The 57671-nt window shown below is 40.6% G+C and carries 49 protein-coding genes (1 of these 49 running past the window's edge); 22 read left to right on the top strand and 27 right to left on the bottom strand.

The window, feature by feature from the left end:
- On the top strand, positions 1–211 hold the end of the coding sequence (locus Q8M41_RS03385; RefSeq protein ID WP_305363835.1) for a DUF2911 domain-containing protein. 290 nt of this gene lie to the left of the window's left edge; the window shows 211 of its 501 coding nt (coding positions 291–501); the start codon falls outside the window, past its left edge; it ends in the stop codon at positions 209–211.
- A gap of 59 nt (positions 212–270) precedes the next feature.
- Here the strand turns inward: Q8M41_RS03385 and Q8M41_RS03380 are convergent, their stop codons facing one another.
- The 5 genes from Q8M41_RS03380 to acs form a co-directional block, all read right to left on the bottom strand.
- Positions 271–1953 carry a gliding motility-associated C-terminal domain-containing protein gene (locus tag Q8M41_RS03380; RefSeq protein ID WP_305363834.1) on the bottom strand — a complete coding sequence of 561 codons (1683 nt, stop codon included), beginning with the start codon at positions 1951–1953 and terminating at the stop codon, positions 271–273.
- 189 nt (positions 1954–2142) lie between these two features.
- Complete coding sequence (gene lpxB / locus Q8M41_RS03375; RefSeq protein ID WP_305363833.1) at positions 2143–3252, bottom strand: lipid-A-disaccharide synthase; 1110 nt, start codon at positions 3250–3252, stop codon at positions 2143–2145.
- Between the two features lie 47 nt (positions 3253–3299).
- Positions 3300–4067, bottom strand: coding sequence for a 5'/3'-nucleotidase SurE (surE, locus tag Q8M41_RS03370; protein ID WP_305363832.1), 768 nt, complete (start codon positions 4065–4067; stop codon positions 3300–3302).
- A gap of 118 nt (positions 4068–4185) precedes the next feature.
- Positions 4186–4371 carry a CsbD family protein gene (locus Q8M41_RS03365; RefSeq protein ID WP_305363831.1) on the bottom strand — a complete coding sequence of 62 codons (186 nt, stop codon included), beginning with the start codon at positions 4369–4371 and terminating at the stop codon, positions 4186–4188.
- Positions 4372–4582: 211 nt separating this feature from the next.
- On the bottom strand, positions 4583–6496 hold the full coding sequence (acs, locus tag Q8M41_RS03360; RefSeq protein WP_305363830.1) for an acetate--CoA ligase: 1914 nt from the start codon (positions 6494–6496) through the stop codon (positions 4583–4585).
- Positions 6497–6721: 225 nt separating this feature from the next.
- Between acs and rpmB the strand changes: the two genes are divergently transcribed.
- From rpmB to Q8M41_RS03320, 8 genes are all read left to right on the top strand, one after another.
- Positions 6722–6955: a 50S ribosomal protein L28 gene (gene rpmB, locus Q8M41_RS03355; protein WP_079703650.1), complete on the top strand. Its 234-nt coding sequence runs from the start codon at positions 6722–6724 to the stop codon at positions 6953–6955.
- Positions 6956–7048: 93 nt separating this feature from the next.
- Positions 7049–7231: a 50S ribosomal protein L33 gene (gene rpmG, locus Q8M41_RS03350; RefSeq protein WP_079703649.1), complete on the top strand. Its 183-nt coding sequence runs from the start codon at positions 7049–7051 to the stop codon at positions 7229–7231.
- Between the two features lie 92 nt (positions 7232–7323).
- Positions 7324–7491: a DUF4295 domain-containing protein gene (locus Q8M41_RS03345; protein ID WP_090706320.1), complete on the top strand. Its 168-nt coding sequence runs from the start codon at positions 7324–7326 to the stop codon at positions 7489–7491.
- Between the two features lie 103 nt (positions 7492–7594).
- Positions 7595–8557 (top strand): signal recognition particle-docking protein FtsY, encoded by a 963-nt coding sequence (ftsY, locus tag Q8M41_RS03340; protein WP_305363829.1) that lies wholly within the window; start codon positions 7595–7597, stop codon positions 8555–8557.
- A gap of 15 nt (positions 8558–8572) precedes the next feature.
- The gene (gene rimO, locus Q8M41_RS03335; RefSeq protein WP_305363828.1) at positions 8573–9907 is read left to right on the top strand and encodes a 30S ribosomal protein S12 methylthiotransferase RimO; all 1335 of its coding nucleotides are present in this window, start codon (positions 8573–8575) and stop codon (positions 9905–9907) included.
- A 44-nt stretch (positions 9908–9951) separates the two neighbouring features.
- Positions 9952–11544: a bacillithiol biosynthesis cysteine-adding enzyme BshC gene (gene bshC / locus Q8M41_RS03330; protein WP_305363827.1), complete on the top strand. Its 1593-nt coding sequence runs from the start codon at positions 9952–9954 to the stop codon at positions 11542–11544.
- 9 nt (positions 11545–11553) lie between these two features.
- The gene (locus tag Q8M41_RS03325; protein WP_305363826.1) at positions 11554–12639 is read left to right on the top strand and encodes an Ldh family oxidoreductase; all 1086 of its coding nucleotides are present in this window, start codon (positions 11554–11556) and stop codon (positions 12637–12639) included.
- A 101-nt stretch (positions 12640–12740) separates the two neighbouring features.
- The gene (locus tag Q8M41_RS03320; RefSeq protein ID WP_305363825.1) at positions 12741–15476 is read left to right on the top strand and encodes a carboxypeptidase regulatory-like domain-containing protein; all 2736 of its coding nucleotides are present in this window, start codon (positions 12741–12743) and stop codon (positions 15474–15476) included.
- A gap of 211 nt (positions 15477–15687) precedes the next feature.
- On the opposite strand, the gene lepB is transcribed toward Q8M41_RS03320, so the two are convergent.
- Genes lepB through Q8M41_RS03295 form a run of 5 tightly spaced genes read right to left on the bottom strand, consistent with a single transcriptional unit; the run spans position 15688 to position 19901 of the window.
- Positions 15688–16794: a signal peptidase I gene (lepB, locus tag Q8M41_RS03315; RefSeq protein ID WP_305363824.1), complete on the bottom strand. Its 1107-nt coding sequence runs from the start codon at positions 16792–16794 to the stop codon at positions 15688–15690.
- A 17-nt stretch (positions 16795–16811) separates the two neighbouring features.
- Positions 16812–17555, bottom strand: coding sequence for a 4-hydroxy-tetrahydrodipicolinate reductase (gene dapB / locus Q8M41_RS03310; RefSeq protein ID WP_305363823.1), 744 nt, complete (start codon positions 17553–17555; stop codon positions 16812–16814).
- Between the two features lie 24 nt (positions 17556–17579).
- Complete coding sequence (locus Q8M41_RS03305) at positions 17580–18200, bottom strand: DUF5683 domain-containing protein (RefSeq protein ID WP_305363822.1); 621 nt, start codon at positions 18198–18200, stop codon at positions 17580–17582.
- Entirely contained in the window at positions 18200–19096 is an 897-nt protein-coding gene (locus Q8M41_RS03300) for a ParB/RepB/Spo0J family partition protein (RefSeq protein ID WP_305363821.1), read from the bottom strand. The genes Q8M41_RS03305 and Q8M41_RS03300 overlap by 1 nt, the downstream gene beginning before the upstream one ends.
- Position 19097: 1 nt before the next feature.
- The gene (locus tag Q8M41_RS03295; protein WP_305363820.1) at positions 19098–19901 is read right to left on the bottom strand and encodes a ParA family protein; all 804 of its coding nucleotides are present in this window, start codon (positions 19899–19901) and stop codon (positions 19098–19100) included.
- A 174-nt stretch (positions 19902–20075) separates the two neighbouring features.
- Between Q8M41_RS03295 and Q8M41_RS03290 the strand changes: the two genes are divergently transcribed.
- The gene (locus Q8M41_RS03290) at positions 20076–20597 is read left to right on the top strand and encodes an NADPH-dependent FMN reductase (protein ID WP_305363819.1); all 522 of its coding nucleotides are present in this window, start codon (positions 20076–20078) and stop codon (positions 20595–20597) included.
- Between the two features lie 44 nt (positions 20598–20641).
- On the opposite strand, the gene Q8M41_RS03285 is transcribed toward Q8M41_RS03290, so the two are convergent.
- From Q8M41_RS03285 to leuS, 3 genes are all read right to left on the bottom strand, one after another.
- Positions 20642–21580: a cobalamin-binding protein gene (locus Q8M41_RS03285; RefSeq protein WP_305363818.1), complete on the bottom strand. Its 939-nt coding sequence runs from the start codon at positions 21578–21580 to the stop codon at positions 20642–20644.
- A gap of 346 nt (positions 21581–21926) precedes the next feature.
- On the bottom strand, positions 21927–24407 hold the full coding sequence (locus Q8M41_RS03280; RefSeq protein WP_305363817.1) for a TonB-dependent receptor domain-containing protein: 2481 nt from the start codon (positions 24405–24407) through the stop codon (positions 21927–21929).
- Between the two features lie 205 nt (positions 24408–24612).
- Positions 24613–27405: a leucine--tRNA ligase gene (gene leuS / locus Q8M41_RS03275; RefSeq protein WP_305363816.1), complete on the bottom strand. Its 2793-nt coding sequence runs from the start codon at positions 27403–27405 to the stop codon at positions 24613–24615.
- A gap of 198 nt (positions 27406–27603) precedes the next feature.
- Here leuS and Q8M41_RS03270 point away from each other — a divergent pair, with 198 nt between their 5' ends.
- From Q8M41_RS03270 to Q8M41_RS03245, 6 genes are read left to right on the top strand one after another with little or no spacing between them, the layout of a single operon-like run.
- On the top strand, positions 27604–28482 hold the full coding sequence (locus tag Q8M41_RS03270) for an ABC transporter permease (RefSeq protein ID WP_305363815.1): 879 nt from the start codon (positions 27604–27606) through the stop codon (positions 28480–28482).
- Positions 28482–28703 (top strand): DUF3098 domain-containing protein, encoded by a 222-nt coding sequence (locus Q8M41_RS03265; RefSeq protein ID WP_305363814.1) that lies wholly within the window; start codon positions 28482–28484, stop codon positions 28701–28703. The genes Q8M41_RS03270 and Q8M41_RS03265 overlap by 1 nt, the downstream gene beginning before the upstream one ends.
- Positions 28703–29497: an undecaprenyl-diphosphate phosphatase gene (locus tag Q8M41_RS03260; protein ID WP_305363813.1), complete on the top strand. Its 795-nt coding sequence runs from the start codon at positions 28703–28705 to the stop codon at positions 29495–29497. Before Q8M41_RS03265 ends, Q8M41_RS03260 begins: the two co-directional genes overlap by 1 nt.
- Positions 29497–30216, top strand: coding sequence for a tRNA pseudouridine(55) synthase TruB (truB, locus tag Q8M41_RS03255; protein WP_305363812.1), 720 nt, complete (start codon positions 29497–29499; stop codon positions 30214–30216). Before Q8M41_RS03260 ends, truB begins: the two co-directional genes overlap by 1 nt.
- 39 nt (positions 30217–30255) lie before the next feature.
- Positions 30256–31206, top strand: a complete 951-nt coding sequence (locus Q8M41_RS03250) for a bifunctional riboflavin kinase/FAD synthetase (RefSeq protein WP_305363811.1) — start codon at positions 30256–30258, stop codon at positions 31204–31206.
- A gap of 25 nt (positions 31207–31231) precedes the next feature.
- Positions 31232–32278, top strand: a complete 1047-nt coding sequence (locus tag Q8M41_RS03245) for a DUF2157 domain-containing protein (RefSeq protein ID WP_305363810.1) — start codon at positions 31232–31234, stop codon at positions 32276–32278.
- 158 nt (positions 32279–32436) lie between these two features.
- Here Q8M41_RS03245 and Q8M41_RS03240 read toward each other — a convergent pair whose 3' ends face one another.
- Entirely contained in the window at positions 32437–32874 is a 438-nt protein-coding gene (locus tag Q8M41_RS03240) for a hypothetical protein (RefSeq protein ID WP_305363809.1), read from the bottom strand.
- Entirely contained in the window at positions 32871–33716 is an 846-nt protein-coding gene (gene dinD / locus Q8M41_RS03235) for a DNA damage-inducible protein D (RefSeq protein ID WP_305363808.1), read from the bottom strand. The genes Q8M41_RS03240 and dinD overlap by 4 nt, the downstream gene beginning before the upstream one ends.
- A 251-nt stretch (positions 33717–33967) precedes the next feature.
- Between dinD and Q8M41_RS03230 the strand changes: the two genes are divergently transcribed.
- The gene (locus Q8M41_RS03230) at positions 33968–34390 is read left to right on the top strand and encodes a hypothetical protein (protein ID WP_305363807.1); all 423 of its coding nucleotides are present in this window, start codon (positions 33968–33970) and stop codon (positions 34388–34390) included.
- On the opposite strand, the gene Q8M41_RS03225 is transcribed toward Q8M41_RS03230, so the two are convergent.
- Together Q8M41_RS03225 and Q8M41_RS03220 are read right to left on the bottom strand one after the other, a co-directional pair.
- Positions 34379–34879, bottom strand: coding sequence for a hypothetical protein (locus Q8M41_RS03225; protein WP_305363806.1), 501 nt, complete (start codon positions 34877–34879; stop codon positions 34379–34381). The two genes, Q8M41_RS03230 and Q8M41_RS03225, sit on opposite strands and share 12 nt — an antisense overlap.
- Positions 34876–38541, bottom strand: coding sequence for a TaqI-like C-terminal specificity domain-containing protein (locus Q8M41_RS03220; RefSeq protein ID WP_305363805.1), 3666 nt, complete (start codon positions 38539–38541; stop codon positions 34876–34878). The genes Q8M41_RS03225 and Q8M41_RS03220 overlap by 4 nt, the downstream gene beginning before the upstream one ends.
- A gap of 96 nt (positions 38542–38637) precedes the next feature.
- Here Q8M41_RS03220 and Q8M41_RS03215 point away from each other — a divergent pair, with 96 nt between their 5' ends.
- Complete coding sequence (locus tag Q8M41_RS03215; protein ID WP_305363804.1) at positions 38638–39471, top strand: sugar phosphate isomerase/epimerase; 834 nt, start codon at positions 38638–38640, stop codon at positions 39469–39471.
- A 72-nt stretch (positions 39472–39543) separates the two neighbouring features.
- Here Q8M41_RS03215 and Q8M41_RS03210 read toward each other — a convergent pair whose 3' ends face one another.
- Complete coding sequence (locus tag Q8M41_RS03210; protein WP_305363803.1) at positions 39544–40083, bottom strand: YceI family protein; 540 nt, start codon at positions 40081–40083, stop codon at positions 39544–39546.
- 459 nt (positions 40084–40542) lie between these two features.
- Here Q8M41_RS03210 and dinB point away from each other — a divergent pair, with 459 nt between their 5' ends.
- The 4 genes from dinB to Q8M41_RS03190 all read left to right on the top strand — a co-directional run bounded on the left by dinB (position 40543) and on the right by Q8M41_RS03190 (position 46180).
- Positions 40543–41700 (top strand): DNA polymerase IV, encoded by a 1158-nt coding sequence (dinB, locus tag Q8M41_RS03205; protein ID WP_305363802.1) that lies wholly within the window; start codon positions 40543–40545, stop codon positions 41698–41700.
- A gap of 3 nt (positions 41701–41703) precedes the next feature.
- Positions 41704–44640 carry a DNA polymerase III subunit alpha gene (locus tag Q8M41_RS03200; protein ID WP_305363801.1) on the top strand — a complete coding sequence of 979 codons (2937 nt, stop codon included), beginning with the start codon at positions 41704–41706 and terminating at the stop codon, positions 44638–44640.
- Between the two features lie 190 nt (positions 44641–44830).
- Complete coding sequence (locus Q8M41_RS03195; RefSeq protein ID WP_305363800.1) at positions 44831–45343, top strand: transposase; 513 nt, start codon at positions 44831–44833, stop codon at positions 45341–45343.
- A 126-nt stretch (positions 45344–45469) separates the two neighbouring features.
- Positions 45470–46180, top strand: coding sequence for an SIMPL domain-containing protein (locus Q8M41_RS03190; RefSeq protein WP_305363799.1), 711 nt, complete (start codon positions 45470–45472; stop codon positions 46178–46180).
- A 551-nt stretch (positions 46181–46731) separates the two neighbouring features.
- Here Q8M41_RS03190 and Q8M41_RS03185 read toward each other — a convergent pair.
- The 9 genes from Q8M41_RS03185 to Q8M41_RS03145 all read right to left on the bottom strand — a co-directional run bounded on the left by Q8M41_RS03185 (position 46732) and on the right by Q8M41_RS03145 (position 57570).
- A complete protein-coding gene (locus Q8M41_RS03185) occupies positions 46732–47871 on the bottom strand; it encodes a lactonase family protein (protein WP_305363798.1) in 1140 nt (379 codons plus the stop codon).
- 49 nt (positions 47872–47920) lie between these two features.
- Positions 47921–48364 carry a cytochrome c gene (locus Q8M41_RS03180; protein WP_305363797.1) on the bottom strand — a complete coding sequence of 148 codons (444 nt, stop codon included), beginning with the start codon at positions 48362–48364 and terminating at the stop codon, positions 47921–47923.
- Positions 48365–48420: 56 nt separating this feature from the next.
- A complete protein-coding gene (locus Q8M41_RS03175) occupies positions 48421–50022 on the bottom strand; it encodes an aminotransferase class V-fold PLP-dependent enzyme (protein ID WP_305363796.1) in 1602 nt (533 codons plus the stop codon).
- A gap of 12 nt (positions 50023–50034) precedes the next feature.
- Positions 50035–51306, bottom strand: a complete 1272-nt coding sequence (locus Q8M41_RS03170) for an amidohydrolase/deacetylase family metallohydrolase (protein WP_305363795.1) — start codon at positions 51304–51306, stop codon at positions 50035–50037.
- A 225-nt stretch (positions 51307–51531) separates the two neighbouring features.
- Positions 51532–54303 (bottom strand): PQQ-dependent sugar dehydrogenase, encoded by a 2772-nt coding sequence (locus Q8M41_RS03165; RefSeq protein WP_305363794.1) that lies wholly within the window; start codon positions 54301–54303, stop codon positions 51532–51534.
- Between the two features lie 104 nt (positions 54304–54407).
- Positions 54408–55169 (bottom strand): DUF1080 domain-containing protein, encoded by a 762-nt coding sequence (locus tag Q8M41_RS03160; RefSeq protein ID WP_305363793.1) that lies wholly within the window; start codon positions 55167–55169, stop codon positions 54408–54410.
- 232 nt (positions 55170–55401) lie between these two features.
- Positions 55402–55779 carry a GxxExxY protein gene (locus Q8M41_RS03155; protein ID WP_305363792.1) on the bottom strand — a complete coding sequence of 126 codons (378 nt, stop codon included), beginning with the start codon at positions 55777–55779 and terminating at the stop codon, positions 55402–55404.
- A gap of 35 nt (positions 55780–55814) precedes the next feature.
- Complete coding sequence (locus tag Q8M41_RS03150) at positions 55815–57110, bottom strand: Gfo/Idh/MocA family protein (RefSeq protein ID WP_305363791.1); 1296 nt, start codon at positions 57108–57110, stop codon at positions 55815–55817.
- A 190-nt stretch (positions 57111–57300) separates the two neighbouring features.
- Positions 57301–57570: a hypothetical protein gene (locus Q8M41_RS03145; protein WP_305363790.1), complete on the bottom strand. Its 270-nt coding sequence runs from the start codon at positions 57568–57570 to the stop codon at positions 57301–57303.
- Positions 57571–57671: the final 101 nt, after the last annotated feature.

Below are 57671 nucleotides of genomic sequence, written 5' to 3'. Positions count from 1 at the left end.
CATTCCAGGAGAGAACCAATGGACTGTTATGATCAACAAGTCATGGAATCAGTCGGGTACAGAATACGATCAGGCACAGGATGCAATGCGTTTTACCGTAAAACCGGTTAAATCTGCAAGTTTTACTGAGCGCATGACCTTTAAGATTGCAAAATCAGGTCTTGTTTCTTTGATCTGGGGCGACCATCAGATCAATTTTAACGTAAAATAATTTCAAAAAGCCCTTTTTCTGTACCTGAAACTAATTCAGACTCAGGAAAAGGGCTTTTTTTACCTTACCAGGGTAATATATCCGGATCGTGAATACGGCTTTGAATTTCGGATGCCTTCGAATACCCAGTAATAAACTCCCGTAGGAACCTGAATACTCTCCTTAATTCCGGTCCAGTAATTTTCGATATCCGGAGTAGTAAAAACCACATCCCCCCAGCGGTTAAATATTCTGAAGCTTTTAACTTTTATTTCTTCATTCAGCAATACAGTTAGTTCATCGTTAACCTTATCGCCATTTGGAGTAAAAATATTCGGTATAGCCATTTCAGGCACGAATATCTCTACTGGTGCAGGAGTAACACTGACACAGCCACCATTACTGGTACTTTTAATATAATAGATCCCGCTTTTAAATATTCTATCCGGATCACGGAGCGGAATTGTGGTTTCATTATCCATCCAATAGCTGTAGGTTAGATCAGGTGCTGGTGTATATGCTTTTGTCAAATCAATTGTTTCGGGGTAATCTGCCTGCAATACCCGGTTTAAGATAACCCTGGGCACCTGTACAATGGTGACACGGGTAGGTAATATTCTGATGCAACCCGAAGAACTCATACCTTTGACATAATACACTCCACTCACTCCAACCCTGCTCGGATTGGGCAATGGTATAGTTGCCTGACTGTTCCTCCAGTAAGAATAAGTCAGGTCGGAACTGTTTCCCACCTTTAATGAAATATCCGTAAGGTCAACACTGATACATCGGGGGACAGGATCACGAATATTCATATCCATTCCATTTATTACTGTGTACAGAGTTTGAGTACATCCCAGTCCCGGATACGGAACAAGTTCAATACCTATTTTTGTACCCACTGCAGGTACAGGAGAGATTACCAGACTATCGCTCTTACCGAGATCTTCCTTCGTCTCAGCATTAAACCAGCGGTAGCCAAAAAAACCCGAAAGTGCTTTAAGTGTAATCGAATTGGTTTCGGGACAGGTTATATTACCCGTAACCGGGATGGAACAATTCTCATTAAAATCGATATAAGCATATCCAAAATGACCACCTCTGGAGCAGTCGTAGGCTGTAAACTCCAGGCGGATGGTACGACCAAGATAGCTTGATAAATTAACGAGTACCGGTGCCCAACCCTTATATAATACCCTGGAATCCCTTTTTGAAGGCTCAAATCCGGGCAAGCCCCCCGACGATACAAATTCAAAAGATCCGCAATCGGTTGAACTATCCGACATGGGGTCAAAAACCCGGGCAGTAAATTTAGGCTGTTCATCAGGTTCATGCCCTGGATTCTGAAACACAACCGCGTAGCTGAATATGATCGAATAGGATTCTACATTCACCGGGACATTGATCGTATAGCTGATCCGGTCTACTCCCCTGCCAGTCAGATCATTTCCTAACTGAACTACATAATTACTACCATTGGGAGCGTCAAGGGAGAACTCTCCATAAGTATCCCTGCCTGAGCCTTTTCTGAATAGTGAGTGCTGTCCCGGAACCGGGCCTGAAAAATTTAAAGATACCCTCGGAGGCCTGACCGCATCGGGGAAACGATCACCTGTACCGGAAATTTCACCAATATAACAATCCCAGTTTTGAAAGGAACCATTCTCAAAACCGATGTTCTGTGGGCATTCTGTAACTAACTGGGCATTACCGCGACCTGCAGCAAAGCACAGTAAGAAAAGCAACAGTAGCTTCCGAAACATATTAAACCATTAAAAAAACACCAATGAACGTATTGCCGGAACAGCACCGGAAATAAATATTTAATTTAAGAAGATTATTCTATCCTTTACTATCTAATCAATATAGTACATACTGAAAAAAGAGTGTTTTGGTTGTGCTTCGGAAATATTTTTTTTAGGGAACCGGAACGAAAGAAAGTTATGGGTTGATTAGGCCTTCAGGTAGGCAAACATGAGTGCTGCTGCCCTGCCAGATGCCCCCGGCTCGCCCATACGAATGGCCAGTTCATCGTAATTGATCAGCATTTCGGTGCGATATAGCGGATCATTCAGGATCAGATCGAGTTCATTCCCGATTATCTTACTGGTACATTCCTCCTGGATCAATTCCTTAACAATAGTCTGATCCATAACCAGATTGACAAGGGAGATATATTTAATCTTAACCAGCATGCGGGCGATTGCGATCGATACCGGATTACCTTTATAAACAACCACCTGCGGGATTTTCAGGAGAGCTGTTTCCAGAGTTGCTGTACCGGAAGTTACTATGGCTGCGTTTGAATTCAGTAGCAGATTATAGGTCGTATTAAAAATGACAGCGATTTTTCTACCTTCCAGATAAGCTGAATAGTCTTCTTCACTAAAAGAGGGTGCACCGGCAATTACAAACTGATATTCAGGAAAACGATCTGCTGTTCTTACCATTTCAGGCAAGACCCTTTCAAGTTCCTGCTTTCTGCTACCCGGCAAGAGCGCAATAATTGGCCTGACATCCAGATTATGGGTAATCTTAAATAATTCATCAGGGGGATTGGAAGCTATTGCATCTAATATCGGATTACCTACATAATCGACATCCATTCCCCATTTTTTATAGAATTCAACCTCAAAAGGCAGGATACAGAACATTCTGTCTACAAATTTCTTAATCTTCAAAACCCGCTTCTGATTCCATGCCCAAACTTTTGGTGAGATATAGTAAAAGACTTTGAATCCTTTGTTCTTGGCAAAATCGGCAATCTTCATATTGAAGCCGGGAAAGTCGATCAAAATGACCACATCAGGCTGAAAACTAAGAATATCCTGCTTTGCTATTTTAATGTTTTTGAAGATCGAATTCAAATTGGCAATCACTTCAACAAAGCCCATAAAAGCCATTTCTGAATAGTGCATGGCTAATTCGGGAGATACAGCCATCATCAGATCGCCGCCAAAGTACCTGAATTCGGCTTCGGGATCTTTGATCTTCAGCGCTTTCATCAGGTTGGATCCATGAAGATCACCCGAGGCTTCACCGGCAATCAGGTAATATTTCATGAACAGGGTAACGTTTCAACAAAAATCATAAAAGACGGTAGTTTTGATTAAAAATCCCAGGTATTCAGAATCGGAATAGCATGATGTGCGGTCATGTCAAACTGCACCGGAACTACTGATGCGTATCCATTTTCCAGAGCCCATACGTCTGTGTCTTCACCGTGATCGTTATTTTGAAAAACACCGGTTAACCAGTAGTATTTTCTTTTATGCGGATCAAGACGTTCGTCAAACTCTTCGGCCCATTTCGCATTGGCCTGGCGGCAGATCTTAATGCCTTTGATCGCATCACCTTTAGGGAAATTCACATTTAGCAATGTCCCCAGTCCAAGGCCGTGCGTCATGACCTGCTTTGTAATTATTTCAATATATTTTTTGCAGTGACTGAAATCGGCATTAAGCTCAAAATCATCGAGCGAAAAGCCGATAGAAGGAATACTTTCAATAGCACCTTCAACAGCGGCGGACATCGTTCCAGAATATAATACGTTAATGGAATTATTCAGGCCATGATTTATACCCGAGACACAGAGATCAGGTTTCTTACCTTTGAACACTTTATTTACAGCGAGTTTCACGCAGTCGACCGGTGTGCCTGAGCATTTATACATCTCCACGCCCTCGTAAAGTTCCACCCCATCAAGTCTAAGTGGCTTTGCTATTGTAATAGCATGCCCTGTGGCAGATTGAGGGCCGTCAGGGGCGACTACTACAACATTCCCAAGAGTCTGCATAACTTCTATCAGAGCTTTTATTCCTGGAGCGGTAATTCCGTCGTCGTTTACGACAAGTATGGTTGGTTTAGTTTTTTTCATTGAGGCTAAATTACGAAATTTTCCTTGCATGGGATGGTGTTTGGTTGATGGGAATACCAACCAAAGGGAATACTATGTAAAAAAAAAGCCCCCGATTTAACAGGGGCTCGTCTTTAAATTATAAGCTTCTCAGCCAGTCAATAACGCCTTCACGTGTCTTGCCTGTTTTTTGCTGGAGCCTTCCGTAAAGCTCTTCATCTTTACCCTCTTCATATTTGAGATCATCATCAGTCATATGAGCATATACTTGTTTGACCTTACCTTTCATCTCAGTCCATTTTCCTTTTAATTCTAGCTTGTCCATAGGTTAGGGTTTATGTAATGAACAGATTAAACAAAAATGGAGCCAAATTATTTTCTGTGCCAAGTTCTCCTTTGGCTGGGGTTATCACCAATCACTTCACCGACTACCTGGTATGGTGAGAACACCAACCAGAGGGAAAACCGGAGGGGTACCGCAGGAACCGCCTGGTTTCCTGTGGTTGGTGTTCTCACCAGCCACCTGTTGCCCTTAACTACATATTAGCAGCGCCATTCTTGATTTCTTCCACAACAGAAGGGTCAAGAAGGGTAGAAGTATCTCCAAGGTTTGAGGTTTCACCTTCAGCAATTTTTCTAAGGATTCTGCGCATGATCTTACCTGATCTTGTTTTCGGCAGACCTGAAACGAACTGAACCTTATCAGGTTTAGCGATCGCGCCGATGATACGGGCCACAGTTTGAAGGATATCCCTTCTGGTCAGATCGTGATCGTGTGTAGAAGTTCCAAGGATAACATAAGCATAAATTCCCTGCCCTTTGATATCATGAGGATAACCCACAACAGCGCTTTCTACAACGTCTGCGTGCATATTAATTGCATTTTCAACCTCTGCGGTACCGATACGGTGACCGGATACATTGATAACATCATCAACCCTTCCGGTAATGCGGTAGTATCCGTCCTCATCTCTCAAACAGCCGTCACCGGTAAAATACATATTCTTGTAGGTAGAGAAATAAGTCAGACGACAACGCTCATGATCTCCATAGGTTGTGCGGATAATACCCGGCCAAGGGAATTTGATACACAGGTTTCCACTCACATCATTACCCGTTAATTCAACACCCTGCTCATCAACAAGGCAAGGCTGAACTCCCGGTAAAGGCAGTGTAGCATATCCCGGCTTTGTTGGAGTGATACCTGCAATTGCTGAGATCATAATTCCACTATTTTCGGTTTGCCACCAGGTATCAACAATCGGACATTTTCCTTTTCCGATCTTTTCATTATACCAATGCCATGCTTCCTCGTTGATTGGCTCACCTACTGAACCAAGTTTGGTCAGTGAGCTCAGATCTTTCCCTTTTAAAGGTTCTTCCCCGAAACTCATCAGCGAGCGGATTGCAGTTGGAGCTGTGTAAAGGATATTTACTTTGTATTTATCTACTATATCCCAAAAACGTCCTGCATCAGGCCAGGTTGGTACCCCTTCGAACATCAGGGTTGTTGCCCCTTGTGATAATGGTCCGTAAACGATATAAGAGTGACCGGTAATCCAGCCAATATCTGCTGTACAGAAATGGACTTCACCCGGCTGGTACTGGAATACTGTTCTGAACGTGTAACCGGTATAAACCATATAACCACCGCAGGTATGAACAACACCTTTAGGTTTACCTGTTGAACCTGAAGTGTACAATATGAACAAGGGATCTTCAGCATCCATCGGCTCAGCCGGACATGCAGGATTACCCTGAGTTTCTACTTTTTTAATCTCATCTTCCCACCATACATCACGTCCTTTGATCATGGATACAGGAGTACGGGTACGGGTTAAAACGATTATTCTCTGAACCGATGTGCACTGTACAATGGCATCATCAATGATATTTTTAAGCGGAATATCTTTATTTCCTCTAAAACCCCCATCAGCAGTTATAACCAGGTTACATTGGGCATCGTTGATACGATCAGCAATCGACTGAGCAGAAAAGCCTCCAAATACTACTGAGTGAATTGCACCAATACGTGCACAAGCTAATACTGCAATTGCAAGTTCAGGAACCATTGGCATGTAAATGCAAATACGGTCGCCCTTTTTTGCACCATTATTCTTCAGGGCATTTGCAAACTGAACAACTTTAAAATGCAGTTCTTTATAGGTAAATGATCTGTAATGTTCTTCAGGATCATTCGGTTCCCAAAGCATCGCTATTTTATCAGCACTATTCTCAAGATGACGATCAAGGCAATTCTCCGTTATGTTTAACTTCGCACCACTAAACCATTTCACATTGGGCTCTGTAAAGTTCCAATCCAGAACTCTATCCCATTTTTTCTGCCAGTAAAAGGTATCGGCCACCTCAGCCCAGAAATTCTCTGGTTCTGCTACACTGTAGCCATAAACGCGTTTGTAATCGTCAAAGGAATTAATACGAAGATTCATTTTTTTATTGTTGTTCGGTAAATTAAATATCAGAGTACAATTATATCATATTCAGACCTGTTAGCCTAATATAGATGCAAAAAAATTACATTAATGTCGGTCGCCAGGATGCTTTTAAAAGGAATGTCTAAATTTATTGATAAAGTATTGCGTATCTGATTTTTTCTCCCGATATTTGCAAACTCTTTAAAGATTTGAATTTAAATAATAGATACACTTATAGTCATGTCGAGAATTTGTGATTTAACAGGAAAAATGGCGATGAACGGTTTCAACGTTTCTAACTCAAACGTAAAAACCAAACGTAAATTTTATCCTAACCTGCATGTAAAAAAGTTTTACATCCCAGAAGAAGACAGATGGATCACGTTGAAAGTTTCTACTTCAGCGATCAAAACCATCAGTAAAAATGGCATCACTGCTGTAATTAACAAATTCCTTAAAAAAGGATATATATAAGAGTTATAAGTATTAAGTTATAAGTAATAAGTAATTAATACTACTGAAAACTTAGAACTTAAAACCTAAAACTTACAAATAAAATTTAAGATAATGGCTAAGAAAGGCAACAGAGTTCAGGTTATTTTAGAATGTACCGAGCATAAGGAAAGTGGCATGGCTGGAATGTCTCGTTACGTAACCACCAAGAATAAAAAGAACACTACAGAGCGTTTAGAACTGAAGAAATTCAATCCTGTTCTAAGAAAAGTAACTGTTCATAAAGAAATTAAGTAATAAGTTATAAGTTGTATTTATAAGTATTGTATTGAAAAACTTAAAACCTACAACTTAAAACCTACAACCTACAACTCAAATAACATACAGAAATGGCAAAGAAAGTAGTTGCAACCCTGAAAACAGGTGCTGGTAAAGAATATTCAAAAGTTATCACAATGAATAAATCACCAAAAACCGGTGCTTACTCATTCAAAGAAATTATCGTTCATAACGATCACGTGAAAGACGCTATTGCAGGAATTAATACCTCTAAGTAATCTTCACATTGTATTAACAGAAGCCGCCCGCGTATAATCGTCGGGTGGCTTTTTTCATTATATCATTGTTATCCGCCCCGGCAGATTTCTTAAATTTGGCATCATGGGATTATTTGATTTTTTCAAGAAGAAAGAAAGTAACATACAGGAACAGGTAGAACTGGACAAGAGCCTGGAGAAGACAAAGGAAGGCCTTTTCACGAAGATTACTAAGGCTGTTGTCGGGAAATCGACCGTTGACGATGATGTGCTCGATGAACTTGAAGAAATTCTGGTTAACTCGGATGTGGGTGTTCAAACTACCTTAAAGATCATTGATCGGATCCAGGCTCGCGTGGCCCGCGATAAATACATCAATACCTCCGAACTGAATGAACTTTTACGTTCTGAAATCCAAAGCCTTTTATCAGAGAACAACAGCAACGATTTCAGAAATTTTGAATACGGTGATCATAAGCCCTATGTAATCATGGTTGTCGGGGTAAATGGTGTTGGCAAGACAACAACTATTGGTAAGCTGGCTCATAAATTGAAAATAGCAGGGAACAAAGTAGTTTTGGGTGCGGCAGATACTTTCAGGGCTGCGGCTGTAGATCAGCTAAAACTCTGGGCAGAACGGGTAAATGTACGGATCGTGGCTCAGCCAATGGGTTCAGACCCCGCAGCTGTCGCATTTGATACCCTGCAATCAGCAGTTGCCAATGGTGATGATGTAGCAATTATTGATACAGCCGGTCGCCTGCATAATAAAGTGGCTCTGATGAATGAGCTAACCAAGATCAAACAGGTGATGCAAAAAATTGTACCGGGAGCTCCTCATGAGATACTTCTGGTACTCGACGCATCCACCGGACAAAATGCAATTGAACAATGCAAGCAGTTTACCCAGGCAACTGAAGTGAACGCATTGGCACTAACTAAATTAGACGGCACAGCAAAAGGCGGAGTCGTGATCGGGATCTCCGATCAGTTTAAAATTCCGGTGAAATACATCGGTGTGGGTGAAGGAATAGATCATCTGCAATTATTTAATAAGAAAGAGTTTGTCGACTCCCTTTTTAAATAATCAGAGAAGCAAATAATGAAGACTAAAATCAGTACAAAACCAGCCCAGGTAAAGCCAAGGGTCAATGTCATAACACTGGGTTGTTCAAAAAATATTCATGATTCTGAAGTTCTGATGGGCCAGTTAAGGGGCAATCAGATGGATGTTGTTCACGAAGCAGATTCACTTCGTCAGGATGACATCATCGTGATCAATACCTGCGGCTTTATTGATAATGCGAAACAGGAATCGATTGATACCATTCTGCAATACAGCGAGTTAAAAGAACAAGGAAAAATCTCTAAGCTTATCGTAACCGGATGTCTTTCTGAGCGATACAAACCGGAGCTTGAAGCCGAAATTAAAAATGTGGACTCCTATTTCGGGACAAACGACCTTCAAAAACTTTTGAGTTCAGTAGGCGCAGATTACAAGCATGAACTTTTAGGAGAACGCCTGCTGACTACCCCATCACATTTTGCCTATTTTAAAATAGCCGAAGGGTGTAACAGGCCCTGCTCCTTTTGTGCAATTCCACTAATGAGGGGAAAACATGTTTCCAAACCTATTGAAGATTTAGTAAAGGAAGCCAAATTCCTGGCGAAGAATGGCACCAAAGAGCTGATCTTAATTGCTCAGGATCTTACCTATTACGGTCTTGACCTTTATAGCAAGCGAAATCTTGCTGACCTGCTCCGCAATCTATCGGATGTTGATGGAATTGAATGGATCAGACTTCAATATGCCTATCCTTCAGGTTTCCCGATGGATATTCTGGATGTGATGAACGAACGTTCCAATATCTGCAATTACCTGGATATGCCTCTTCAGCACATCAGCGATTCGATGCTAAGCTCAATGCGCCGTGGAATTACAAGGCAAAAAACAATAGATCTTGTTAATTCCATTCGTGATAAGGTGCCTGATATCGCCTTACGTACAACCCTGATTTGCGGTTATCCCGGAGAAACGGAAAAAGACTTTGAAGAAATGAGAGACTGGGTTACTGAAACCCGCTTCGACCGCTTAGGATGTTTCACCTATTCGCATGAAGAAAAAACTCACGCCTACGAACTTATTGATGATGTTCCTGAGGAATTAAAGCAGGAACGTGTGGAAACAATCATGGGTATTCAACAAGAAATTTCATTCGATATCAATCAGGATAAAGTTGGTCATACTTACAAAGTGCTGATCGATAAAAAAGAGGGCAATTATTTAACAGGAAGAACCGAATATGATTCACCGGAAGTAGATAATGAGGTTTTAATTGATACCAGAATTAGCTATGCCACTTCCGGAAGCTTTGTTCAGGTGAAGATTGACCGTGCCGAAGATTTCGATCTGTATGGTCAGATTGTCAAAATTTAGATCAGTAAAGTGGAATTGATTAATTTCCCCTAATTTCGTTTCAGATGAAGGCAACTTATATTGATTACAGTGAAACCAGAAGCTTTTCAGAAGGCCTGATCCGCTATCTGAACAATGAAGTGGAATTAAATTCCTTCCAATCACATAACCCTAACCTTCAGGGATTCAACGAGTTATTGGCCTCGAAAAAAAACAATTCGAACAGAGAAATTCTGGTTGAAGTTTTAAGGGAGCAATATTCTAAATTACCACAGCCCTGTAATGAGCAGGTAAGTTCAAACATCAGCCTACTGCTTCAAAAGAACACTTTTACTGTTTGTACAGGCCATCAGCTAAATATTTTTACAGGTCCCTTATATTTCATTTTTAAAATCGTCACTGCCATCAATCTGGCAAAGGATTTAAAATCCAACTTTCCGGATAAAAATTTTGTACCTGTATATTGGATGGCTACAGAAGATCATGATTTTGCGGAAATCAATCATACCTATATCTCGGGAAAGAAAATCAGCTGGGAACTGGATGTTGCAGGGGCCACCGGCAGATTAGTCACCAAAGGTATAGAAAAAGCAGTTCTGGAATATCTCGCAGTTCTGGGTATTTCAGAAAATGCTGATGAATTGGGTAAATTGATTAGCTCTGCATATACCGGCAGTAAAAATCTTGCTGATGCAAGCAGGCAACTGGTCAATTCCCTTTTTGAAGAGTACGGATTGGTAATTCTGGATGCAGATGACAGAAGGTTAAAGAGGGAATTTTCAGAAATAATTGCAAAGGATATCACCGGACAACATAGCTTCAGAACCATCACTGATACCAATGAAAAACTGGCAAAAAAAGGTATTGAAGCGCAGGTAAATCCGAGAGAGATCAATTTTTTCTACTTGCTGGATGGTTTGAGGGAACGCATTGTATTTGAAGAAGATCTTTACAGGGTATTAAATACGGAGATTAGTTTCAGCAAAGAAGAACTGTTAACGGAGATTAAGGATAATCCGGAACGCTTTAGTCCGAATGTTGTGATGCGCCCGCTTTATGAAGAAGTGATTCTTCCAAACCTGGCCTATATTGGTGGAGGTGCAGAAATTATTTACTGGCTGCAGCTAAAACAAAATTTCGACTTTTACGGAGTTGACTTCCCCATTTTACTTCTTCGAAATTCTGCAATATTCGCTTCCCTGAATCTGGAAACGAAACTAAACAGGTTGGATCTTAACATAAAGGATATTTTTAAAAATTCTGAAGTACTTAAAAAAGAATGGGTATTCAGCCATACTGAGCACAGCCTTGATTTACATGATGAATGGCAGGAGCTCAGTTCTATTTTTGAAAAGATAAAATTGCGTACTTATAAGATCGACCCAAGTCTGGGACCAAGTTCTGAGGCTGTTAAGTCAAGATTACAGAAGGCTGTTAAAAATCTTGAAGCTAAACTGATTAAAGCTGAGAAAAGAAATTTTGGCGATGCCCTTTCCCAGATCGATGTAATCAAATCAAAGCTTTTTCCAAATGGCAGATTGCAGGAACGGTCTGAAAACTTTGGTTTGTTCTATGTGAAGTATGGTAAAGGTTTTATAAGAGCCCTTATCGAGAACTTCAAACCTCTTGATCTGAAATTTACGATATTAGAAGAGTAGATTAGATACATGGCCTATCATACCTTTACCGAAAGTAAGCTGCGGGATTTCACAAAATCCATTTTCCTGAAAATGGGCTGTTCTTCAGAACATGCAGACCTGGCCGCTGACGTACTCATCAAAGCAGACCTTCGCGGTATCGACTCACATGGCGTGGCCAGGCTAACCGGCTATGTCCGCTTATGGGAAAAAGCACGGATTAATCCCATACCTGATATTAAAATAGTCCACGAAACTCCAACTACAGCCACTATTGACGGGGATGCAGGCCTGGGTCTCATTGTAGCTCCTTTTGCGATGAAAGTGGCTATTGACAAAGCTGAGAAATATGGATCCGGCTGGGTATCTGTCAGAAATTCCAATCATTTTGGAATTGCAGCCTATCATACCATGATGGCTGTTGAAAAAGATATGATTGGATTTGCGATGACAAATGCAAGTCCGCTGGTAGCACCAACCTTTGCCAATGAACGAATGCTGGGGACTAACCCGATGTGCTATGCTTTCCCTGCCGGAAAATATCCCCCTGTCATTGTGGATATGGCAACCTCAGCCGCAGCCAATGGTAAACTGGAAATTGCACAGCGTACTGGCAAAGCTGTTCCTGAGGGCTGGATTCAGGATGCAAACGGACAGTCGTCAATAGATCCACATGAATTAAAAAAAGGAGGCTCTCTGCTGCCCCTTGGAAGCGACAGGGAGCACGGTAGTCATAAAGGCTTTGGACTAAGCGCAACGGTAGATATTCTCTCTGCAGTGCTCTCAGGTGCCAATTACGGTCCATGGGCACCTCCTTTTGTCGCATTCATGGAACCATCAGACAATCTGGTTGGTTTGGGCTTAGGCCATTTTTTAGGTGCCATGCGCGTTGATGGCTTCAGACCGGTTGAGGAATTCAAAACTCATCTTGACAATTGGATAGAACGTTTCAGCTCAGCAAAACCAATCAGAGAAGACCAGAAAGTGATTATACCCGGTGAACCTGAGTTAATAGCAGAAAAAGAGCGGCAAAACAATGGTATTCCTCTTATTGATGAGGTGTGCAATGACCTGAACGGTCTTGCAGATAAATTGGGAATCAATAGGCTCAGCTGATCATTGCCCGAATTTTTATTTTCAAGCCTTCCAATCATTAAAATATGTTAAACATTCAGGGATGTGTGGTTAAAAAGTTCATTTAATCTATATTCGCATATATGATTCAATTCAAGATGAAAGTTTACCGTTCATTAATTATTGCTCTGTTGTTTCTTTTGCAGGCCGGTCAACTGTTCGCACAGGACACGATAAGTTTAAAGACTATAGTAGACCGATCCCAAAAGCTGATTGAGGATTATCCTTCAGAAAAAGTTTATCTGCATTTCGACAAACCCTATTATGCTGTCGGAGATACCATCTGGTTTAAGGCTTATGTTGCTACCGGTCAGGATTTACCCTCCGACCTGAGTAAAGTTTTGTATGTGGATATTATTTCAGAAAATGACACCCTGGTCAGATCTATGAAGCTGCCGGTGGTTAATACTTCAGCATACGGCAGTATCACCCTTGACCCATCAGTCTACAAATCAAGCAATTATAGAATCAGAGCATATACCTATTGGATGTTGAATTTCAGTGATGAATATTTCTTTTCTAAAAATATTAAAGTTGGAAATGCAATTAACAGGAATATCATTACTAATATTTCACTCAGTGGCCAGAATCCGGACAGTTCACCGATTATTACAGCCAACATTATATATAAAGACTCCGAAGGAAAGCCATTTGCGAATAAAAAGATGACCTGGAGTCTGATTTCCAAATTTGAAACCATTGCCCGGGGCAGGGAAACAACCAATGCGGAGGGAGCGGTTTCTTTAAAATTAAGTGCAGGTCAGAAAGCTGCTTTGGATACCGGAATCCTTGAAACGGTTCTTGAAGCAGAAACTGGCAAACTGCTTACTTCGCAATTCCCCTTAAAAAATTCATTTTCCGAAGCCGATTTTCAATTTTTTCCGGAAGGAGGAGATTTAATTGAAAATGTAAGCAGCAAGGTGGCATTCAAAGCCGTTCAGGAAAAAGGACTTGGAATTGACGTTAAAGGAGAGATTGTAGATAATACTGGAAAAGTAGTCAGCAGCCTACAGTCACAACATCAGGGTATGGGATCATTTACACTTTTGCATGAAAGTGGTAAAACTTATAAAGCCAACCTCAGTTTTTCAAACGGAATAAAGAAAACTATTCCCATGCCTCAGGCTAAAGCATCCGGAATTACAATATCTGTTGTTAACTCCACACCTGCAAATATAATTTTGCAACTGTCGAGTAGTCCTGTCTTTTTTGCTCAAAACCGGGATAAGAACTTCTACCTGATAGCCAGAAGTAAGGGTGTAATCTGCTTTGCGGCACAGACCAATTTAGCTACTATAAACATTGGGGCCTCTATAGCAAAAAACAAGTTTCCAACCGGAATTGTACAGATTACCCTGTTCACAAATAAAGGCGAGCCATTAACCGAGCGCCTGGTATTTGTCAATCAAACAGATGTTTCAAGCCTGAGCATAAATACCGATAAAAAAGTTTATGGCTCAAGACAGCCGGTAAAAATGAACATCAGTGCTAAAACAAGAAATGCTCCTGTTGAAGGAAATTTTTCTCTATCAGTTATCAATGAATCCAAAGTTCCGCATCCTGAAGATGAAGAAACAACTATTCTGAGTTCCTTTCTGATTTCCTCAGAATTAAGAGGATACATTGAAAAGCCTAATTACTATTTCAATCAGACCAATGAAAAAAAGCTCGCAGATCTTGATTTGCTGATGCTTACCCAGGGATACCGCAAATTCTCATATGAAGATATCATCAAAGGCCGTGAGCCTGTAATTAGTTTACTTCCTGAGCAGGGAATTGAATTTGCGGGAATGTTGCGTACTTCGAACGGTATGCCGGTCTCCAAGGGTAGTTTGAAACTGGTAGTTCCTGAAAGTAAGTTCTATGCCGAAACCACAACCAACCTGAAAGGGGAGTTCAAATTTGAAAAAGTAGTAATTACTGATTCAGCAGAAGCCACAATCAGTGCAAGAAGTTCAACTGCAGCCCGGAACATGATGATCATGCTGAATGGTACAGCTTTCCCGACAATCAGCAAAAATGTCAATGTTCCGGATGAAGAACTTAATATTGACAGTGCTTTGGCTACATACCTCGATAATAGTAAAAGACAATACTTTCTGGCAACCCAAATGCTACAGGAGGTCGTAGTTAAGGCTACAGCAATAAAAAGGGCTAGCCATATGGATCACCCTGCTCTTTCAGGTCTCGGCTCCCAGCCGGATCATTTGATTGATAGCGAACGATTTAAGGGTTGTCCGATCTTACTTACCTGTCTGCAAACAGCAGCAACGGGACTTACTTTTAATGACAATAATTTTTATGTGACCAGGGTCTATAACTCCGGTCTTAGGGTGCCGGTACAGATTTTTTATAATGGAATGCCTGTTGACGCTAACTATCTGAACAATATCAATCCAGCCGACGTTGACAATATTGAGGTCTTTCTGAAGGACGAGTTGGGTATGGTTAACCGTATGTATAATACAAATGGTGTATTGGTTATTAACTCGAAAATCACACCCACTGGTAAACCAGTAAGTGCTGAAGACCTGAAAAAATTATTCCCGCAGAATAACGTGTTAACTTTCAACCCTCAGGGATATATTAAAAAGAGGGAGTTCTATTCACCTAAATACCTAAGCCCTGAAAGCCGCACCACAGGATCTGACCTTCGCAGCACTGTCTACTGGAACCCAAGAATCTTTACAGACAAGGCTGGAAACATGCCTGTTGAATTTTACAATGGAGACAATAAAGGCACCTATAAAGCAATCGTAGAGGGCACTGATATTGATGGGAATCTCTCAAGGTTTATTTACCGGTATAAGGTTGAGTAAAATTTAATTTTGAGCTATAAGCTTTTGGCGCTTTCCACCTGTCATCCTGAACGAAGTGAAGGAACTTTGTGCTCATGAAACAAAATTTGATCTATAATAGCGGAGTTCCCTCAGCTGCTGAAGGGCAGCTTTCGGGATGACAGCACAGCTAACAAAAAAGGGGGGCTGCGATTAATCGCAGCCCCCCTTTTTTGTTAAAAGATTTTAGATTCTAATTAATCCCTCCAAGTAATCTGCTCCAGCGTACTTTATCGAAGAAAGTACCTTTTGTGTTCCAGCTCATCCATACGAATAAAGCCTTACCCACGATGTGGTCATCAGGTACAAATCCCCAATAACGTGAATCCAGAGAATTGTCCCTGTTGTCGCCCATCATCCAGTAATAATTCATTTTAAAAGTATAGCTATTTGTCTTTTTCCCATTGATTAAGATGTCATTTCCAACTCTTTCAATCGTATTTCCTTCATAAACTGAAATTGCACGTTCGTAAACTGAATAATTGCTGCTATCCAGTTTCACGGTCCATCCTTGTTTTGGCACGATCAGTGGCCCGAAATTGTCGGCATTCCATTTAATTGAAGGATTATGCGGAAATATCTGAGAATCAAATTCGTTCAATGGCCGGATGTAAGGGTTCACACTCTTTACATTTGCCCAGCCCTTAATAATTTCAGCATCGGCCGCAGTCATGTTAAAAATATACTCATCTGCAGATGAGCGCTGTGCTTCAATATTCAGATCTTCTATCGCCTGAGGGTTAAAATCAGTCCCATCAGATTTTACATAATAATATTTTTCACCGAAGACTGGGACTTCTGCAGGCCTATTGTTCAGAAACACCCGGGCATCTTTGATCTGTATTGTATCCCCGCCTATAGCCAGGCAACGCTTAATGTAGTTCTCGCGTTTATCTACCGGCCGTGACAGTGGAGCATCTGCATCCATCGGAAAGTTAAAAACAACAACATCATTCCTTTTAACCTCACCAAGCCCTGGCAGGCGTCGGTAATCCCATTTTATGCCCTCCCAATAAGCCTTTGTTCCGGTTATTGGCATGGTGTGATGAGCAAAAGGGAAAGATACCGGTGTGATGGGCATCCTTGCTCCATAATTCACTTTACTCACGAAAAGATAATCTCCGACAAGCAATGTTTTCTCCATAGAACCCGTTGGAATAACATAGGCCTCAATAAAAAGTCCCCTGATCAGCGTAGCAGCCACTACAGCAAACAGAATCGCATCAAACCACTCTCTGCCGGCACTCTTCTTGGCCCGTACTTTCTTATCCTTCGATTTACCCTTATTCGTTAAACTCATGTTCTATTGTAATCAATTTAAATGCTAAAATCAAACATATCTGCGATATTAAAAAATCCGGTTTTGTCTTCAAGCCACTCTGCTGCCATCACAGCTCCAAGGGCAAAACCTGCACGGTTATGCGCCTTATGCTTAAATTCAATATCATCTACTTCCGAACTATAAATGACCGTATGAGTGCCCGGAACATCCTCAATACGATGTGATTCGATCAGTAACTGATCAGGCTTAGGTATCAATTCTTCACCCGAACCTATCAACTCATTCGCCCACTCATTCTTGCGTCCCAATTCAGAAATAATACCTTCTGCAATGGTCATCGCTGTACCACTTGGTGAATCGAGCTTTTGTGTATGATGAATCTCTTCAACCTGAACTTCGTATTGCGGATACCTGTTCATGATCTTAGCAAGCACTTTATTTACAAAAAAGAATACATTCACTCCAATACTAAAATTAGATGCGTATAAAAGTGTATTGTTACTCTCCTCACATTTATTCTTTACTTCCTGTAAATGGCCATACCATCCTGTAGTACCCACCACAATCGGAACATGTGCTGCAAAGCAAATCTCGATATTGCTCAGGGCAGAATCAGGAGTACTAAAATCTATGGCTACATCTGCCTTTTCTAAATTGGGTATGCTCAAGTCCTCCAAATTATCAACATTAACTTTCAGAACAACTTCATGGCCCCTTTCAATTGCAAATTGTTCAATGATACGGCCCATTTTACCATATCCAAGAATAGCTATCTTCATCTATTAAAAATTAAATATACATGTTCATAAACTCAACTTCAGTTTTAGCCCAATTGCTGGAGAAAAAGCGGAAGCGTGAACAGGCACCTGACCTACAGATGGCTGTACTTTCAATGACAATTCATCAGAAATATCAAACCTGAAGAACTTTGCATCAACATAAGCATCAATGATTGTAATCGCATAAAATCCAAGTCCGGCTAACACTGAAAGATCCCGATCACGCCTGTAAGCATCCTTAATCTGAATAATTCCCTCATTTGTATATCCCGAGTATAGTGGATTTTCTGTTTTTTCGGGATTCAGTTCACGAAACTGGGCTTCCTTCAGAAATACTTTATAGTTGCGATGATTAAACTCAAAAACGAGGCCAATTCCTATAAAACCACCATAAACCAAGGGAACTTTCCACCAGCGCTTGTTGTAAATCTGTCCAAGGCCCGGCAGCATTAATGATCTCATTGCTGCGCGACGCGGCATTGCTTCGATAGCAAGACGGGCAGAATCTTTTAGAACAGGCTCTTTCTTAACTTGTATTTTACTACTGTCTGATTTAGCAGGAGGAATCCCTGTAACCTGAGAAAGCGCATCTGTTTGCGTTAAAAAACACATAAAGATGAAACCCAATAGGATTTTCAATTTCATTACCAGTCTAACATTTCCAGAATACGATTCAGATCATCATCAGACATGAACCCGATTTCAATAGAGCCCTTACCTTTTTCATCCAGCTTTAACTTAACATTAGTGCTAAACTTAGAGGCAAGATCATCCTGAATCTTCATGTATTGAAAAGACATTGCGGATGCTTTTACAGATTTTTTTCCTTTTCCGATGTTCTGTATCTGCCTGACCAATTCTTCCACCTTCCGCACCGAAAGTCCGCGATTAATTATCTCCTGAAAAAGATAAAGTTGTTTGTCGACATCCTCTACCGAAATCAGAGCACGTGCATGCCCCATAGAGATCTCTTTATCACGAATAGAAGCCTGAATAGCAGGAGGAAGTTTTAGCAAACGAAGGTAATTGGTTACAGTAGAGCGGTTCTTGCTTACACGTTCACCAAGCTGCTCCTGCTTCAAATTACATTCATCAATCATCCGCTGAAAGCTAAGGGCTACTTCTATTGCATTCAGATTTTCACGCTGAATATTTTCGATCAACGCCATTTCCAGCATTTGCTGGTCATTTGCTGTACGAACATAGGCCGGAATCTCAGTCAAGCCTGCAAGTTTGGATGCCCGCAACCTACGTTCACCCGAAATAAGCTGATAAGAATTCTGCCCCGACTGTCTGACAGTGATTGGTTGAATCAAGCCTTGCAGTTTGATCGACTCCGCGAGTTCATGGAGTGCTTCAGGATCAAAATCAGTACGGGGCTGAAATGGATTAACCTGAACCTGACTGATCTTTACGGAGCTGATAGACCCCAGTGAGGAGCTTTCATTACTTACCTGTTGTCTATCATTTTCCGGTAAATCCGAATCGTCCAAAAGAGCTCTTAATCCCCTTCCTAATCCGGTTTTCTTTTGGTAGATCATATTATACTAAAGCTTGTTTTACAGCCTCCTCATTTGAAACCAGTCCATTTTTACGGATGATCTCCCGGGCTAAATTAAGGTAATTGATTGCACCTTTACAATTTGCATCATGCATAATAACCGAGATACCATAACTTGGAGCCTCACTTAACCGGGTATTACGTTGAATGATCGTATCAAAAACAAGGTCCTGAAAATGGGTCTTCACTTCTTCAACAACCTGATTTGACAGTCTCAGTCTGACATCATACATAGTCAGCAATATACCTTCGATCTGAAGATTCGGATTTAACCGACTCTGAACAATTTTTATCGTGTTCAGTAATTTACCCAGACCTTCCAATGCAAAGTACTCACATTGAACAGGAATAATTACTGAATCTGCTGCCGTAAGAGCATTGATTGTGATCAAACCCAAAGAGGGGGAACAGTCAATGATAATGAAATCATAATTATCACGGATCTTATCCAGAACCGCTTTCATTTTATATTCCCTGCTCGTTAAATTGATCATCTCAATCTCAGCACCTACCAGATCAATATGGGCAGGAAGAAGATCAAGGTTAGGAGTGTCTGTATTTTGAATAGCTTCCAAAGGGTCTATCTCGTTAATTATACACTCGTATATACTGGCCTTAATTGTACGTGGGTCAAAACCTATTCCTGATGTTGAATTTGCCTGCGGATCTGCATCAACCAAAAGAGTGCGGTATTCAAGTACAGCTAAGCTCGCTGCAAGATTTATGGCAGAAGTAGTTTTTCCAACGCCCCCTTTTTGATTTGCTAATGCGATAATTTTGCTCATTTTAAAAAAATAATTACAAATACGTGATATTAAAAAGTCTAAACAATAAATTCTAAGCAGTTCAAAACACTACTTTTGACTGATTAAATAGGATTTTTTAATAAATTCTAAGATACAAACTTAAAACTAATTATACCGCGGGGCGATTTTCGTTTTGCACATCTTATCCACAAAATGACTACAATAATTTCTGGTACTAATCGTGAGGGAAGCAATACTCTAAAACTCGCCGAATATTATCACGGGCAATTGTCAGAAAAAGGTTTCGACTCAGAAATACTCTCACTATGTGATCTTCCCGGCGACCTGATAAGCTCCGATCTTTATGGGAAACGCAGCGAAGCCTTTCAAAGTATTCAGGAAAGAATTTCTGCAAGCAGCAAATTCATTTTCATCATCCCTGAGTATAATGGAAGCTTCCCCGGAATTTTAAAAACTTTTATTGATGCCTGTACTTTTCCGGAAAGTTTTTTTGGGAAAAAGGCAGCCCTTGTCGGACTCTCAAGCGGCAAATACGGTAATGTTCGGGGTATAGACCATTTTACAGGAATCTGCCATTATATCAATATGCATGTCTTGCCATTACGCATACATATTCCTAACATCAGGAAAGAATTTGATGAAAACGGGAATCTTTTTAATGAAGACACCGTGAAATTTACCAATCAGCAGATTGAACGATTTATTGAATTTTAAAGGCTGACAGGGTTTAAGAAACGCTGACAGGGTTTAAAACCCTGTCAGCGTTGTATGAACCTTATCCATCCCTCTCCCTCATACCCAAAAACAAACTGCTTCGGGTTAATGATCTCAGCCATGATCTCAATGCTATCAGTTATCCTCGGTCCCGATCTGTTAAAATATTGATTGCCATCGGCTATATAAACTCTATTCTGCTGAAGAGCCTTTAATTCTGTCCATCCGGGCAGTTCCAGTAAAAGATTGATCTCTTTTAGGGTTCTCTCAATCGAAAACCCGCAAGGCATCAGTATGATGATATCAGGATTCTCTTTCTGAATATCCTCAAAACTAATATAGCCCGAATGCTTTCCTTTCTCTGCCAACACCGGAATACCGCCAGCAATCTCAATGATTTCAGGTGTCCAGTTTCCTGCGATCATCAGGGGTGAAAGCCATTCTATACAGGCCACTTTGGGTTTCTCAGTGATGAATTTGAGTTTATGACGAATGATATTAATTCGTTCTTCTGATAATTCAAGTAAATCCGTTCCTGCAGCTCCCACACCAAGCTGATCCGCAAGGTTCCGGATATCCCGGTAAATATCAGATAATCCATGAGGCTCCAGAGAAATAACCTGACAGCCCTTTTCAAGCAAATCATTTATCGCAAACTCTACATCTTTAAGACTCACTGCACAAACTTCACATTGGGCCTGGGTGATAATAATATCAGGTGCCAGACTTTTTATCAGTTCTTTGTCAATGGTATAAATCGAGAGTGAATCGGAGAGAATTTCTTTCACCTGCCTATCTATTTCTGCACTGTCGGAACCCGGAAGAAATTTAGCTGAAGAACATACTGGCAGATCCTTGGCACTTTCAGGATAATCACATTCATGTGAACGGCCAATAAGCTGATTTTCCAAACCCAATGCACAAATAATCTCTGTGGCTGCCGGTAATAATGAAATTATTCTATGATCAGCTATTATTCTCATTTCTTCAAAAGTACAAATTATAAAAGGCAGACAATAAAAAGCATTCGATCCATCAAATGAGAGGAATTTCAGAGACCAAAATCTTTCTCCTCCGGCTAGGTTTATTTTACCCGGTGTTGTTTTTCATTGGGACGGGCAGCACGGCTAAAGGACCATTTACCATGTGAAATAAACCCGGGTGGCAGCTCTAGCTTTTTTGCAATACTGAATTTCATGATATCTATTAATTCTGTTGCAAAAAACTAGGGCAGAACACGGGACAACCGGGACAGAAGATGCAAAAACCCTGCTTTCTAAAACAAGATAAAATCAGTCAACCTAAACAAAACAGTACTTGGGAATATTTTTACTGAGTTCCGTTATTTTGTTCTCCCTGCTTAAGATCATCATTCGTCACACCACGTTTTTTTCTTGGAGCCTGCATTGTCAATTTTCCAAACCGATAGCTGAAGCTAGTTCCAAACGAGCGGAAAGGAACTGAGAAATTACTATTTTGAACAAAATCTGCTCCGGAAATTTTCTGACGGAAGTTCTTATTCTCGTTGAATGGATCGATGATAGTCAAACCGATACTTCCTTTCTTCTTCATAATCTCTTTCTTCAAGCCAAGATTCCACATATTAAATGATGGATTTTGACCCTGTGAAGTACGACGCGGAGAATTGGTAATCAGGAATGTCTCGAAAGTAAGTCCCTTTGGAAAAACATAAGAACCCATCAGGAAGGCATTATAAATCAGTTGTGTATTTGTATTGGTCACAGTAAATCCGCTGTTGGCGTTGATATCATATGTAAAAACATTGAAATTACCTCTTAAAGTCAGCGGTTTTACAGGATTTATCTGTCCGAAGAAATTAAACCCAACCGAATTATTGCTTCCAACGTTTCTGAAAGTAGTTCTAGAACCGCTAGCCGCATTTCCGGTTGCCGGATCGGTAACTGAAACAGGTATCACAAAGCTTTCAATGATATCATTGGTACGACGATAATAAACCGAAGCATTCAGCACAGATGCCTTCACAAACATGGAATAATTAAACTCAACATTGTGTGAAAGTTCAGGCTTCAGCGCCGGGTTTCCCTGCGACTGATTGAAAATATCTGCACTATTCAGGAATGGATTCAGATAAAACAAACTCGGCCTTTGCAAACGCTGGTTATAACTTAATTTAACCGTTGAAAAATTCTTGAACGTTCTTGAAACCACAAAACTCGGAACCAGATTAGAATAGCTGCTGTTAAATGGAGATGCAGCAGCACCTACAGATCTTGCATCACCCTTGATCTCAGTTCCCTCATAACGTGCACCTGCCCTGATCCCGAATTTCTTAGCTAAAGTAAAAGCAAATGTTGCATAAGCCGAGTACACATCCTGATTGTAATCATAGATATAGGTACGGGCTGAGATTGGTGTGAATGTACTGGTAATTGAATTAAAGTTGCGGGTTTGATTATCACTTACAATATCCCTCAAAATACCCTTCAGTCCTGTTTCGAAAGTAACCTTCTTGAAGGGATGGGTATAGTCCAACTGAATCGTATTTTCGGTATTATCGGCATTATTATCGCCATATTCATCAATTATCGTATTTGAAAAATCGGTAGTATAGTCACTATTCTGTTTACTGTTTGTAAACTGATAGGCAAGAGAGATTTGCTGATCCTTCTTCTTAAACTTGTGAAGGTAATCGCTGCTCCAGTCAATACCATTCATTTGCATCTGGTTATCACTCAAACGGGTGAAATTAGTCATTGCCCCGTTGAAACTATTCTGGTTTAGATTACTACCATTGGCACTATTACTGAATCCATTCAACCGTACATTTGAGCTGATTGAATTGAAACTATTGAAATCGTAATCAGCACCAATAGAACCATTCATTGCCAAACGGTCTGTTTTACTTTGACCTGCCTGACTGATTATCTGTGTACCTGCTGTATTGGTACGGTTAAATGAAATATTACTTGTTTGAGGCCATGAATAGAATCCTCCGCCATTAGCAGTTAGAGCCAAACGGCCTGTTTTAGCGTTCAAATTAACATTTCCGCTGTTCTGCCTTGTTCCTACCCCACCGTTTACCGAGCCACTTACACCGGCAAGATTATTCTTCTTTGTGATGATATTGATAATCCCTGAGGTTCCTTCTGCATCATATTTTGCAGAGGGAGAAGTAATTACCTCAACATTCTTAATCTGATCAGCCGGAATTGCCTTCAGTGCATCAGCCATATTATTGGCCATAGAACCCGATGGTTTACCATTAATCAGAACTCTAACATTCTGACTCCCTCTCAGGGAAACATTTCCCTCAAAATCGACTGAAAGCAAAGGCACTTTACGAAGTACATCGGTTGCATTTCCTCCAGCTATGGCAACATCCTGTTCTGCATTATAAACCAGCTTGTCGATCTTATTTTCAACAATCGGTGTCGTGCCCGTTACCACAACTTCATTCAGCATGGTTCTATTTGGAGCAAGCATAATACGGCCCAGATTTAAATCCGGCTTAGCCAGGGTAGTCTTTACTGAATCAATAACTTTAGTCTGATATCCCAGAAAAGCAATGGTTACGCGGTAAACCCCAGCAGAAATATTCTCTATTTTGAAAGCACCTTTCTCGTCTGTCAAGGCACCATTGGTCGATTTTGTGGATCCTGATCGTCCCAACGCAACAGTAGCATAATCAATTGGAGTACGCGTAACGGAATCAAGAATAATACCCGAAATTCTGCCTGTTACAGCAGGAGCTGCTGCCCCACCCATTCCCTGTGCATAAACACCGGAGATTCCGGAAAGTAATAATAGTATCGTAAATAAACGTTTCATTTAATTGGTTTTGGAATTAGTCGCGAAAGTACACCTAATGTTACAGGAACATATGTGCGAATTGTTGAGCTAAAGTAAAATCTGAGATACAAAAGAAATTCACAGCATGAGTCTGCCAGAAATATTTCGCTATAAAGAGGTGGTATTCATAAATAAACCATGACAGAGTAGGTTTAAGCCGCACCTCTATCATGGATGTTAAAATTTATACAACAAGATTAATTATTTTTCCTTTTACGAAAATAATTTTCTTTGTGGTTTTGCCATCTAAATATTTTTTCAAATCTTCATTGGCAAGTATAAGTTCTTCAACCTCTGCCTGTGAAAGGCTTAGGGAGATATTCAGGTTCATCCGGGTTTTACCATTTACTGAAACCGGATAAGAGAATTCATTCTCAACCAGGTATTCAGGATTGAACTGCGGGTAAGCTGCTACTGATAATTTACCAGCAGAATTACCCAGCAAACTCCATAACTCTTCAGTTATATGAGGTGCATAAGGAGCGAGTACAACCACCAGTTCCTGTAGGATCTTCCTTTTATTACATTTCAGATCAGTCAGCTCATTCACGCAGATCATGAAGCTGGAAACAGAGGTATTAAATGAAAAACGTTCTATATCTTCCTCTACTTTGCGAATGATCTTATGAAGTGCTTTGAATTCCGCCTTTGATGGTTCCTCATCAGAAACATTAAAATTAAACTCATCATCATGAAAAAGCTTCCAGAACTTACGAAGGAATTTAAAAACACCTTCAATTCCATTTGTGTTCCATGGCTTACTTTGTTCCAGCGGACCAAGGAACATTTCATACATTCTCAGGGTATCAGCTCCAAAACGCTCAATGATATCATCCGGGCTTACCACATTGAACTTAGATTTAGACATTTTTTCAACCTCAACCCCACAGATATACTTTCCGTTTTCGAGAATAAATTCGGCATTGGCAAACTCAGGCCTGAATGCTTTGAATTTTTCAAGATCCAGAATCTCATTCATTACAATGTTTACATCTACATGCAGTGCTGATGTTGTGTATTGAGATTTTAAACCATTTGAAACGAATTTGTTCGTCCCACGCCCCTCTTCATCAATAATCCGGTAAACGAAATTAGACCGTCCCTGAATCATCCCCTGGTTGATCAGCTTCTTGAAAGGCTCCTCTTCAACCACATGGCCAAGATCTTTCAAAAACTTATTCCAGAAGCGGCTGTAAAGTAAGTGCCCTGTGGCATGTTCTGAACCGCCAATATATAAATCAACATCCTTCCAGTAAGCGATTGCCTCAGCCGGAGCAAATGTATCCTGTTTACGATCATCCTGCGAAGCCATATACCGGTACCAGTACCAGCTCGAACCTGCCCAACCTGGCATGGTGCTCAGCTCATATTCAAGTTCATTCTTGTATTTCCAGTTTTCTGCCCTTCCTAATGGAGGTTCTCCACTTTCTGTTGGCAGGTATTTATCAACTTCAGGTAAAACGAGCGGAAGATCTTCCCTGTCAATCAGGTAAGGGAGTCCTTCTTTGAAATACACGGGTACAGGTTCTCCCCAATAACGCTGGCGACCAAATATCGCATCGCGAAGGCGGTAATTTACTTTAGCTTTACCTGCACCTAATTCTTCAAGTTTAGCTATAAGTGTAGTTGTAGCTTCTTTATAATTAAGTCCGTTGATTATGCCTGAATTAATATATGTACCTTCTTTGGTAGGATCAGCCTCCTTGTCCAGATTAGTCTGCCCATCAGATATTGCAACAATCGGTAATCCAAATTTAGTCGCAAACAGCCAATCGCGCTGATCCCCCGAAGGCACCGCCATCACAGCTCCTGTTCCATAACCTGCCAATACATAATCAGCGATCCAGATTGGAATAGGTTCATTTGTTATCGGATGTTTCGCATAGCTGCCCGTAAATGCACCGGATACAGTTTTTGTATCGGCCATACGATCAAGCTCAGTTTTCTTTTTAGTCTGATCAATATAATCAAGAATCTCCTTTTCCTGTTCGGGAGTTGTTAATCCGGTAACGTATTCGTGCTCAGGCGCCAGTACGAGGAAGGTTGTTCCGTAAATGGTGTCAACGCGGGTTGTAAATACTTCTATCGCGTTGCCTGAGTTCAATGGAAATTTTACGAGAGCACCCACACTCTTCCCAATCCAGTTCCTTTGCATCTCTTTTAAAGGATCAGGCCAGTCAATTCCATCCAGGCCCTGCAACAAACGATCAGCATAAGCAGTGATACGCATACTCCATTGCATCATTTTCTTCTGCTCAACAGGATATCCTCCGCGTTCAGAATAACCATCTTTCACCTCATCATTGGCTAAAACAGTCCCTAATGCCGGGCACCAGTTAACGGTACTTTCTCGGAGATACGTAAGACGATATTTAAGCAACTCGCTTTGCTTTTCAGAATCCGGCAATCCCTTCCACTCTTCAGCAGAAAAAGTGCGGACATCGTCATCACATACAGCTTTTAAATCTTTAGTTCCTGAATTTTCAAATCTACGGATCAGCTCATCAGTGCTTTCTGCCTTATCGCTTTCTAGGTTATACCATGAATTAAAAAGCTGCATAAAGATCCACTGGGTCCATTTATAATATTCTGGGTCGCTGGTACGAACCTCACGACTCCAGTCAAATGAAAAACCCAAATTATCAAGCTGTTCGCGATAACGGTTAATATTGGTTTCGGTTGTAATTGCCGGATGTTGTCCGGTTTGAATTGCATATTGCTCTGCAGGTAAACCAAAGGAATCATATCCCATTGGGTGCAAAACATTAAAGCCCTTTAAACGCTTGTATCTCGCAAAGATATCAGAGGCAATATATCCGAGCGGATGCCCTACATGTAATCCTGCACCCGATGGGTAAGGAAACATATCCAAAACATAATATTTTGGTTTTGCAGAACTATTATCGACTTTAAAAGTCTGATTTTCGGCCCAGAATTTTTGCCACCTCTTCTCTATATCTCTGAATTGATAATCCATTATAAAACTGATAAGCTGCGAAAATACTAAAATCTCCGATTTTTTGAACCAGAAGCTGCCTATAAAACCTCAATTAACTTGCATAAAGGCCTTCTTATAAAATTTTAACAAAGTTTAACTTCAAATCAGGGCATTTAAGCGCTTATTATTTAGGTTTATGAACTGAATTCTTTATTTTCGCAACATATCATTTCGCTCATGGAAGAATTTGAAAAAAGTACATCATCCAGAAAAACTAAAACTATTTATGTTTCTACTGTGATCAGTATTGCTCTAGTTCTGTTGATGACGGGACTATTAGGCCTGATTCTGGTACATGCGAAAAATCTTTCTATATACGTCAAAGAGAATATTGTGCTCAATATTATTGTAAACGACGGTGCCAAAGAAGTAGACATTACGGCTTTACAGAAACAATTGGATGCAAATCCTTATGTTTTAAAAACACAATATGTAAGCAAAGAACTTGCTGCCCGTAATTTAACCAAAGACCTTGGAGAAGATTTTGTTGATTTCCTTGGTTATAACCCGCTATTATCGTCGATAGATCTTTATATGAAGGCAGATTATGCCAATAATGCGAGCATCGAAGCCTTTACATCCCAGTTGAGTAAAAATCCACTGGTCAAAGAAGTTATTTATCAGAAGTCGCTCATAGATATGGTCAATCAGAATATCAGGGGAATTGGCCTGGTAATCTTAGCCTTTGCAACAATCCTGCTGATCATAGCCGTTGCACTGATCAATAATACGATACGGTTAGCGATCTATTCACAACGGTTCCTGATTAAGAGCATGCAACTTGTAGGTGCAACTCAAAACTTTATCCGTAAACCTTTCCTTACTTATGGAATTCTTCACGGATTATTCGCCGGACTTATTGCAGTAATTCTCTTATTGCTTACGCTTTATTTAGCCCAGCAGCAGGTACCAGAAATGATTATTTTGCGCAACTGGTTTGAATTTGGAATAGTATTCCTGACTGTGATTGGGATTGGTATTCTGATCTCAGGATTGAGCACCTACTTTGCAGTGAGCAAGTTTCTTCGTTTAAAAATTTACGAACTTTATAGATAATGGCACAGAAAAATACCCCCATTAAGGAAAGCCCGCAAGAGGGTTTTGTGTTCGGGAAGAACAATTACAGATTGATGTTACTCAGTATCATTGTCGTCGTATTTGGCTTCATGCTTATGATCGGAGATACCGATATTTATGAATTCAGGAAGATCGTTCTAGCCCCAATTGTTGTACTGGCTGGCTTTGCCATCGGTTTTATTGCAATTCTTAAAAAATAATGACCTTATACCAGGCAATTCTTCTGGCTGTTATTGAAGGCCTGACAGAATTTTTACCGGTTTCATCCACGGGCCATATGATCCTTGGATCTTCTTTGATGGGTATTCAGTCCGACGATTTCGTTAAGTTATTTACAGTTGCTATTCAGCTTGGTGCCATACTTTCGGTTATTGTGCTTTACTTCAAAAGGTTCTTCCAGACTATCGGATTCTATTTTAAGCTCCTCGTTGCATTTCTACCTGCTGTATTTTTCGGATTATTACTCAGTGATAAAATCGATCAGCTACTTGAAAGTCCACTAGGTGTAGCTATTGCCCTGCTTATTGGTGGTGTTATTTTGCTTTTTGTAGATAAGTTGTTTAAGGATGGTACCATCGATAATACAGATGATATTAGTTATGGCACAGCATTTAAGATCGGATTATTTCAATGTATTTCTATGATTCCCGGAGTTTCAAGATCTGCTTCAACAATAGTAGGTGGAATGTCTCAGAAATTATCCCGGAAAGCTGCTGCCGAGTTTTCATTCTTTCTGGCAGTACCAACTATGTTTGGTGCAACAGCAAAGAAGCTGTTTGATTTCTATCAGGATGGTTTTGTGATCAGCAAGGAACAGGTAAACTTTTTGCTTATCGGTAATATCGTTGCTTTTATAGTAGCCATGCTGGCTATCCGGTATTTCATAACTTTCCTGCAAACCAATGGATTCAGGATCTTCGGTTGGTACCGCATTATTGTGGGTGGTATTATTTTGATTCTGCTTCTTTCTGGCTATGATCTTCAAGTGATCTGATGAGCGAAACAACAAACAAAACTTTCCCGGACTTCAATTTTGCAGAAGGTGAATTGTTGCTCATCAACAAGCCCTATAAATGGACCAGTTTTGATGTTGTAGGCAAGATTCGCAATTCATTTAAACCCTTAAAGTTAAAAGTAGGCCATGCAGGCACACTGGATCCGCTTGCAACCGGATTACTGATCATTTGTACGGGTAAGCTGACCAAGAAAATTGACGAATTTCAAGCACAGCAAAAGGAATATACCGGCACAATGATACTTGGTGCAAACACTCCTTCTTATGACCTTGAAACAGAGATCGACGAGACTTTCGATATCAGCCAGCTTAACGAAAAGAAGATCAGGGCAAATACCATGCAATTTACCGGAGAACTTGATCAATACCCTCCTGCACATTCGGCAGTCAAGGTAGACGGTGAACGACTTTATATGAAGGCCCGGAGAGGAGAAACTGTAGAATTAAAAACACGAAAAGTCAGTATCAGCCTATTTGAGATTACCAGGATTGAGTTACCTGAGGTCGATTTCAGGGTGATTTGCAGTAAAGGAACCTATATCCGTTCGCTGGTGCATGATTTTGGGAGATCCCTGAATAATGCTGCTCACTTAAAATCACTTCGCCGTACCAAAAGCGGAGATTATGATGTCGAAAATGCTTTTGAAGTAATGGAACTGGTAAATCATATCAGGCAGCTAAAAGAACAGGCCAAATAAAATAATATTTATTATTAGTTTTGCCCTCTCTCCCGAAAAATGAAGATTTACAATCACATTGACGAATTCAAACAGATTCATAATGCCGTAGTAACTATCGGCACTTTTGACGGGGTGCATATCGGGCATCAGAAGATCATCAGCAGTTTACTGGAAGTTGCAAAAAAGAGTGAAGGGGAAACAGTAATTCTGACTTTTTTCCCGCATCCAAGGATGATCCTTCATCCGGATGATCTGAATATTAAACTAATCAGTACAATGGATGAAAAAGCTGAAAAGCTTGCAGCTCTGGGAATAGACCACCTGATCATCACTCCTTTTACCCGGGATTTTTCAAACCTGACACCTCAGGAATATATCGAAGAAATACTGGTCGGGAAGATTGGAACCCGCCATATTATTATTGGCTATGACCACCGCTTTGGTAAGGATCGCAAGGGAGGCCTGAAAGAGCTTCAATCCTTTGCTTCTGACTTTGGTTTTGATGTTGAAGAAATTCCTGAGCAGGACATCAATGATGTTGCGGTAAGTTCAACCAAAATCAGAAATGCTATTTTAAGCGGGGACGCTAAAACTGCGAGTGATTTTCTTGGTTATGCCTTTCAACTGAACGGAAAAGTGATCAAAGGCGATCAGTTAGGGCGCGTTCTCGGATTTCCGACTGCAAATTTATTTATTGAAGAAAACTACAAACTTATCCCTTCGGATGGTATTTATGCGGTGAGTATTGAGCTCAATACTGCCGAAGCAAATCGAAAAACAGCGATGGGTATGGCTTATATCGGTCACCGGCCAACCATAAATGGCATGAGCCGCAATATCGAAGTAAACATCTTTGATTTCGATGAGGATATCTATGGACAGACTATTCGTGTTAACTTTTTGGCTTACCTGCGTGGAGATGAGAAATTCAATTCGCTCGAAGATCTCAAAGAACAACTGAAAAAGGACGAGAAAGCAGCCCGAAAAATACTTCTGCGACCAGAATAATAATTTATCTTGTCAAAAAATTGTTTTGGCGAAATTAAATCTTGATAAACAGGAAGCTGAATTTCTTGGGAAGACCATACTCACATGGGAGGCCGACGGTTTAGTTGACAAAGAAACTTCTCAAAAATTACAATCTTCCTATGAAGTCAAAGGATTCGACTGGCGACGTATGGCTCAGTATTCCTTTTGGGTTGCTCTTGCCAGTGGAATGGTTGCAATTGGCTCCCTTATTATTGATGATGCAGTGCTCAAATGGCTCGAGAAACTATACGATACTCCTGATATCATTATCAGCATCATTTCTGCTATCCTCGCTTCACTGCTATTTCTTGAAGGCAATAAGCGAAAGAAGAAATACCCGGAGCGCGTTTTCAGTAATGAATCCATCATCTTTTTTGGTATTTTATTAACGGCAAGTTCAATTGCTTTTCTTGGAAAAACCTTTGATAATGGCAAGGGACACTTTTCAATTTTATTTCTTTTATCTGTATTAGTTTATGCCGCATTGGCCTGGAAGTTCAGTTCCCGCCTGATATGGGCATTCGCTCTGGTTTCTTTGGGGAGCTGGTTTGGTACTGAAACGGGATATCAAACCGATTGGAGTTTTTATTTTCTCGGGATGAACTATCCCCTGCGTTTTGTATTGTTTGGAATTTCACTGGTGCTATTCAGCTTCCTGATGCTTCGCTTTAGTATGCTGAATTTATTCAGGGAACTCACCTATATCATCGGACTCCTTTACCTCTTCGTTTCCCTATGGCTGTTATCAATATTTGGTAACTTCGGAAGTCTGGAGGACTGGTTACAGATAAGACAAATTGAACTGTTTTACTGGAGCATAATTTCCTTACTGTTTTCTCTAGGCTTTACAATTTATGGTATTCGCTTCAGGGATCACATCGCACGAGAATTCGGGATTAGTTTCCTGCTAATCAACCTCTATAGCCGATACTTTGAATATCTATGGGATATTACCGATAAAACCATATTTTTTGGAATCATGGCACTTTCTTTCTGGCTCATCGGACGAAAAGCAGAAAAAATTTGGAATCTGGAGTTTTTGAAGAAGTAAAAAAATATTTTAGATTACCAGATTTAAATGAGTCCATTCTTCTGGAGTGTTATGAAGGGATAGACTCTCTATCGCCTGATTTAATTCCTCATTTGAAAACTCTTTCCATTATTGAAACAAAAGCCATTGTTAGAAGATTGCATGCCTTGCGTGACTTTTCAATTAAACAAATTACCCTGGTAATCAGGATAGACTCCATTTTTAAAGAGGCCATATCTGATCTTATCCAGAAATTCCTCATCAAGAAAATACTTTTTAAACTTTGATAAGTTTTTAAAATTCCGAAAGCGGAAGATCACTATCTCTAAGAACTTAAGATTTTCAAGCGGGAGAGTTTTTTTATTATTTGAATATATAACTTTAAGATAACGCCTGACAAGGCCCATTACCAGATACTTTACATCCTTTGATTGATACCTCATATAAGTTTTACATACCAGCAGCAGTAGCTTTAACTCCTGATCCAGGATTTCATGGTTTTCATCATCAAACTTAGTACACCAGTAATTTAAGATGGGTACAGGATCCCAGTCATCGGGACTGCCAAAAATAAGGGCGGCTTCCTGTTCGGTTAAATGGATGACGGGAGTGTTCATTCACTTCTTTTTGTTTTTGCTTCAGTTTCAATTTGCCTGACGTCGCTGTTCAGTTTACGCTGCAGCTTTTTCACATCCTCAGAAGGCGGCAATGCTTCCGGCTTTACACCTCTTTCCAAGAGCATTTTTCTTACGGCTTTATTATTCTCTATGTGTTCATTTGAAATAGAGGGCTCACCTTTTAAATCTTTTTCTACCACATTATGACTTGTTAGCTCCGTTGCAAAATCTTTTGCTTTAATGGTTAGTGTTGGTAAAAAATCTGCTAAAGGCCTGCTGCCGGGGATTGTCAGTTTGCGTTTCATATCTTGGGTAGAAAAACCGCCGAACAATGCTTTGTCACCCTGAGAACGAATAAGTGCAAATCCTCTCTCGTCCACTCCCCTTTCATAAATTATACCTGATAATTTCTTTTCTGATTTGCTTAGTTTTTCTCTTGCCGATACTCTGGCAACATCAAGCAGTCGCTGTTCTATAATTTCCTGTTTACGGGTTTGAACCGCAAAATAAGTTTGAGCAAAAGCAATTTCTGGTTTTGAAGAATCGCCGTTTTGTGCTATCAGGTAGCAGGCATATCTTGTAAGAGCCAGATCATCAATTTCCCTTTTTGCACCTTTAGCCAAATCGATCATTTTCCCGATATCGGCAAAATGATCGGACACCTGTATTTCCGCACTTTCTGCTGCTACTTTCGCCTTGTCAATTACTTTTAAGAAATTATCCCATTTCGAATAGCCAAGCAATAACTGCAGCTCTCTTGCACTCCAGCATTCAATACCCTTAAAGAGATAACAGATATTTTCAAACTGCTTAAATAATTGGGCTATGTGATCCTGCTTCATTTCAGTTTAGATATGTCTAAGTTCCGCCTTTAAAAATTATAAATAAGACATATAAAAATACTAAATATATTAGCATGTCCAAATTAAAAATAAAATATTTTTTGGGGTTCTGGGAGAAGAGTTAGAAGTTAATCGGGCGATAAACCTGTTCTTAATGTTGCGGCAGTGAGAGCCAAAGAGTCCTTTTAGAGAAATTATTGCAGTAGCACTGACAAATACATGTGAAAATAGTTTTGTAGGTTTGAAATATTATGATTGAATACGAAAAATTTAAAGCATTGGCCTATAGTATTATAGATGAGTTTCTCAATGACATAAAAGAAAAAGGGGGAACTTTGTCTAACATAGGATCAACGAAGGAAGGTCAAGAAGCCATAAGGATATTGGATTTATATAATCTCATAAGTTATAGGTCTGCAAGTAAGAGTTCATGGATTGATATAACTTCAAATGGATTATATGTTTTAGAATATGGAGGTATAGAAAAATATATAAACTATTTGAATAAAAATCAGGCTATTAAAGATAAAATTAAAGACGAAAAGGAATCAATTGATTTCAGAAATGCTAAAAGAATATATAAATACTTTTGGGTTCCAATTTTCTTATCAATCCTTGCTCTAATAGTATCGATAGGGAAAATTATTTACGATTATCTGAATTTAAAAAATTGACTTATTCAATTTCGCAACTCTCAAATCTTCCCGAAAAAATTCAATCAGATTTTCACCCTGATTTCGTAATTTATTTGTCGCTTCAATATATTCTTCAAAAACGTCTTTTCTATGCATTTCAGGGTAACTAATATATACACAATCTGTAAACTCTTGCATTAAACTTAATATAGTTAAGGGGGCTAACATATGAGCTTCTATCATTAAAATTTCAATTCCCCTAACATCGCTGTCAATTTTCTCGGCAATTAATAAAAGGTTGTTACTTTGATCATTACCTTTTAAATGTTTTGCAAGCACATCTTCGCGCTTATCAATAAAAAATATTAACTCGGCAATTTTTTTAGATATTTTCCTGTAAAGCTTTAATTTCTCATTATAAAGCTGGTTTTTAATATTTAGAATACGGTTCAATCTATAATTACAATAAGCAAGGATTACTGTAATTATAGAAATTACTAAAGTTAATGATACAAATAGTTGACTCATCCTTCCCCCTCCACAATCTTTATCTCTTCCTCTGTTAAACCATATAGCTGGTATACAAGTCGGTCTATTTCTTTTTCTAATGATGAAGTATCATTAGAAAAATTATCTTTTTTCCTATTCAAAATATTATCTGCGATTGAAGCTATTTTATCTTGGAATTCCTTAGAAACTACAGGTATTGATAATTTCCTTAATTCGGTTAAAGTAGTTTGTCTAAAATCATCTTTTGATGCTATTGAGGATAACCTTAAATATAAATGAGAGATAAACTTACTAGCCAATATTCCCAAAATATACTTTGTATTAAAAGAATTATCAATTATTATAAATGGGTTTATGTCCTTCTTAAAAACCATTTTTAAATCACAATATCCAACGCTTAATCTATCTTGTCTATTTATTATTCTTCTTATCAATATTTTTGGAACTGCCTCATAGTAAGGTTTCAAAGTTGGCTTGCTGTCGAGATCGGTTAAAAAGGTTTCTTCGACGTGCAAAACGTAGTTTTGCACGTTACCTTTTGAAAGGAACGGATAAAGATTTTGACGATTAGTATCTGTAATTGGCAAGAAGTTACTGCTTGATAAACCTTGCGTGGATTTGGAAATTTCTCCAAGATTTATAAATCGATCATTATTAAATCTTGCCATTAAATCTCCTACGGAAGCATCTAATAATAATTTGAAATCGGGCTCTTGTACTGATGATGTAGGTATATTAGAAAATTGGAGATCAGAAAGGTCTTTTGATTTATCACTTTTCTCAAATACATAGATAGAATATCTTTCATTTTGAATATTAGAAAAGATATAAATTGCTGTTTCAACGAAGGCATCCTCAAATGTATCAAAAGGTAAATTAATAACTTTATCTAACCCCTTTTCTTTAAATATGTACTGTCTAAACTTAGAATAATTCTCGCCAGTTTGCCAAGTTATAGGCGCAATGTAAGATAAAATACCTGTTCGGTTTAAGATGTCAAACCCTTCAACAATAAACATTACTGATGTCTCATACTTTCTTTCAAACTGTACATATTTAGTTTTAAAAGCCCGCCTTTCGATTTCTGAAAATGATTCCAATGGTATATATGGTGGATTCCCAATCACCACATCAAAGCCAACAAAATCTCCCTCATCATTCAGCACCTGCGGAAATTCAAATCTCCATTCAAAAGCATTTTCATAAATTATATTTTTCTCATCCTCTTCCAGACTGGCATCTATCTTAGCTACCTCATTCAATAATTTTTCAGCCCTTTCTTTTATTAGTTTCGCGTTTTTACTCGAATAATCCGCCGTATCTTCAAAAAGCATCATCCCAAAGCCACCCTTATCTTTACCTGTCAGAAGATACCGGTCTGCCAAAAGCTTTGCACGGCGGATCTTCCGCGGGTCATAATTAGCAATCTCTGTCCGGAAATCACTTTTAATAGCCCGAATGAGCTGCTCCATCTCTCGTTTTTCTTCCTTATTCCGGGCGTTCTGGTAGGTCTTCACCGCAAAGCGGTAGCTGTCTATTCCACCAGGTCCGAATTTGCTTTTCTTCAAAGCCTTTTTAAGATCCGCATCCAGGGCGAAACGGCTAATTAGTGAATTGCCAGTTTTGATGTTGATGTCGATGTTGGGGAGGGTTTCAAGGTGCCTCACCCCCGGCCCCTCTCCTTGGGAGAGGGTTGGGTGAGTCTTGTAATACGCATTCTTCAGCAACTCTATCCACAATCTTAAGCGGCATATTTTTACTGAGTTCGGGTTAATGTCTACGCCGAACAGACAATTTTCAATGATGGTTTGCTTCTCATGAAACAAGGCTTCCTGGAAACGCTGGCTTTCTTTGCTGTTGATGTTATAGGAAAAAGGAGTTCCTTCTTCATCTGTAATGGAAAGTTCATCATTAACCACCTCTACCTGGTATTCTTTTAAGCGCCGGCCTTCCCTGTCCAATAATATATTGAGGTCGGCTTTAATGGCAATGATCTCGTTTAAAGCAGAAACCAGGAAGTGCCCGGAGCCTACAGCAGGATCACAGATCTTTAAACCGTTAATGATGGAATTCGCTTCTTTACTATCTTCTATTTTATTGTAGAGGTCGGTCAGTTCTTTGCAATCCCATCCCTTAACTTCGTTAAATTTCTGCACCACCGCCCTTCTGATGGTTTCGCGGCACATGTACATGGTAATAAAGCCGGGTGTAAAGAAAGATCCATCCTTGTAACCATTTATCTTTTCGAAGATCAGTCCGAGAACGGAGGCATTGATCAGCGTTTTATTATCTTCCTGGATATCTTCAGCTCCTTCACTGCTGAAATCATATGCATCCAGGAAACTGAATAGATAATCAAGTGTTACCAGTGAACCTTTTAGAATTTTGCCGTTATTATCTTTAAGTACTGTAGAGGCAATTATAGGGAGCTGCACATAATCTTCCAGTCCGTTAATAAACAGGGTTTGATGTTCCAGTTCTGTAGGCTCAAATAGAGAAGAGTTAAGATATGGAACCTGCCCAAATAACTTTTGTATGTCTTCGGTTCGCTCTTCCGGGAGTTTAGCCAGAACTCGGAAGAAAAGTTTATCCAGATCATCAAAATCCTTGATCTTTTCCCGGTTTAAAAAAGTATAGGCTCTGTCGCCTTTATGATAACTGAGCAACTGGGCTTCCAGCAGTTTGAGAAACAGGATACGGTTTACCCAGGTGATCACCAATTCCAGGGCAACGGTATACAAGCGTTCTTCTTTAGTTTCTCCGTATTGTGAGGGTTTATCGATTCGCGAAAGCTTATCGTGACTATCCAGTTGAATGATCGCGCTTTCTAATAAAGATCCGGCATCTCTCGTTCCTTCTTTCTTACGCTGGATCAGTTTTTTGCTGCCTTCCTTAATTTCGGTAAGTCCAATAAAATGCAACAATTCGGTATAAAATTTTGGTTGCAGAGAATTACTATCGTTGGCAAACGAAAGCTTTAACAAGTGTGCTGGCGAAAGCAGTTTGTAAATAGCGATGAGTTTGTTATCGTCTTTGGTATCGGCGTTTGAAACAATATTTTCAAATTCACGGATCTGAAAGTTGGTGGTTTCAATCAGCATGTCCGGCTGGTTGTCAAGCAGTTTTCGGAGCTCTTCGTAAAAGAAGGGATTATCTTTATTATCGGTTTTCTTTAATTCGTAAAGTTTCTTAATGGCGGCATTGCGAAATATCTTTTTATCAAACTCGTTGGCATCAAAAATAAACCAATCGTCAATATTAGTGGCAACCAGGAATTTGATCTCATTATTGTTATTATCAATTCGTTCCCGAAGGTAATAAAGTACCAGCTCATGCAGCGCTTTGGCATTAGGCTTGTCTGCAGAAAGCATTTCGACTTTGTTGGTAATGCTCTTCACCTCAACAATTACTCCGGCCGGATCGCTTGTTGATTTACCGGTATGAATAACCATGTCGTTCTTCCCGATCGGATTAATATGGTGGACATCCTTAAACCAGGTATCCCTCAGAAAAAACATAAGCTGCGATTTTAAGTGCTCCTCATCGTTTTTATTTGAGTTGGTATGATTAAGAAAGACTGAAAAATTCCTTTTGAACAGATCTATCGCAGATCGGCTCACCTTTTCTTTCAGATAGGCTTTGTTAATGGATTGTTTGGGCTTAAGTAGAATGAATTGCATAGATCGGTATATGGTGTTAAGTTATAAAAGATTAAGCAATAAAAATTTACCAAATCCCCATCAAATTTCCTAATTTGAATTCCGAAATAACATCATATGAAAACACGCCGTAATTTCTTAAAAACCGCTGGAACGGTAGCTATCGGATCAATGATCCTTCCTTCTTTTGTTTCAGCCAGGGCAAAAATTAAAAACCCGGGAATACAATTATATACTGTGCGTACTGAAATGCTTGCGGATGCGCGCGGCACGTTAAAAAAACTTGCCGATCTGGGGATTAAACAGATAGAATCTGCCAGAAGCGCTAAAGGCAATTATTATGGCCTCAGCGCAAAGGAAATGAAACAAGCCTGTAAAGATCTGGGAATGACTCTGCGTAGCGGACACGTTGCTGTAGATGCGAAGTGGCAGCAAACCATGGAAGAAGCTGCTGAATCTGGGCAGGAATATATTATTTGTTCAAGTATGCCAAGCTCAGGACAAACAATCGATAATTACAGGAGAGTAGCGGACATGTTTAACCGTAATGGGGAGGAATGCCGCAAAACAGGCCTGAAATTTGGATACCATAATCATGACTATGAGTTTGAAAAAGTCGACGGGCAGATTCTCTTTGATTTGCTTTTGGATAATACAGATCCGAAACTGGTACACATGGAACTCGATCTGGGATGGGTAGTTGCTAGTGGAAATGATCCTTTTGATTATTTTAAGAGATATAAGGGCCGCTTCCCGTTATGGCATCTGAAAGACATGAATCTTCAGAAAAAAGAAAGTACAGAATTTGGTAAAGGGGGATTGGATATCGCAAAGATCCTGCAGCATCAGGGAGAATCGGGCTTAAAATATCTTTTTATTGAGCAGGAAGAGTATGCAAAGAATCCTATAGAAAGTATGAAGTATAATATGGATTATTTGGAAAGGATTTGAATTTAACCGATTGAGAGTAGAAATTGGAATTTGAAAATTAATTTCATTTCCATTCTCTACTCTTAATTCTAATTAAGCTTGTTTTGCAAATTGTACGTTAATCTGCAGCTTGATTTCATCACCAACAACAATCGCTCCAGCTTCTGTAATACCATCCCAGGTTAATCCAAACTCTTTACGGCTGATCTTGCCTGAAACTTCAAAACCTGCTTTATCATTACCATAGAAATCAGTAGCTGTTCCACCAAACTCTACGTTTAATTTTACCGGTTTGCTTACATTTTTAACAGTCAGGTCACCAGCTAACTCATAATCATCACCAACTTTTTTAAATGAAGTTGATTTGAATGAGATTTTTGGGAATTGCGCTGCATCAAAAAAATCAGCTGATTTAAGATGCCCATCACGTTGTTCCTGATTGGTATCAATACTGTCTACATCCAATATAAATTCAATTGCTGCATCCTGAAAATCCTCATTTTCTGATTCCATACTGCCTGCAAAAGATTTGAATGTACCTGTAACTGTCGAAATTACAAGATGTTTTACCTTGAAATGCACTTCTGAGTGCGTTGGATCGATAATCCAATTAGTTTTTACTGCTGCTTCCATATTTTATATTGTTTAGTTTATCTGGTTTATCCAACAAAGATAAAATATTAGATGTTTAAACATGTAATTTAAACGTCATAAGATGAATTGTAAGTAATAAGTTTTATTGGGAGATTATAATGGAGAGTGGAGAGTGGAGAATGGAGAATATAGAGAAATGTACTCCATACTCAACTTTCAACTGACAAATCAACTCATCGACAAATTCATTTGCTAATTCCCTAATCACTATGCAACAGATCTCTCCTCGCGAAAAAATTCATATAAATTGAAAATCATTTTCGCTCGTCGATGACGGTCGATTAAAGGCCGAAGTCCCATTTGCTCATTCGCTAATTTGCTAATTCTCTAATTTGCCCCCATCGACAAATAGACAAATCATCTCATCGACGAAATATCACACTATTTTTCATTTTACTAAAATTTTTAGCATAAATTTGTCCCCCCTGCTAATAAATTATGTCAAAAGACACGCACATTATTCATATTGATCAGGATGCATTTTTTGTATCCGTAGAGCTCCTGAAGAACTCTTCCCTGATTGGGAAACCGGTGATTATCGGAGGTAGTTCCGATCGCGGGGTGGTGGCATCCTGCAGTTATGAGGCGCGGAAATTCGGAATCCACTCTGCTATGCCTTCGCGGATGGCCCGGCAGCTTTGTCCGCATGCGATCTTTATCCGCGGAAATATGGATGAATACAGCAAGTATTCGCATATAGTAACCGACATTCTGCAAGAGCGGGTTCCTCTGCTTGAAAAAGCTTCTATTGATGAGCACTACATCGATATGACCGGAATGGATCGCTTTTATGGCTGCATGAAATTTGCCCATGAACTGCGGCTATTTGTAATGAAGGAGACCGGGCTTCCTCTTTCCTTCGGTCTGTCGGTCAACAAAACAGTTTCAAAGATCGCCACCAATGAGTGCAAGCCGAACGGAGAGCGGCAGGTTTCGAAAGATGAGGTTCAGCCTTTTCTAAACCCGCTATCCATTAAAAAGATTCCCGGCCTGGGGCAGGCAACTTATATCAGGCTGAGCGAAATGGGGGTGCGGTATATCTATACACTGGCTCAGATTTCGCAGGAACAATTATTCAGGGCATTGGGAAATAATGGTACCAGTCTCTGGCAAAAAGCCCGGGGAATCGACAATTCGCCGGTACTGCCTTACCGTGAGCAAAAATCGATTGGAACACAAAGCACTTTCGAGAACGACAGCATTGATACCCGGAAGATCAAACAACTGCTCAGTTCCATGGTTATGGATCTCTGCTTTCAGCTCAGATCACAGCAAAAACTGGCTGCCTGTATCACCGTAACCATCCGATACTCCAATTTCGAAACCCATACCCGGCAGGCAAGAATCCCGTATACCTCACTGGATTCCTTCCTGATCAGCAAGGCAAAAGAGCTTTTTGACACCTTATACAACCGGCGTATGCTGATTCGCCTGGTTGGGGTTAAACTTTCGCAACTGGTAAGCGGAAATGAACAAATCAGTCTGTATGACGCTTCGGAAGAACAGTATAAACTTTATCAGGCGATGGACCGCATCCGGAACAGATTTGGAGAGAAGGCTGTAAAACTGGCATCCAGCATCGATATCAATCTCTGAGCCATGTACCTGAATGTTCATTCACAATATAGTTTGCGTTACGGCACCCTCCCTGTCGAAAAACTAGTAGAGCAGGCTAAAACTATGGGGATAGAACAAATGGCGCTTACCGATATCAATAACTCGACGGGAGCGATGGAATTCATCAGGGAATGCCAGGAAAAGGGGATCAAAGCCATCACAGGTATTGAGTTCAGGAGATCATCCGGACTTCTGTTTATCGGGATAGCCCGCAACAGGGAAGGCATGAAAGAATTGAATGACTTCCTTAGCTTCTACAAGCTCAACAGTCTGGAGCTGCCCGACAATCCCTGGGATTTTCAGAATGTTTACATCATATATCCATACAGTTCTGAACACAGGGCTCTGAAAGAAAATGAATTTCTGGGTATCCCCTACCGGGATCTGAACAGCCTTTTCGGGAAGCCCTTATCAGGGATCAGGGAAAAGATTGTGGCTCTGCATAGCGTGACTTTCAGCAATAAAATAGAGCATCGCCTGCATACCTATTTAAGGGGGATAGACCTGAACACCCTGCTCTCCAAGATCGGGAAAAATGACTGCTGCCATGAGGATGAGGTGTTCCTGCCCCCTGATCAGCTGAAAAAACGTTATGAGGGCTATCCCTTCATTATTAGTAATACCGGGAAGCTGATGAACGACTGCAGCAGCAGCTTTGAAAAGGGTTCCAAGAACCGGAAAACATTTACCGGATCGGCAAAAGATGATAAAGCCCTACTCGAAAAACTCGCCCTTGAAGGAATGGAATACCGCTATGGCCGCTCGAACCGGGAAGCTTTAAAACGGGTACAGAAAGAACTTGCGGTTATTAATGAACTGCATTTCTCTGCTTATTTTCTGATCACATGGGATATCATCCGTTATTCGATGGGCAGGGGCTATTACCATATTGGAAGGGGCTCAGGGGCAAACAGCATCGTCTCTTACTGCATGCGCATCACTGATGTGGATCCGATAGAACTCGACTTATATTTTGAACGCTTTCTGAACCGGCAGCGGAGTAGTCCGCCCGACTTCGACATCGATTACAGCTGGGATGAACGGGAAGATGTGCAGGACTATATATTTAAACGTTACGGCAGCAATAACACTGCATTACTGGGAACGATGAGCACCTTTAAAGACCGATCCATCATCCGGGAGATCAGCAAGGTGATGGGCTTGCCGGCTCAGGAAATAGACAGTTTTACCGACCCGACAAAACAGGAGCAGAACTGGAACAACCCGACTTTCGCTAAGATACTGGCCATTCAGAGCATGATGCAGCATATGCCTAATCAACGTTCTATCCATGCAGGAGGTGTGCTGATCTCGGAAGAACCGATTACCTATTATACCGCACTGGATCTGCCACCCAAGGGCATGCCTACCGTGCAATGGGACATGTATGAAGCCGAAGCCATCGGATATGAAAAATTCGATATCCTGAGCCAGAGAGGCATCGGACATATCAAAGAGGCGGTCCGGCTCGTCCTCGAAAATCAGAAAACAAAACTGGATATCCATGCGGTTAGCTCCTTTATGAAGGACCCGAAAATCAATGCAAAATTAAAAACAGGGAAAACCATCGGCTGCTTTTACATCGAATCGCCTGCCATGCGGCAACTGCTGAAAAAATTAGGATGTGAAAGTTATCTGACACTCGTTGCCGCAAGCTCCATCATCCGTCCCGGAGTAGCCTCTTCGGGTATGATGAAGACTTATATCAGCAATTACCATGATCCCGAAAATGTAAAATACCTGCACCCGGTGATGAAAGAGCATCTCCATGAGACATTCGGCGTGATGGTGTATCAGGAAGATGTGATCAAGATCTGCTACCATTATGCCGGGCTTGACCTGACAGATGCCGACGTTTTGCGTCGGGGTATGAGCGGGAAATATCGTTCTAAAAAGGAATTCGATCGCCTGGTTCAGCGATTTTTTGACCGTGCCAAAGAAATTGGAAGAGATGAGAAAACTACCGAAGAAGTCTGGCGGCAGGTCTCATCTTTTGCTGGGTACAGTTTCTCAAAAGCACACTCCGCTTCATTCGCTGTAGAGAGTTATCAGAGCCTCTTTCTCAAAACTTATTATCCCATGGAGTTTATGGTAGCTGTACTGAATAATTACGGCGGCTTTTACCAGCGCTGGGTCTATGTTCATGAGCTACAGAAATCGGGTGCCCAGGTGCATTTACCCTGTGTAAACAATAGTGAAGCGAAGGTTAGGATCAGAGGTAAAGATGCATGGCTGGGTTTTATTGGCCTGCAGGGACTCGAAAGCCGATACCTCGAGCTTATCCAGGCTGAGCGGGACGCCAATGGCCCCTACCGCGACCTTGCCGATTTTATCAAACGAACCGGAATCACACTCGATCAGGCCATTATCCTGATCCGCATCGGGGCTTTCAGCTTTAGCGGAAAGAACAAAAAAGAGCTGCTATGGGAAGTGTATAATTACCTCGGCAGCAAAGTTGTGCCTAAACAGGATACCGAACTGTTCTGTACCGAAGCGAAAGAACTCTATCTGCCCGAACTGGAAAGCTCGATACTGGAAGATGCCTATAATGAGCTCGAATTATTAGGTTATCCGATAAGCATGAGTATGTTCGACCTGATGAAATCAGATTACCGCGGGGATGTTGCAGCAAAAGATTTATCAAAGCACCTCAACAAAACAATCCGGTTAGCTGGCAATTACGTCTGCGAAAAGACAGTCCGCACAAAAAACAATAAGAAAATGTGGTTCGGCACTTTTCTGGATGCAGAGGGCGAATTCCTGGATACTGTTCATTTTCCGAATACTACTCCTTCCTATCCTTTCAGAGGAAAGGGCTGCTATCTGATCCTCGGAAAAGTAGTCGAGGATTTTGGCTGCCCCGCTATCGAGGTTGAAAAATTTGCCAAACTTCCAATCAGGGATAACCCGGTATGGTGAGTTGGTCGTGATAGGCTGGTTGGTGATAACCCTGGCTAGCGCATGCGTGTCGCGTGTGCTTTTTTATAATTACCCCTGTGGTCGGTGTTATCACCGACCACTAACGACCACAATCCCCCGAATACTCAGTGCAACCTACCGCTTACTCATTCCTGGAAACATCATGATTCCCATTTTTTTAAGTTTAATTATGAATCACGGAGACATAGAATTCTTCACTGTTACCTGCTTAAATTGGCAGACCTTACTTAAAGAAGATAAACACAAGCAGATAATCCTTGATAGCCTTGAATTCCTGGTAAAGGATGAACGGATATGGCTCTATGCCTATGTAATTATGCCAAATCACATGCATATACTTTGGCGTAAGCAAAATGACTGGATTGAAAAAAATGTTCAGCAGAGTTTTCTTAAATATACCGCACAACAAATAAAGTTCAACTTGATTGAGAACCACCCAAATGAACTAACTCATTATACCAGCACACAAAGTGACAGACAGTTTCATTTCTGGGAACGCAGGGCATACAGGGCCAGAATATTAACAAGAGCTGTGGCTGAACAAAAAATAAACTACATACATTTCAATCCGGTTAAAGCCGGACTATGTAAATTACCAGAAGATTATTTATTCTCATCAGCTCAATACTACTATTTGAACGAACACAATCCTCTTATTACTCATTATATGGATCATCTGTAAATTAAGGCTGGTTGGTGATAACACCAACCAGAGGGAACGGGGTACCTGGCCCTTGACCAAAACGAGCTGAATGGAACTTGTATAAGATCGTTTTAATCCTATTTTTATAAACTTAAACACAAGACTATGAAAAATTTATCCCTAATTATTTGTTTGATCTTCATATCCCTTTGCGGAATGGCTCAGCAAAAAAATTTTATTGATCAACCCTATCTTGAAGTAACAGGCAGCGCAGATTCTCTGGTTACTCCAAACGAAATCTCTATTAAGATTCTGCTTGCAGAGAAAGACTCAAAGGATAAAGTTTCTGTTGAGGATCTGGAAATAAAAATGGTTAATGCTCTAAAGACTCTGGGGATTGACCTGGATAAAGACCTGAGTACAACCGACATATCAAGCAATTTCAAGTCCTATCTTTTAAAAAATAAAGACATCCTGAAAACTAAACAATATATGTTAAAAGTAAGCGACGGCCTGACTGCCAGCAAGGTATTTATTAACCTTGAGCAATTGGGGATCTCCAATACTTCTATTGAAAAGGTAACTCACTCAAATTTAGAAAATATCAAAAATATAATCCGGACCAAAGCAGTGGAAAATGCCAGAACCAGAGCACTGGCAATTGTGAAACCACTACAACAAAATATTGGTTCAGCTATCCAGATATCTGATAATGAGCCCTACTACATGAATCAGCAACTCCAGGGGCGTGTAGCAGGAATAACCCTGAGAGGCACTAATTCCATGCAGGAGGTGTCTCTAGCCAACATTCCAAAAATTGAATTTGAAAAGATTAATGTTACTGCTAATATTCAGGTAAAATTTATTCTGAAATAATTCAGTTCCTTCCCTGTGGTCGATGATAACACCGACCACAGGGAAACAGCCCCAGGTAAAATAAACCTTGCCGGAGGAGGTATCTTCCGGCTATTCGTAATTTGAACCAAAACGCGATTTCATGCCGGAAATACTCCGAAGGAAAGGACTGAACCAGCCTATAACAAACAGGTATTGATTTTCAAAATCAAATCTTTGTAGTTCTAGAGCATTATCTGACCAATCATAACCATATTTTTTCCCTTCCAATATCGAACTCAGGTTAACTAAGCTCTTCAATCAGGAGCAGGCAAGTATAGTTCTGCATATCACTTCCCTTTTAGATCCTTCGATCAAAATACACCTTGATCGAAAGATCTACGAACATGGTATGATGGAGTCCTCAATCATTTACCTTTCGGAGCAAGATAAGGTCATATTGGCTACATTGAACAATTGTCTGTGCAGTCCTATCATCACCGACTACAGGGCAACCCACCAGACCAACCCCAGAAGAGTGTGCAAACCCCTGCAAGCAACATTAATGATTAATGATTACCAATAAGCTGATGCTACAACTCAATCAAACAACTCACAGCCGGAATAGTGTACTGAACCCCATTAGGTTTAAGCAAGCCGGTTTTATTGTCTCTGTTAAAAATTACCACATTATCGGTGTTTGTATTACCTACCAGGACATATTCGCCCGACTTGCTGATCATGAAGTTTCTCGGATGTTTCCCTCCGGTCGACTCATGTCCAATTATGTTTAATTTTCCGTTCTTCGCGTTAACACCATAGATTACGACACTTTCATGCCCTCTGTTCGTAGCATAAATAAATTTGCCATCCGGCGAGAAATGAACATCAGAGGCATAAGTCACCTCGGAATAACCTTCGGGAAGCATGCTTAAACGCTCAATAATCGTAAGAGCTCCGGTTTTCTTATTCACTTTAAAGGCAACAATAGTATTGGATAATTCATCAACAGAATAGGCAAACTTGCCGTTCTTATGGATTTTAAAATGTCTGGGACCTGAACCTGCAGCTACCTGTACAAACGGAACAGCAGCGGGTTTTAATTTTCCACCATTCATAACTTCATAAATCATAATCTTATCTGTGCCCAAATCAGAAACGTACAAAAACTTACCATCGGCGGATGGAATACTGGAGTGTGGATGTGGCTCCTTCTGCCGCTGTGGATTAGTACTGCTACCGGTATGCTTAACATAATCAGAGGCTTTAGCCAGCGTGCCATCCGAATTTATCGGAAATACAGTTACACTTGCATCGCCATAATTGGCTGTATATGCAAACCTGCCCTTTGGATCAATACTGATATGGGCTGGTCCTTTACCTCCTACAGATTGCTCATTCACTTTTTTTAAGAACCCTGTAAAAGGATCTATTTTAAATGACATAACCGCACCATTCCCATCCTCAAGGGTACCCTTACCATAAATTGAATACAAAAACTCTTTATTCGGACTGAAAGCTAAAAAGCCGGGGCTGCTACCCTCAGTCACTGTTTGCAATTCCTTGAGTGTACCTTTCTGCTGGTCGAATTCCAAAACATAGATTCCTTTACTTCCTCTCGCCGAAGATGAACCTGCATAAATGATACTTTTCGTTCCTGGCTGAGCTAAAAGCTCAGAAGAATCTGCAATAAGCAAGGTCAGGACAAAACCAAATGAAATTAACTTCTTCATAGTCTGATAATTTGTGAATAATTCAATTTAAGTAATAAAGTATTTTTAATCAATTATTAAGCGATTTAAATGGATTTTTCTGAAGATGAAAGGGCTTTGAAAGGTCTCTGATATACTCAACAAGCTGCCATTGCTGCTCATCCGATAGTTTGGATTTAAATCCTGGCATAATGCCTTTACCCTCTCTTAACTTCCAGTATAAAGCTCCATCGCTTTGGCTCATAAGCACATCGTCCTTAAAATCAGGCACCTGCTGACTGGTATGTTCCAGCGGATAACCCTGTCCCTGATTACCATGGCAGGAAATACAGTATAAATTATATATCTCCTGAGCCTGTGGCAATGTCAGAGGCTCAATATGATATGGATTATATAAAGTATCTGCCCATGCCGGAGCTTTCCAATCCTGTGGCTGTGCATCATAGGCACCGGTGAATGACAAGACCAGAGTACTCAGACAAGTAAGCAATAGAACAGATCTTATAGGCCGCATATCAGTTCATCTTTATAAAATTGCACAAAGCCAAAACATAAGTACCCATTTTAAAATTATCCTCTGCTACGTCTTGCACCTGCCGGACGATATTCATGTCGTTTGGCTGTCCATTCAGCATCTCCATACTCACTCAGGCTCACCTTTCCCTGCATCGTATTTGCTTCGGCAGTTCCTGTGAATGTGTAATTAATACGAACACCATCTTTGGTATACGAGCTCCGTATCGTAATCTGTTTACCATGAAGCGTCCCGTCAAGGTCGCGGGAGCCTATACTGGCAATATGTGTTCCGATAAATTCATTACCCTTTTGCTCAATGATCAAGGTCTGATCTACTGTACTGGCAGAGAATTTCATTTTAAGGTCCCACTGCCCGCTAAGGTCAAAAGAAGCCTCACCGGCAACTCGCTTGATCATTGGAGGTTTGGTTAATAGGGCATACACCCTATCGGCAATTATTTTTTCTTCGCCAGGTTGTAGTGCCGGAGTATGAATACTGATATTAGGCTGCAAATTAGGTGGAAACGGAAGGAAACTTCCTGCTCCGCTCACAGCAATGCGTGGAGTACCATCCCATAAAAGTCCCTCCATATCTTCGCCGGTCAACGGAATTACTGATTTATCCCAGTTAATAGTCACAGAAGGAGCACGGTTACTTCTTCCTTTGGGCTCGCTCAGTTGTGTGGTCACTCCCTTTACATTCGCCAGACGCTGTATGATGTGATTTCCATAAGATACCCAGGTCTTCCATTCTGCAGCATGATCACGCTTGAACCAGGTTTCTACTGCCGCAAGCATGCCCATAATCTCTTCACGGCCAACCTTAAATCCACGGCCAAAACCATGATGTGGTCCGGCATTTATTCTGGATGCAATGATCAGGTCTTTACGCCCCAATAATAAGCCTGCACATTGCGGACCGCGGATATATTTACCCCCGCTGTATGCAACAAGGTCGGCACCCTGGGCAATATGCGGATTAGGAACTTCCAGTACTTCGGCTGCAGCATCAACCAAAATTGGCACACCAAGAGGTTTTGCAATGGATGCTATCTCTTTGATTGATAGGGGTCCGTTCTCTGAACGTCCACCGGCAAGAACAAGTATCATTGCCGTACGCGGACCGATTGCCACTTTTAAATCATCAAGGGTATTTACCTCTACCATTCGCACTCCGACAGCTTTTGCAGCTGCATCATAAGCTGTACGGGAATAAGCAGGAATTATCACTTCATCCTTCATACCTGTAAGATCAGGAATCATCCATAGCTTATCAGGATCACCCCCGGTTACACAACCTGCAGTAGCAGCCGTAATCGCAGCCGAAGCACCCGAACTGACATAACCGAACTCTGTGCCGGTCAGTTCCCCCAAACGGGCACCCACCGCATCCATGAGCTCATCAATCTGAACATATTCCTTAACCGCTTCATCCATTGCTTTTTGCACTTCAGGAAGGATCTGGCTTGCGCCAACCACCGTGACTGTACCCCTTGCATTGATCAGCGGACGAACACCTATGGCCTCATAAATACTTTTGCCTGGCTGCCTGGCCATTACCGGGCTCGCGGCAAAGACAGATTCTATGCCGGATCCTGAAACCGCACCTGCAACAGGCAATAGGCTCAGGCCTTTTATTAATTCTCTCCTGTTCATCTGTTTCTTAAATTAAAGGGCCGGAAGTCCGCCGGCTACTCTTGGCAGCGGATAGGTTAACCCATTCAAGTCATAAAATACCCGTCCGCCTTTCACCGTAACTTCACATTCAAAGCGCTGCCTGCCCTGCAGCCTCTCGCCCATCTGATCAAAAACCCCAAACTTTCCTTTTCGGATCCGCAGAACAGTTACATCACCCTCAGAACCCACAGAAAGATTTCCGATTTCCTCCCTGTGAATAACCTGTGCAGGCTTCCATGTCACTGAATTGATAATTGCAGGAACATCCATGCCAAGGGTAAGAAATTTGTTCATCACATTCAAAATATCCTTCATTGCCGAATTCATACTTCCGCCATGATGATCAGTACTGATCACATCCGGAAAGAAGCCTGCCTTGGTTGCCGGAACAGCGTGTTTGAATGAAAAACTAGCAGCACCATGACCCACGTCCCAGATAACCCCTCTGTTTCTTGCCTCAAATACAAAAGGACGAAGATCTCCACTTACAGGATCAGTGATGGCTTCGCGGTCATTACCACCTCCACCATAAGTATGGGTATAAATATCTCCCGGACGGAATTTCTTCAATGTCAGTTCTTCCAATGAAAGTCCCCCGCCACCAAAATCAACGATAACCGGAATGTTCCCTGCAATTTTCCCGGCTTCGATCGCACGGTCAATTGGAACCCAATCCGGTTTATTATAATGCGCTACCTTAAAACCAACAATCAGATCTTTATATTTTAAAGCCATATCTGCAGTTTTACGCGCATCCATATCATTATTATCCTGTTCTATTGCTCCCCCGGCCATACCTTCACCCACAATATTGAGAAATGCGAGAACCCGGGTCCTTGCCCTGTCAATCGTTTGATCTTTAAACTTTTCAAAGTTGCGCCAGCCCGCGCTTCCTGCATCTACAACCGTAGTTACACCCACACGAAAAGTGAATCCATCGGGCTGGTTGGCATAATAACTGTTCCTTAAATATTTATCAGGCTCGGTTCCCGCAAAATTATGCGTATGCATATCAATGATACCCGGAGTGACGTATAAACCCTTCGCATTAACCACTCTGGCGGCTGATTTAGGATCAATATTTTTTGAAACGGAAGCAATCTTCCCCGCCTTATCAATTGCGACATCCATCACCTCATTAATACTGTTCTTTGGATCGATAACATGTCCGCCTTTAATAATTATGGCATACACCGGATCCGCCTTTTGAGCCATAGCCTGGATACTTAAAATTGAAAAGAATATCAGAAATAGTTTTTGCATTATAAATGTTCTAATGGTAATATGGTCTGGTCTTTCCTGAACAAACAGGTAAATATTATGAAAAATAGTCAAATTTTGCGGCTGCTTATGTAATTTTTCAATGGTCATTACATATTCCGGGTATACAGCAAGCTTTCCCGGATGATCTTATATTATGACAAACACTTTGGCTGAAATAAGTTCAGGTCTTTATTTTGATAGGTTTATAAGCAATATAGTTTTTATCTATAATGTATCATTGCCAAAATAGATCCAGTCTATATCAAATAAATTCTTCTTTCCGGTTTCATCAGTAAATACAAAATACAAATCCTGCACTCCTCTCGTTTCTTTGAGATCTGCTACAATTTCAGTCCAATGAGCCTGAGAGCCAGTTATTCTGGCTGGAATTTTTATTGAACTTATCAGCGGACCATTTTTATTTCCATGATGAACTTCAATTACTCCCCCCGACTGAGCCCGAACCCTGTATTTCAATTGTTTAACATTCCTGAGGTCAATGAAATTAAAGCGTATAAAACTATTATGATTTATACTTGTTGCATAGGTAAGAAAATCTGTAGTGATGGTTCCCAAGCGGACATTCCCTTCATCAAAATCTTCTGCCTGAACAAATGGATTTCGTAAAGTAATATAGTCACGGCTTTGCAGGGGTTCTATTCCATTCGCACCCCGATCGGTATAGGTCGCATTCAAAAGGTAAAGACCATCTATTCCTTTCCCGATATGTTCTTTTAAAACAATTTCATCTTTTAACGAACGCTTACCTCCTGCTTTATCAGTCAAGGAGAATATGTACTTAACTATCTCCTCAGCATCAGATTCAGGAAGCTCAGGATGAGGTATCATCGCACGTTCACCCCATTCTCCGCTACCTCCCTGGATAATTTTACCAGTAAGATAGCTCAGGGCACCCTGCTTTTGGGAATATCGCTCTGAGATAGCCAGATATGTTGGGCCAACCGATGCTTTGTCGACAGAATGACAGGATTTACAATCCAGAGTAGCAGTCAGCTGCTGCCCCTTCAAATAGTTGAAATTGCCAGCATCCTGATTTTGGGTTAAAATAACAGCTACATCTTTCCCCCGGGGCAGGTAGCCGAAAGTAACTTTGATACTCTCGGACTTTATTGCTGTTTCTTCCTTATCCTTCACCATTACATTATAATCAAACAAGGAATTATCCCAGTAAAAGCTGCGATTGGCAGATGTTGATATCTGAACTTCCGGAGGGGTGTTTCCAGCGAATACTTGTGTATTGGCAATCCCGCGGCCACCTTTGTTGTCAGTAACAGTTAAGGATACTGTATGGGCTCCAACTTTAGTAAATGTATAATTAACAATTGGGCCCTTAAATTCCTTATTGTCTATATGCCAGGTATAAAATAATTTATCCTCCCGATCATGGTCGATTGATTTTTTACCCGAAAACTGTACAGAAAAAGGACTTGCTCCATATTGCTTATCAGTCTGTATCTCTGCTACCGGATTTCGGTTACCTTCCTGATATTCAATACGAACCAGTTTTGCATCCATATTTTTGGAGAACCAGTTTGTACCGTACTCCAGTACATACAATGCACCATCGTTACCAAACTGCATATCTACCGGGGCTTTAAAATTCATATGCTCCAAAAAAGGCTCCATGCTGAGATAATTTCCATTCTTATCCAAACTTACAGCCATTATCCAGCCCCTGATCCATTCATATATAAATAATTTGCCATTATAATAATTTGGCAATTTATACGATGCATTCGGAAAAAGATCAGCATAATATACAGGCCCTGCCATTGCAGAAGCTCCTCCATTTCCGAGCAAAGGAAAATTTTTAGAGTTCTTTTTCCCAAACCAGATCATCGCTGCCTGTGCCGGTGGCAATACACGTTCACCTGTATTATTCGGAGAATCGTTTATCGGATTTGCAGGATCCTTTTTAGGGCCCAAAGTTTTTGTTTCAAAATCATATTTGGGAAAAGCCTGATTGTTTCCTAGAAAATAAGGCCAGCCATAAAAGCCGGGCTTGCGTGCCTGATTTATCTCATCATAACTCATCAATTCCCCTTCATCACCTATTACTTTAGTATCAGGGCCAACATCTCCCCAATACAGATAATTATTTTTCCTGTCCACACTAAAGCGGTAAGGATTTCGGGATCCCATGATATAAATCTCAGGGCGGGCTTTCGGATTTCCGGGCGGAAATAAATTCCCCTCAGGAATGGCATAGTCCCCATTATCAAGGGGCTTGATTCGCAAAATTTTCCCTCTCAGATCATTGGTATTTGCAGCTGTAGCCTGATCGTCTGCCAATTCACGGCCTGATCGCTCATCAACCGGGGTATAACCCTCTGTTTCTTCGGCATTGGTATTATCACCTGTCGATAAATAGAGTAATCCATTTGAATCAAATGAAATATATCCTGCCGAGTGGCAGCAATATTTTCTCTGAGTTGGGATTTCAAGCAGAACCTTTTCTGAGTTTTGAACCAACGCATCGCCAAGCAATTCAAATCTCGACAAACGATTTACTGGACGGTCGCCTGCTACAGCGTAATAAAAGTAGACCCAACGGTTCTTACTAAAATCAGGATCTATCGCAATACCCAAAAGCCCATCCTCTATGCCACTGAACACATTAAAGTTGGTGATGGTTTTTACCTGCTTTGTTTCTCTGTTATAGATTTTCACGCTACCCTTACGCTCGGCGAGCAAAACATCATTATTCGGAAGAATTGCCATTCCCAGAGGTTCATCGAAACCCTGGACAAGTACAATTCGGGTAAAGCGACTGCTGTCAGGAATATTAATAGCTTTTGTACGGTTATTATCAGCAGGTTTACTTTCGGGTTTATTCTTAGTGAATGAAAGCACTGAATCTTCTGTAATCAAACCGGTATTCCTATTTGGAAAATTCAGCAATTTTCCTGACTTCATTCCCAGAACACAGGACACAATGATTAGCAGGGTAAAAAACAGAAGGGTATACTTTTTCATTAAAATAAATTAATCAATGGCAGCAGATAGCATTACGCAAAATTATAATCAGAAATGAAATGCCATTGAAAATTAAAAAGCATTTAAATTTTCAAGCTGCCAAATTAAGGAAGCAAAGCTGCAGTTTGTTCTGCGGAGGTTACTCCGGGTGCTAGTTCAATAACTTTAAGATTTCGGTAGAAAATCTGAGCGCCCTCAGATTCCAGGCAGAGATATCCTTTCTTTTGGGTGGATTTGCTGATACCGTTCACAAACTTTCCGTTAACTGAAAGCTTAATCACACCATCTACACAAACAACATCATAGGTATTCCATTCACCCTTGCCTTTCACACGATTTTCGATCGACTTGCTTCTGTCGCCTCTTGGATTATCTGCTATTGTTTTTACACCTTGTACACCAAAAAGTTCACCATGCACATAGGCGATTGGAGGTTTTACACCATCCCTTATATTGAGGTCAACCCACTCAAGATCGAGCATTTGGATTTCTACACCATCAGGAAGGGGGTTTTTACCCACTGGCTTAGCACCGCTCCAGGCAAATACTCCGGAATTACCTCCTGCTTCCATATGCTTCCACTCCACATGTAAAATGAAATTTTCATACTGTTTTTCAGAACGAATAACCCCGATCGGAAGGCCTGTATTTGAAAGGGTTCCATCCTTCATCACTTTCCAGGTCTCTTTTGTTGTGTTGACATTCACCCATTTCAGTTTGCTTTCCTTTGCTTTTGATTTGGAAAGCACAGCATCCATACTGGTTGATGTACCAAACTCAAACAAGGTTTCCTGTGAAAAAGATATCTGGCTGCTAATCAGCAGAACACTAAGGAACATTAGTCCCTTCTTTAACGGGTTATTCATATTTTGTTTTTTCAGTCTTAAAATCATTCTATAATTCTTGTTGCTTTTGGTTTCAACCCCCCAAAGAGGCAAAGGTTTATGTATTATTCATTGCATTTGGTTTCTCGCTTTGCGTCTTAGCGTCTTTGCGAGAGGTAATTTTTTTTAAAATTCAATCTTTGTAATGCAAATTATAAATTGTTAATGATGGTGTTTTTAAAATGGTCTCGCAAAGACGCTAAGACGCAAAGGTTTATAGATTATTGACAATTCTGGTTATTCCATTTTTAATAAAAGGTTCGTTGAAATTAATTAGTAATCCAAGCTTGATCCCCGTCACTTTTAAATAAGTCAGCAATTGCTTAGGATGAACTGACGCAATTGTTTCGACTGATTTCAATTCAACAATGACTTTACTCTCAACAATTAAATCTGCTCTAAAACCAATTTCCATTTTCAACTCGTCCCAAATTATTGGAATACTTTGTTGTCTTTCAACATGAAATCCCTGTTTGCACAGCTCATAATACATTATTTCTTCATACACTGATTCGAGCAAACCTGGCCCAAGGGTATAATGAACATGGTAGGCCGTGTTTACAATTATAAGCGATATTTCGTTTTCTGTCATTCGCTCCGCGTCTTTGCGTCTTTTCGAGACAAACCTTATACCACCTTAGTCACTCCCGGTATCGCAGGAGGAAGAACCGGCCATTTCAAATCCCAATCGTACTTGTGAAAATCTGGTCCGAGAACCTGATTAGAATTTATAGCCTGTTCCCAGGTAATTGACTGCCCACTGTATGCCACCATTCTGCTCAAAATTCCAAGCATCGTACTGTTAGCCATCATTTCCCCATCGTTCATCGGCTTACCCGCTCTGATGGAGGCAAATAGCTCATTATGCTGAATCTGGTACATATCTTTCTTTTCACCCTGATATTCCCAGTTATTTTTTCCGCTGATCTTATGGACATTACCCTGATAAAAGGCTGTGCCTTCAGAACCTATGATTTCAACTGAGTTTTTGGATGCACATCCGTCCTGCTGCCGGCAAAAATTATAGCCCTTAACACCATTGGCAAAATCAAATTCTATAGCAAAGTGATCATAGATATTACCAAATTTCTCTTCAACTCTGGATTGTCTTCCACCGGTACCAAATGCTCTTATTGGCATCTGACTGCCAATTGCCCAGGTCATCATATCCAGATTATGCACAACCATCTCCACAATAAAATCTCCTGAAAGCCAGTCGTAATAATACCAGTTACGCATTTGATATTCCATATCAGTCCATTCCGGTTTACGATCGAAATTCCAAAGTCCGCCACCATTGCGTGTTGAATTGACCATTTTAACCTCTCCAATCTCTCCGTTCTGTACCCTTCCGAACAACTCCCTTTTGGGAAGATCATAGCGGAACGTAAATCCTGAAACGAGCGACAAGCCTTTCTCCTTGGCCATTTTAGCTGCGGCAAGTACTTTTCTTACTCCAGGGGCATCTACCGCAACCGGTTTTTCACAAAATATGTGTTTACCGGCATTAACTGCAGCAGTGAGTTGCTCAGGTCTAAAGGCTGGCGGTGTGGTCAATAGTACAACATCAACACCCGAATCAATCAGCCGCTGATAGGCATCAAAGCCTACGAATCTGTTCTCTTTTGGAACTTTAACTTTATCGGGAACTGCCTTTAGCAGAATGTCATAGGATTGATCCAGACGATCCTGAAATACATCTGCCATAGCAGTAAGTATGACATTAGGATCTGCCTTTAATGCCTGACTTGCAGCACCGGTTCCTCTTCCCCCGCATCCAATCAAACCAACCTTTAATACATCATTACTTTTCGGGAATCCCTGCAATGGAAATGCCAGATTGAGGCCGATCGTACTTCCTACCAATACAGTGCCGGTAGATTTTATAAAATCTCTGCGATTTGTGTTTTCAGATATAGACATACCTTTCATTTTATTTATGATATAATAATAATGAATAAAATTTAACATCCACAGAAAACACAGGATGAATGTTAAATTTTAAGCAGGTATTTCGATGAATAACTAAATACCAGTTCCAGGTAAAAATAAAATTTATGCTTAGTTATGAAATTAGTCCGCCTTTGCGGCGGAAGGGCACTTACTTTTCCCTTCAGCTGGAAAAGTAAGCAAAAGAGCCGCGGCTTCCCGGTATTTGTTGTAAATCCACACTTAATCCTATCGGTGTAATCCGAGCCGTATCAATGGCAATGAACAAACGAATGGATCTGCACCACTTCTCCGGATTACTTAACTGAGGTAATTTATTAAAGTTTGTGCAAGGATTAAGTGCGCCTTTCCTGCCAAATCCCGGAATGCCGATCCCTCCAATCGGCAATGCCTGTAATTTATGAACGGTTGTAAGCCCGGAGCACTGTTCCAAAACCGTTCATATCAGATAAGCCTTTGCGAAGGACGATTCTCCCGGTTTAAAACCGGGACCAGTGCCAGCAAAATCAAAAAAAGCAGCAGATTCATTCAAAT

This window comes from Daejeonella sp. (assembly GCF_030684675.1).
GTDB lineage: Bacteria > Bacteroidota > Bacteroidia > Sphingobacteriales > Sphingobacteriaceae > Daejeonella.
The sequence above is the reverse complement of the archived record's forward strand: the minus strand, read 5'-3'. Positions and strand labels throughout refer to the sequence as shown.

Excerpts from the sequence above, each read along its gene's own strand:
- dinD (WP_305363808.1), bottom strand. The coding sequence starts at position 33,716 with ATGAAGCAGGATCACATAGCCCAATTATTTAAGCAGTTTGAAAATATC.
- Q8M41_RS03365 (WP_305363831.1), bottom strand. The coding sequence starts at position 4,371 with ATGGACAAGCTAGAATTAAAAGGAAAATGGACTGAGATGAAAGGTAAG.
- Q8M41_RS03240 (WP_305363809.1), bottom strand. The coding sequence starts at position 32,874 with ATGAACACTCCCGTCATCCATTTAACCGAACAGGAAGCCGCCCTTATT.
- leuS (WP_305363816.1), bottom strand. The coding sequence starts at position 27,405 with ATGGATTATCAATTCAGAGATATAGAGAAGAGGTGGCAAAAATTCTGG.
- rpmB (WP_079703650.1), top strand. The coding sequence starts at position 6,722 with ATGTCGAGAATTTGTGATTTAACAGGAAAAATGGCGATGAACGGTTTC.
- dinB (WP_305363802.1), top strand. The coding sequence starts at position 40,543 with ATGTCAAAAGACACGCACATTATTCATATTGATCAGGATGCATTTTTT.
- Q8M41_RS03225 (WP_305363806.1), bottom strand. The coding sequence starts at position 34,879 with ATGAGTCAACTATTTGTATCATTAACTTTAGTAATTTCTATAATTACA.
- lepB (WP_305363824.1), bottom strand. The coding sequence starts at position 16,794 with ATGAGTTTAACGAATAAGGGTAAATCGAAGGATAAGAAAGTACGGGCC.
- Q8M41_RS03250 (WP_305363811.1), top strand. The coding sequence starts at position 30,256 with ATGAAGATTTACAATCACATTGACGAATTCAAACAGATTCATAATGCC.
- Q8M41_RS03230 (WP_305363807.1), top strand. The coding sequence starts at position 33,968 with ATGATTGAATACGAAAAATTTAAAGCATTGGCCTATAGTATTATAGAT.
- Q8M41_RS03200 (WP_305363801.1), top strand. The coding sequence starts at position 41,704 with ATGTACCTGAATGTTCATTCACAATATAGTTTGCGTTACGGCACCCTC.
- rimO (WP_305363828.1), top strand. The coding sequence starts at position 8,573 with ATGAAGACTAAAATCAGTACAAAACCAGCCCAGGTAAAGCCAAGGGTC.
- Q8M41_RS03380 (WP_305363834.1), bottom strand. The coding sequence starts at position 1,953 with ATGTTTCGGAAGCTACTGTTGCTTTTCTTACTGTGCTTTGCTGCAGGT.
- Q8M41_RS03270 (WP_305363815.1), top strand. The coding sequence starts at position 27,604 with ATGGAAGAATTTGAAAAAAGTACATCATCCAGAAAAACTAAAACTATT.
- Q8M41_RS03160 (WP_305363793.1), bottom strand. The coding sequence starts at position 55,169 with ATGAATAACCCGTTAAAGAAGGGACTAATGTTCCTTAGTGTTCTGCTG.
- Q8M41_RS03175 (WP_305363796.1), bottom strand. The coding sequence starts at position 50,022 with ATGAACAGGAGAGAATTAATAAAAGGCCTGAGCCTATTGCCTGTTGCA.
- acs (WP_305363830.1), bottom strand. The coding sequence starts at position 6,496 with ATGAATCTTCGTATTAATTCCTTTGACGATTACAAACGCGTTTATGGC.
- Q8M41_RS03320 (WP_305363825.1), top strand. The coding sequence starts at position 12,741 with ATGATTCAATTCAAGATGAAAGTTTACCGTTCATTAATTATTGCTCTG.
- Q8M41_RS03150 (WP_305363791.1), bottom strand. The coding sequence starts at position 57,110 with ATGTCTATATCTGAAAACACAAATCGCAGAGATTTTATAAAATCTACC.
- surE (WP_305363832.1), bottom strand. The coding sequence starts at position 4,067 with ATGAAAAAAACTAAACCAACCATACTTGTCGTAAACGACGACGGAATT.
- Q8M41_RS03185 (WP_305363798.1), bottom strand. The coding sequence starts at position 47,871 with ATGAAGAAGTTAATTTCATTTGGTTTTGTCCTGACCTTGCTTATTGCA.
- Q8M41_RS03260 (WP_305363813.1), top strand. The coding sequence starts at position 28,703 with ATGACCTTATACCAGGCAATTCTTCTGGCTGTTATTGAAGGCCTGACA.
- Q8M41_RS03290 (WP_305363819.1), top strand. The coding sequence starts at position 20,076 with ATGACTACAATAATTTCTGGTACTAATCGTGAGGGAAGCAATACTCTA.
- Q8M41_RS03345 (WP_090706320.1), top strand. The coding sequence starts at position 7,324 with ATGGCAAAGAAAGTAGTTGCAACCCTGAAAACAGGTGCTGGTAAAGAA.
- Q8M41_RS03265 (WP_305363814.1), top strand. The coding sequence starts at position 28,482 with ATGGCACAGAAAAATACCCCCATTAAGGAAAGCCCGCAAGAGGGTTTT.
- rpmG (WP_079703649.1), top strand. The coding sequence starts at position 7,049 with ATGGCTAAGAAAGGCAACAGAGTTCAGGTTATTTTAGAATGTACCGAG.
- Q8M41_RS03285 (WP_305363818.1), bottom strand. The coding sequence starts at position 21,580 with ATGAGAATAATAGCTGATCATAGAATAATTTCATTATTACCGGCAGCC.
- Q8M41_RS03220 (WP_305363805.1), bottom strand. The coding sequence starts at position 38,541 with ATGCAATTCATTCTACTTAAGCCCAAACAATCCATTAACAAAGCCTAT.
- Q8M41_RS03300 (WP_305363821.1), bottom strand. The coding sequence starts at position 19,096 with ATGATCTACCAAAAGAAAACCGGATTAGGAAGGGGATTAAGAGCTCTT.
- Q8M41_RS03295 (WP_305363820.1), bottom strand. The coding sequence starts at position 19,901 with ATGAGCAAAATTATCGCATTAGCAAATCAAAAAGGGGGCGTTGGAAAA.
- dapB (WP_305363823.1), bottom strand. The coding sequence starts at position 17,555 with ATGAAGATAGCTATTCTTGGATATGGTAAAATGGGCCGTATCATTGAA.
- Q8M41_RS03195 (WP_305363800.1), top strand. The coding sequence starts at position 44,831 with ATGAATCACGGAGACATAGAATTCTTCACTGTTACCTGCTTAAATTGG.
- Q8M41_RS03215 (WP_305363804.1), top strand. The coding sequence starts at position 38,638 with ATGAAAACACGCCGTAATTTCTTAAAAACCGCTGGAACGGTAGCTATC.
- bshC (WP_305363827.1), top strand. The coding sequence starts at position 9,952 with ATGAAGGCAACTTATATTGATTACAGTGAAACCAGAAGCTTTTCAGAA.
- Q8M41_RS03170 (WP_305363795.1), bottom strand. The coding sequence starts at position 51,306 with ATGCAAAAACTATTTCTGATATTCTTTTCAATTTTAAGTATCCAGGCT.
- Q8M41_RS03305 (WP_305363822.1), bottom strand. The coding sequence starts at position 18,200 with ATGAAATTGAAAATCCTATTGGGTTTCATCTTTATGTGTTTTTTAACG.
- Q8M41_RS03180 (WP_305363797.1), bottom strand. The coding sequence starts at position 48,364 with ATGCGGCCTATAAGATCTGTTCTATTGCTTACTTGTCTGAGTACTCTG.
- Q8M41_RS03190 (WP_305363799.1), top strand. The coding sequence starts at position 45,470 with ATGAAAAATTTATCCCTAATTATTTGTTTGATCTTCATATCCCTTTGC.
- truB (WP_305363812.1), top strand. The coding sequence starts at position 29,497 with ATGAGCGAAACAACAAACAAAACTTTCCCGGACTTCAATTTTGCAGAA.
- Q8M41_RS03165 (WP_305363794.1), bottom strand. The coding sequence starts at position 54,303 with ATGAAAAAGTATACCCTTCTGTTTTTTACCCTGCTAATCATTGTGTCC.
- ftsY (WP_305363829.1), top strand. The coding sequence starts at position 7,595 with ATGGGATTATTTGATTTTTTCAAGAAGAAAGAAAGTAACATACAGGAA.
- Q8M41_RS03325 (WP_305363826.1), top strand. The coding sequence starts at position 11,554 with ATGGCCTATCATACCTTTACCGAAAGTAAGCTGCGGGATTTCACAAAA.
- Q8M41_RS03210 (WP_305363803.1), bottom strand. The coding sequence starts at position 40,083 with ATGGAAGCAGCAGTAAAAACTAATTGGATTATCGATCCAACGCACTCA.
- lpxB (WP_305363833.1), bottom strand. The coding sequence starts at position 3,252 with ATGAAATATTACCTGATTGCCGGTGAAGCCTCGGGTGATCTTCATGGA.
- Q8M41_RS03280 (WP_305363817.1), bottom strand. The coding sequence starts at position 24,407 with ATGAAACGTTTATTTACGATACTATTATTACTTTCCGGAATCTCCGGT.
- Q8M41_RS03155 (WP_305363792.1), bottom strand. The coding sequence starts at position 55,779 with ATGACAGAAAACGAAATATCGCTTATAATTGTAAACACGGCCTACCAT.